58 protein-coding genes, 1 tRNA gene and 1 pseudogene (1 of these 60 running past the window's edge) are annotated in these 57236 nt (G+C 47.1%); 22 read left to right on the top strand and 38 right to left on the bottom strand.

Annotation, left to right across the window (positions count from 1 at the left end):
- Positions 1-403 precede the first annotated feature (403 nt).
- From EPO18_RS15645 to EPO18_RS15690, 10 genes are all read right to left on the bottom strand, one after another.
- On the bottom strand, positions 404-874 hold the full coding sequence (locus EPO18_RS15645) for a copper resistance protein NlpE (RefSeq protein ID WP_292434838.1): 471 nt from the start codon (positions 872-874) through the stop codon (positions 404-406).
- Positions 875-1060: 186 nt separating this feature from the next.
- Complete coding sequence (locus EPO18_RS15650; RefSeq protein WP_292434840.1) at positions 1061-1636, bottom strand: alpha-ketoglutarate-dependent dioxygenase AlkB family protein; 576 nt, start codon at positions 1634-1636, stop codon at positions 1061-1063.
- A 121-nt stretch (positions 1637-1757) separates the two neighbouring features.
- Complete coding sequence (locus EPO18_RS15655) at positions 1758-2084, bottom strand: P-II family nitrogen regulator (RefSeq protein ID WP_292434843.1); 327 nt, start codon at positions 2082-2084, stop codon at positions 1758-1760.
- 8 nt (positions 2085-2092) lie between these two features.
- Positions 2093-5161, bottom strand: a complete 3069-nt coding sequence (locus tag EPO18_RS15660; RefSeq protein WP_292434845.1) for an efflux RND transporter permease subunit — start codon at positions 5159-5161, stop codon at positions 2093-2095.
- Positions 5158-6327, bottom strand: coding sequence for an efflux RND transporter periplasmic adaptor subunit (locus EPO18_RS15665; RefSeq protein WP_292434847.1), 1170 nt, complete (start codon positions 6325-6327; stop codon positions 5158-5160). Before EPO18_RS15665 ends, EPO18_RS15660 begins: the two co-directional genes overlap by 4 nt.
- The gene (locus EPO18_RS15670) at positions 6324-7652 is read right to left on the bottom strand and encodes a TolC family protein (protein ID WP_292434849.1); all 1329 of its coding nucleotides are present in this window, start codon (positions 7650-7652) and stop codon (positions 6324-6326) included. The genes EPO18_RS15665 and EPO18_RS15670 overlap by 4 nt, the downstream gene beginning before the upstream one ends.
- A gap of 564 nt (positions 7653-8216) precedes the next feature.
- The gene (locus tag EPO18_RS15675; RefSeq protein WP_292434851.1) at positions 8217-8609 is read right to left on the bottom strand and encodes a hypothetical protein; all 393 of its coding nucleotides are present in this window, start codon (positions 8607-8609) and stop codon (positions 8217-8219) included.
- Between the two features lie 938 nt (positions 8610-9547).
- Positions 9548-11734 (bottom strand): pentapeptide repeat-containing protein, encoded by a 2187-nt coding sequence (locus EPO18_RS15680; RefSeq protein ID WP_292434853.1) that lies wholly within the window; start codon positions 11732-11734, stop codon positions 9548-9550.
- Between the two features lie 511 nt (positions 11735-12245).
- Entirely contained in the window at positions 12246-12581 is a 336-nt protein-coding gene (locus EPO18_RS15685) for a phage holin family protein (protein ID WP_292434856.1), read from the bottom strand.
- A gap of 262 nt (positions 12582-12843) precedes the next feature.
- Entirely contained in the window at positions 12844-13635 is a 792-nt protein-coding gene (locus tag EPO18_RS15690; RefSeq protein WP_292434858.1) for a sulfite exporter TauE/SafE family protein, read from the bottom strand.
- 106 nt (positions 13636-13741) lie between these two features.
- Here EPO18_RS15690 and EPO18_RS15695 point away from each other — a divergent pair, with 106 nt between their 5' ends.
- The 3 genes from EPO18_RS15695 (at position 13742) to EPO18_RS15705 (ending at position 16704) form a co-directional block, all read left to right on the top strand.
- The gene (locus EPO18_RS15695) at positions 13742-14986 is read left to right on the top strand and encodes a multifunctional CCA addition/repair protein (RefSeq protein WP_292434860.1); all 1245 of its coding nucleotides are present in this window, start codon (positions 13742-13744) and stop codon (positions 14984-14986) included.
- 529 nt (positions 14987-15515) lie between these two features.
- Positions 15516-16013 carry a Crp/Fnr family transcriptional regulator gene (locus EPO18_RS15700; protein WP_292434862.1) on the top strand — a complete coding sequence of 166 codons (498 nt, stop codon included), beginning with the start codon at positions 15516-15518 and terminating at the stop codon, positions 16011-16013.
- Between the two features lie 208 nt (positions 16014-16221).
- Positions 16222-16704 carry a YajQ family cyclic di-GMP-binding protein gene (locus tag EPO18_RS15705; protein ID WP_292434864.1) on the top strand — a complete coding sequence of 161 codons (483 nt, stop codon included), beginning with the start codon at positions 16222-16224 and terminating at the stop codon, positions 16702-16704.
- Here EPO18_RS15705 and EPO18_RS15710 read toward each other — a convergent pair.
- The 11 genes from EPO18_RS15710 to rpsU all read right to left on the bottom strand — a co-directional run bounded on the left by EPO18_RS15710 (position 16701) and on the right by rpsU (position 27858).
- The gene (locus EPO18_RS15710; protein ID WP_292434866.1) at positions 16701-17597 is read right to left on the bottom strand and encodes a CPBP family intramembrane glutamic endopeptidase; all 897 of its coding nucleotides are present in this window, start codon (positions 17595-17597) and stop codon (positions 16701-16703) included. The genes EPO18_RS15705 and EPO18_RS15710 overlap by 4 nt on opposite strands.
- Positions 17591-18337 (bottom strand): 16S rRNA (uracil(1498)-N(3))-methyltransferase, encoded by a 747-nt coding sequence (locus EPO18_RS15715; protein WP_292434868.1) that lies wholly within the window; start codon positions 18335-18337, stop codon positions 17591-17593. Before EPO18_RS15715 ends, EPO18_RS15710 begins: the two co-directional genes overlap by 7 nt.
- A 2-nt stretch (positions 18338-18339) precedes the next feature.
- Complete coding sequence (locus tag EPO18_RS15720; RefSeq protein WP_292434871.1) at positions 18340-19692, bottom strand: adenosylmethionine--8-amino-7-oxononanoate transaminase; 1353 nt, start codon at positions 19690-19692, stop codon at positions 18340-18342.
- A 103-nt stretch (positions 19693-19795) separates the two neighbouring features.
- The gene (gene metF / locus EPO18_RS15725) at positions 19796-20653 is read right to left on the bottom strand and encodes a methylenetetrahydrofolate reductase [NAD(P)H] (RefSeq protein WP_292434872.1); all 858 of its coding nucleotides are present in this window, start codon (positions 20651-20653) and stop codon (positions 19796-19798) included.
- A gap of 135 nt (positions 20654-20788) precedes the next feature.
- Positions 20789-22081: an adenosylhomocysteinase gene (ahcY, locus tag EPO18_RS15730; RefSeq protein ID WP_292434874.1), complete on the bottom strand. Its 1293-nt coding sequence runs from the start codon at positions 22079-22081 to the stop codon at positions 20789-20791.
- Between the two features lie 25 nt (positions 22082-22106).
- A complete protein-coding gene (gene metK, locus EPO18_RS15735) occupies positions 22107-23267 on the bottom strand; it encodes a methionine adenosyltransferase (protein ID WP_292434877.1) in 1161 nt (386 codons plus the stop codon).
- Positions 23268-23334: 67 nt separating this feature from the next.
- Positions 23335-23411: transfer RNA gene (locus EPO18_RS15740), tRNA-Ile, on the bottom strand.
- 10 nt (positions 23412-23421) lie between these two features.
- Complete coding sequence (gene rpoD / locus EPO18_RS15745) at positions 23422-25230, bottom strand: RNA polymerase sigma factor RpoD (protein ID WP_292435017.1); 1809 nt, start codon at positions 25228-25230, stop codon at positions 23422-23424.
- Between the two features lie 54 nt (positions 25231-25284).
- Positions 25285-27063, bottom strand: a complete 1779-nt coding sequence (gene dnaG, locus EPO18_RS15750; RefSeq protein WP_292434880.1) for a DNA primase — start codon at positions 27061-27063, stop codon at positions 25285-25287.
- Between the two features lie 94 nt (positions 27064-27157).
- Positions 27158-27607 (bottom strand): GatB/YqeY domain-containing protein, encoded by a 450-nt coding sequence (locus EPO18_RS15755; RefSeq protein WP_292434882.1) that lies wholly within the window; start codon positions 27605-27607, stop codon positions 27158-27160.
- 17 nt (positions 27608-27624) lie between these two features.
- Positions 27625-27858: a 30S ribosomal protein S21 gene (gene rpsU / locus EPO18_RS15760; RefSeq protein ID WP_006890759.1), complete on the bottom strand. Its 234-nt coding sequence runs from the start codon at positions 27856-27858 to the stop codon at positions 27625-27627.
- 105 nt (positions 27859-27963) lie between these two features.
- On the opposite strand from rpsU, the gene tsaD reads away from it, so the two are divergent.
- Positions 27964-28968 (top strand): tRNA (adenosine(37)-N6)-threonylcarbamoyltransferase complex transferase subunit TsaD, encoded by a 1005-nt coding sequence (gene tsaD, locus EPO18_RS15765; RefSeq protein ID WP_292434889.1) that lies wholly within the window; start codon positions 27964-27966, stop codon positions 28966-28968.
- A gap of 122 nt (positions 28969-29090) precedes the next feature.
- On the opposite strand, the gene EPO18_RS15770 is transcribed toward tsaD, so the two are convergent.
- Positions 29091-29771: a hypothetical protein gene (locus tag EPO18_RS15770; RefSeq protein ID WP_292434891.1), complete on the bottom strand. Its 681-nt coding sequence runs from the start codon at positions 29769-29771 to the stop codon at positions 29091-29093.
- Between the two features lie 113 nt (positions 29772-29884).
- A complete protein-coding gene (plsY, locus tag EPO18_RS15775) occupies positions 29885-30472 on the bottom strand; it encodes a glycerol-3-phosphate 1-O-acyltransferase PlsY (RefSeq protein WP_292434893.1) in 588 nt (195 codons plus the stop codon).
- A gap of 93 nt (positions 30473-30565) precedes the next feature.
- Here plsY and folB point away from each other — a divergent pair, with 93 nt between their 5' ends.
- Both folB and folK read left to right on the top strand, forming a co-directional pair.
- Positions 30566-30925, top strand: a complete 360-nt coding sequence (gene folB / locus EPO18_RS15780) for a dihydroneopterin aldolase (protein ID WP_292434895.1) — start codon at positions 30566-30568, stop codon at positions 30923-30925.
- Entirely contained in the window at positions 30922-31422 is a 501-nt protein-coding gene (gene folK, locus EPO18_RS15785; RefSeq protein WP_292434896.1) for a 2-amino-4-hydroxy-6-hydroxymethyldihydropteridine diphosphokinase, read from the top strand. The genes folB and folK overlap by 4 nt, the downstream gene beginning before the upstream one ends.
- On the opposite strand, the gene EPO18_RS15790 is transcribed toward folK, so the two are convergent.
- From EPO18_RS15790 to EPO18_RS15810, 5 genes are all read right to left on the bottom strand, one after another.
- The gene (locus EPO18_RS15790; protein ID WP_292434899.1) at positions 31411-32148 is read right to left on the bottom strand and encodes a pteridine reductase; all 738 of its coding nucleotides are present in this window, start codon (positions 32146-32148) and stop codon (positions 31411-31413) included. The two genes, folK and EPO18_RS15790, sit on opposite strands and share 12 nt — an antisense overlap.
- Positions 32149-32156: 8 nt before the next feature.
- Positions 32157-34820, bottom strand: a complete 2664-nt coding sequence (gene pepN, locus EPO18_RS15795) for an aminopeptidase N (RefSeq protein ID WP_292434902.1) — start codon at positions 34818-34820, stop codon at positions 32157-32159.
- A complete protein-coding gene (locus EPO18_RS15800; protein WP_292434904.1) occupies positions 34820-35224 on the bottom strand; it encodes a DUF423 domain-containing protein in 405 nt (134 codons plus the stop codon). The genes pepN and EPO18_RS15800 overlap by 1 nt, the downstream gene beginning before the upstream one ends.
- The gene (gene moaB / locus EPO18_RS15805; protein ID WP_292434906.1) at positions 35224-35745 is read right to left on the bottom strand and encodes a molybdenum cofactor biosynthesis protein B; all 522 of its coding nucleotides are present in this window, start codon (positions 35743-35745) and stop codon (positions 35224-35226) included. The genes EPO18_RS15800 and moaB overlap by 1 nt, the downstream gene beginning before the upstream one ends.
- Before the next feature lie 95 nt (positions 35746-35840).
- Entirely contained in the window at positions 35841-37205 is a 1365-nt protein-coding gene (locus EPO18_RS15810; protein ID WP_292434908.1) for a DegQ family serine endoprotease, read from the bottom strand.
- A gap of 236 nt (positions 37206-37441) precedes the next feature.
- On the opposite strand from EPO18_RS15810, the gene EPO18_RS15815 reads away from it, so the two are divergent.
- The gene (locus EPO18_RS15815; protein WP_292434910.1) at positions 37442-38689 is read left to right on the top strand and encodes a cyclic nucleotide-binding domain-containing protein; all 1248 of its coding nucleotides are present in this window, start codon (positions 37442-37444) and stop codon (positions 38687-38689) included.
- A gap of 148 nt (positions 38690-38837) precedes the next feature.
- On the opposite strand, the gene rpmG is transcribed toward EPO18_RS15815, so the two are convergent.
- Together rpmG and rpmB are read right to left on the bottom strand one after the other, a co-directional pair.
- Positions 38838-38993 (bottom strand): 50S ribosomal protein L33, encoded by a 156-nt coding sequence (gene rpmG / locus EPO18_RS15820; RefSeq protein WP_006890747.1) that lies wholly within the window; start codon positions 38991-38993, stop codon positions 38838-38840.
- A 12-nt stretch (positions 38994-39005) separates the two neighbouring features.
- Positions 39006-39242: a 50S ribosomal protein L28 gene (rpmB, locus tag EPO18_RS15825; RefSeq protein ID WP_292434916.1), complete on the bottom strand. Its 237-nt coding sequence runs from the start codon at positions 39240-39242 to the stop codon at positions 39006-39008.
- A 190-nt stretch (positions 39243-39432) separates the two neighbouring features.
- Here rpmB and gshB point away from each other — a divergent pair, with 190 nt between their 5' ends.
- From gshB to argB, 8 genes and pseudogenes are all read left to right on the top strand, one after another.
- Positions 39433-40452 (top strand): glutathione synthase, encoded by a 1020-nt coding sequence (gshB, locus tag EPO18_RS15830; RefSeq protein ID WP_292434919.1) that lies wholly within the window; start codon positions 39433-39435, stop codon positions 40450-40452.
- Entirely contained in the window at positions 40427-41332 is a 906-nt protein-coding gene (locus EPO18_RS15835) for a TonB family protein (protein WP_292434921.1), read from the top strand. Before gshB ends, EPO18_RS15835 begins: the two co-directional genes overlap by 26 nt.
- A gap of 254 nt (positions 41333-41586) precedes the next feature.
- Entirely contained in the window at positions 41587-42150 is a 564-nt protein-coding gene (locus EPO18_RS15840; protein ID WP_292434922.1) for a YqgE/AlgH family protein, read from the top strand.
- A complete protein-coding gene (gene ruvX, locus EPO18_RS15845; RefSeq protein WP_292434924.1) occupies positions 42143-42604 on the top strand; it encodes a Holliday junction resolvase RuvX in 462 nt (153 codons plus the stop codon). The genes EPO18_RS15840 and ruvX overlap by 8 nt, the downstream gene beginning before the upstream one ends.
- A gap of 214 nt (positions 42605-42818) precedes the next feature.
- Positions 42819-43325 (top strand): bifunctional pyr operon transcriptional regulator/uracil phosphoribosyltransferase PyrR, encoded by a 507-nt coding sequence (gene pyrR, locus EPO18_RS15850; protein WP_292434926.1) that lies wholly within the window; start codon positions 42819-42821, stop codon positions 43323-43325.
- Positions 43326-43328: 3 nt separating this feature from the next.
- Positions 43329-44282: pseudogene (locus EPO18_RS15855) on the top strand (aspartate carbamoyltransferase catalytic subunit); the annotation flags it as partial.
- A gap of 161 nt (positions 44283-44443) precedes the next feature.
- On the top strand, positions 44444-45718 hold the full coding sequence (locus tag EPO18_RS15860) for a dihydroorotase (protein WP_292434928.1): 1275 nt from the start codon (positions 44444-44446) through the stop codon (positions 45716-45718).
- Positions 45719-45951: 233 nt separating this feature from the next.
- Entirely contained in the window at positions 45952-46836 is an 885-nt protein-coding gene (gene argB, locus EPO18_RS15865; protein WP_472850905.1) for an acetylglutamate kinase, read from the top strand.
- A gap of 73 nt (positions 46837-46909) precedes the next feature.
- Here argB and EPO18_RS15870 read toward each other — a convergent pair whose 3' ends face one another.
- The 6 genes from EPO18_RS15870 to proC form a co-directional block, all read right to left on the bottom strand.
- A complete protein-coding gene (locus EPO18_RS15870; RefSeq protein WP_292434932.1) occupies positions 46910-47086 on the bottom strand; it encodes a type II toxin-antitoxin system HicA family toxin in 177 nt (58 codons plus the stop codon).
- Entirely contained in the window at positions 47086-47277 is a 192-nt protein-coding gene (locus EPO18_RS15875) for a type II toxin-antitoxin system HicB family antitoxin (RefSeq protein WP_292434934.1), read from the bottom strand. Before EPO18_RS15875 ends, EPO18_RS15870 begins: the two co-directional genes overlap by 1 nt.
- Before the next feature lie 55 nt (positions 47278-47332).
- Positions 47333-48328, bottom strand: a complete 996-nt coding sequence (locus EPO18_RS15880; protein ID WP_292434936.1) for a DUF4124 domain-containing protein — start codon at positions 48326-48328, stop codon at positions 47333-47335.
- An 86-nt stretch (positions 48329-48414) separates the two neighbouring features.
- Positions 48415-48717: a DUF167 family protein gene (locus EPO18_RS15885; RefSeq protein ID WP_292434938.1), complete on the bottom strand. Its 303-nt coding sequence runs from the start codon at positions 48715-48717 to the stop codon at positions 48415-48417.
- On the bottom strand, positions 48714-49289 hold the full coding sequence (locus tag EPO18_RS15890; RefSeq protein WP_292434939.1) for a YggT family protein: 576 nt from the start codon (positions 49287-49289) through the stop codon (positions 48714-48716). The genes EPO18_RS15885 and EPO18_RS15890 overlap by 4 nt, the downstream gene beginning before the upstream one ends.
- Complete coding sequence (proC, locus tag EPO18_RS15895; protein ID WP_292434941.1) at positions 49289-50116, bottom strand: pyrroline-5-carboxylate reductase; 828 nt, start codon at positions 50114-50116, stop codon at positions 49289-49291. Before proC ends, EPO18_RS15890 begins: the two co-directional genes overlap by 1 nt.
- Positions 50117-50348: 232 nt before the next feature.
- Between proC and EPO18_RS15900 the strand changes: the two genes are divergently transcribed.
- Positions 50349-51341, top strand: a complete 993-nt coding sequence (locus EPO18_RS15900) for an SPL family radical SAM protein (RefSeq protein ID WP_292434944.1) — start codon at positions 50349-50351, stop codon at positions 51339-51341.
- Positions 51329-52051: an SDR family oxidoreductase gene (locus EPO18_RS15905; protein ID WP_292434946.1), complete on the top strand. Its 723-nt coding sequence runs from the start codon at positions 51329-51331 to the stop codon at positions 52049-52051. Before EPO18_RS15900 ends, EPO18_RS15905 begins: the two co-directional genes overlap by 13 nt.
- Before the next feature lie 120 nt (positions 52052-52171).
- Here EPO18_RS15905 and EPO18_RS15910 read toward each other — a convergent pair whose 3' ends face one another.
- Positions 52172-52855 (bottom strand): YggS family pyridoxal phosphate-dependent enzyme, encoded by a 684-nt coding sequence (locus tag EPO18_RS15910; RefSeq protein ID WP_292434948.1) that lies wholly within the window; start codon positions 52853-52855, stop codon positions 52172-52174.
- Positions 52856-52974: 119 nt separating this feature from the next.
- Between EPO18_RS15910 and EPO18_RS15915 the strand changes: the two genes are divergently transcribed.
- Together EPO18_RS15915 and EPO18_RS15920 are read left to right on the top strand one after the other, a co-directional pair.
- Entirely contained in the window at positions 52975-54012 is a 1038-nt protein-coding gene (locus tag EPO18_RS15915) for a type IV pilus twitching motility protein PilT (protein ID WP_292434950.1), read from the top strand.
- Between the two features lie 129 nt (positions 54013-54141).
- Positions 54142-55035: a phosphoribosylaminoimidazolesuccinocarboxamide synthase gene (locus EPO18_RS15920; protein ID WP_292434952.1), complete on the top strand. Its 894-nt coding sequence runs from the start codon at positions 54142-54144 to the stop codon at positions 55033-55035.
- A 240-nt stretch (positions 55036-55275) separates the two neighbouring features.
- Here the strand turns inward: EPO18_RS15920 and EPO18_RS15925 are convergent, their stop codons facing one another.
- Positions 55276-55992 (bottom strand): YebC/PmpR family DNA-binding transcriptional regulator, encoded by a 717-nt coding sequence (locus tag EPO18_RS15925; RefSeq protein ID WP_292434953.1) that lies wholly within the window; start codon positions 55990-55992, stop codon positions 55276-55278.
- 466 nt (positions 55993-56458) lie between these two features.
- Here EPO18_RS15925 and EPO18_RS15930 point away from each other — a divergent pair, with 466 nt between their 5' ends.
- The 3 genes in view from EPO18_RS15930 to EPO18_RS15940 are tightly spaced (at most 56 nt apart) and all read left to right on the top strand, a layout consistent with a single transcriptional unit that may run on beyond the window.
- The gene (locus EPO18_RS15930) at positions 56459-56632 is read left to right on the top strand and encodes a hypothetical protein (protein WP_292434955.1); all 174 of its coding nucleotides are present in this window, start codon (positions 56459-56461) and stop codon (positions 56630-56632) included.
- 8 nt (positions 56633-56640) lie between these two features.
- Positions 56641-56766 (top strand): hypothetical protein, encoded by a 126-nt coding sequence (locus EPO18_RS15935; protein WP_292434957.1) that lies wholly within the window; start codon positions 56641-56643, stop codon positions 56764-56766.
- 56 nt (positions 56767-56822) lie between these two features.
- A protein-coding gene (locus EPO18_RS15940) for a DUF4383 domain-containing protein (protein WP_292434960.1) crosses the window boundary here: on the top strand, positions 56823-57236 show its 5' portion. 33 nt of this gene lie beyond the right edge of the window; the window shows 414 of its 447 coding nt (coding positions 1-414); its start codon is at positions 56823-56825; its stop codon lies off the right edge, out of view.

The raw sequence follows: 57236 nt of genomic DNA on the forward strand, positions 1-57236 counted from the left end.
CGGTTCGCGCATTAGGAAGACAACTGTGTCGCGTAATATTCAAAATGCTGCGAGATGAAAAAACCTACGAAAATAAATAATTTTATTTTTCGGTTGAAAATATAAGCGGGATGTTCAGGTCTTGCAAAGACACATTGGTGCGTGAAAAGGGGTCAGGTTCTGAGGTATCCCCACAAAAAACAATCAATAATCAAAAACTTATATGAGATTCAGAATAATACCTGTTCCCTGGATGTGTGATTCAATTCGATTTCTTATAACCTACTGATTATAAATGATGATTATTAAAAATTCGTGGGGATACCTCAGAATCTGACCCGCTCTTCAGCTGAACGCCCCAAGGCTATGCTTTTTCATGAGCTGCAGTACGAATTGTATCTTATGAGTTGTTAAAGCAAATGCCTCAATGTGAGGAATGTGGCTTTGATGAGTCTTTCATATCGTTTCTACGCAGAATATAACGATCTGCAAGTTTTCCAGTGATACGGTTACCATTGTCATCGAGCTGGATGAGCCTATTTTCTTCGACAGAATAATGCCGTGTAGTTGAGTTATCGCGCGGTGTTATTGAAATTGTGCTGCTTTTATCGTCCCAAGTAAATTTTCCTTTTTCCACAAACTCTCTTTCTGACTTGCCGACATATTTGGTAAGCAACATATAACTGTTATTTTTGTTCAAAGCGAGTGTAGTCTTGACTCCCTTGCAATCATCACAGGGAGTAAAACCGTTATATACACCCGGCCATTCAATGCCATTTTGTGCATGATGAGTATCCTCATCCATTGTTTCAGCTGTTTCAGCAAAGACAGGGTTGCAACCCAAGAAAATTGCGATGAAAAGAAAAAAGGTTAGAAGTTGTCTAGATGTCGGCATGTTTGCTCCTTAATAAAACAACGGCCATGGTAAAGTAGAAAGGTTGCATTGTAAAACAGTGCCCCACCAGTCCTATCAGATATCGGCTTTGTAGATCGCTCGTTTTTTATGCCTGACATTCCCCAAGCTCATACATTGCAACGGTTTTTATGTTTAGCTATGATCGTTGTTCGTCTAATTTCAATACTAATTTGATGTGGGGATAACTTTACGGAACGTTAAGTTGACTCGTTCCTCCGTAACGCTTTGGTCGATTGGAACGCTATGTAGCCAATAATGTTGAAAAGCCGGTTGCATAAGCAGCAAGGTGCCTCTACGTAATAATATCCGGCCGTTTTCCGAAGACTTTTTATGCCGGAATTCAAACTGGCGTTCCGCGCCGAATGTTAAGGATGCGATAAACGGTTGTTCGCCCAGTTCCTGTTCATTATCCGAGTGCCAACCGACATAATCGTTTCCGTTTCGATACAAATTGACCAGTACTGAATTAAAGGGAAAATTTAAGTAAGTTTCGATTCGGTCTCTAATCTCGGATAGCAACGGCGTCCATGATTGGGTTTGCAATAGGTTGTTACTATAGCTGTAACGTATTCCCGGATCGGCATGCCAAGTCTGTAATCTGGGCAGGGTAAATTGCCGCCCGGCGACAGCATATCGGTTATCGGGCCACAGATGTTCATGCAGAAAATGCCGGTAGATGCATTCGCATTCGGCGGCATCGTAAAAGTCTTCGATGATCTCAAGTTCGGGGCAGGACGCCATCAATCTTAAGCTTTAGGTTGTGTTTTAATATGTGCAGTCCAGGTTGGGCAACGAAAAGCTGTTGCCAAACCGACTCGGCTCGGCTGGAAAATTTCAATGTTTTTTAACATTTGAATGTACGTCATGCTAAGTTACTTCCTCGCTCACCGGTGCTGATATGCCCGCCTTCGTCAACATTGATAACATAGACCTTACCTGCGCCATGCTGATGAGTATTGGCAACGGTCATGATGGCATTGAAAATAGTGCTCACCAATTCATCTCTGGCGAAAATCTCGATACGCTTTTTCGGCATGAACGGGGTGTAATCTTGTCCCTCGATAATTTTTTCACTGCCAAAGCCTTCGCAATCGGATACGCTCATGCCGGGAAAGTGGGGTATTTCGAGCAAAGTCTGAGTTAATTTAGATAACATAAAGGGCTGAATATAAGCTCGAATTTCTTTCATGGCATGCCTCAAGTTTCATGTTGTTCTTCAAAATGGCGGTAGAGCGCCGGTAACATGGTCAACGTCAATAATGTCGCGGTAATAAGTCCGCCGATAATAACCACCGCGAAAGGTTTTGCGGTTTCCGAACCGACACCGGTTGACAGCGCCGCCGGCAACAGCCCCAGTATCGCCATCAGCGCAGTCATCACTACTGGACGCAAACGGCTGACAGAACCTTGCAAGATAGCGTCTTGTAACGGAATGCCTTCACGCCTAAGATGATTAATCTGGGTTAGCAGGATAACACCGTTTTGTACCGCAATGCCGAACAACGCAATAAAACCGACTGCCGCCGACACGCTCAAGTGAATACCGGTCAGCAGTAAGGCAACTAATCCGCCAATCAGTGAAAAAGGCACGTTCATCACAATCAGCGATGCATTCTTGAGCGACTGAAAGGTCCAGAACAACAAAATAAAAATAAGCACCAAACTGACCGGAACAATGAATGAAAGACGCTTCATCGCGCGCTGCTGATTCTCGAACTGGCCGCTCCAAATAACTCTATACCCTGGCTCCAATACAACCCGTTCAGCGACTTTTTGCTGCGCCTCGGCGACAAAACTGCCTTGATCGCGCCCGACCAGATTACATTTGATAGCGATGCGACGCATGCTGTCCTCACGACTGATACGCGAAGCGCCCTGGTTGATCTTGATGTCGGCCAATTCAGCCAAAGGAATGCGGCTGCCATCCGGAGACAGCACGGTAATATCCTCAATTGCCCCGACCGAATCGCGTGCCGGTCCGGCCAGCCGCACCGTCACATCAAAACGGCGCTCACCTTCCAGCATCTGGGTAGCGGCTTTGCCGCCTATTGCCATGGCAATAACACTTTCCACATCGTTCATGGTGATGCCGTAACGGGCAATTTTGGCCCGGTCGATGGAAATAGCCATTTGGGCAAGCCCCGATTGCTGCTCGGCAGCCACATCGGTAGCACCTTCTATAGAACGAAGAATGCGAGTGATTTGATTAGCTTTTTCCTGAAGAATCTTAAGATCATCGCCAAAAATCTTGATCGCAATTTCGCCTTTGACACCGGAAATAGCTTCTTCCACGTTGTCCTGAATGACCTGGGAGAAATTGAACTGTAAGCCGGGAAACACTGCCAAGCGTTTCTGCATAGTTCCAACCAGTTCTTCCTTGTCTTTATAACGCCAAGTGTCCTTGGGCTTAAGATCGATAAGAACTTCCAAGTTATTGAAACCCTTGGGATCGGTACCATCCTCCGGGCGGCCTAACTGGGTCAGTATCGACTTGGCTTCGCTGAACTCGCGCAAATGTCCTCGTATATCCTGTTCCAGCACTTTCGCTTTCGCTAATGAGACAGACGTCGGCAGCGTGATGGTCAACCAGATATTACCTTCATCCAGCTTGGGCATAAACTCGGTTCCGATCAACGGCGTTGAGGCCAGCGATAAAGCCAAGGTCAATCCTGCGCCAATGAATAATTCGCGGGGGTGACGTAATACGGCTTCCAATGCCGACCGATAGCGCCGCTCCATACTTTCCACCAGCGGATTGTGCGATTCGGTAAGCCGGGGGCCAATCAGGTAACTCAACAGCACAGGCACCAGCGTTAAACTGATGATCAATGAGCCCAACAGCGCAAAGCTGAGCGTGAACGCCATCGGCGAAAATATTTTCGCCTCGACCCGTTGAAAGGTGAAGATAGGCAAAAAGGCAATGATAATAATGGCCTTGGAAAACAGGATGGGTCGGGCCAACTCCACCGCCGTGATCAGCATGGATTGACGCATATGTGCGACACTGGCCTTTTGGCTCATCTCTAAAGTCACTTTGACCATAATCGCCTCGACCAGCACCACAGCGCTGTCCACGATAATGCCAAAGTCAATCGCCCCGAGCGAAATCAGGTTCGCGGAAACATGCTCGGCATCGATCAAGATGAATGCGAACAACAGGGATAACGGGATAACGGTAATAACGACGGCCGAAGCCAGCGCTCGACGCAGGAAAATAACCAGGATAGCTAAAATCAGCGTAGCGCCTTCCAGCATATTATGCTCGACGGTATGTACCGTATGTTGCACCAGATCTGTACGATCATAGATAGGAATTATCTTAATGCCGGGCGGCAAAATATGATCGTTAAGACTCTCGATTTTTTCCTTCACTCCCTGCAACACCTCAATCGCATCCTTACCTTTGATCAGCAAGACCACGCCTTCAACGACATCGTCGCGCCCGTTGTAACCAACGATGCCGTTGCGCGGTTGCGGGCCTATCATCACATTAGCGATATGTTTAACTAACACCGGCACACCGCCTCGACTGGCAATGACGATGTCGCCGATCTCATCAGCGGACTTTAATAGACCCGCGCCACGCACTACCAGCGCCTCGTAGCCGTGCTCGATATAACCGCCGCCGGTATTGGCATTATTGGCAGCGACAGCTTGGTAAACTTCGGGAAGCGTTAATTTGTAATCTCTTAGCTTGTTGGGATCAACCTCTATCTGGTATTGTTTAACGCCGCCGCCAAAAGCCACTACATCGGCTACGCCTTGTACGGTACGCAAGGTACGCTCAATCACCCAATCCTGCAGAGCGCGCTGTTCAATCAACGGATAGTTAGGCGCTTCAATACGATAACGATAAATTTCACCGACACCGGTGGTCAACGGTCCCAGCACGGGGCTGACCTCGTCCGGCAAGCTGGCGGTTCCTAACCGCTCTAGAACTTGCTGCCGAGAGAAATAATCCTCCGCCTCATCATCGAAAGTCAGCGTTACCACAGACAAGCCAAAAATGGATACCGAACGCATATTGATCAAATGCGGTAAACCATTCATTTCTTTCTCAATCGGCAAACTAATCAGCTTTTCGACTTCCTCCGGGGCTTGACCGGGATATTGGGTGACCACTTGCACGAAAACATTCTGTACATCGGGAAAAGCCTGCACCGGCAGACGTTCGAACGATATAACGCCGACGACGGCCAGCAGCACTGACGCACCGATAATCAACAGGCGTTGCTGTAGGCAGAACGCAATTATTTTATGAATCATGGCTTGCTTTCTCCGCCTTTCTGTTCAGCATCCTGCTCGGCATCTTCCTCGGTGCGCAGCAGCAGGGCGCCATCGGCCACTAGTCGCTCTCCAGGATTCAAGCCTTCAAGAATCACAGCCTTATCCTTAAGGCGCAGACCTGCTTTGACCGGACGTTTTTGATAATGCCCGTCACCGACCGCCACGAATAACCAATCGGATTGATCTTCGGTAAATAGCGCCGTTAACGGCACAACAACGGCTTTATCATTCGGGGCGCTTTGCACCTCGATAGCTGTGTACATCGCAGGCAACAGGCGGAACTCGGGATTAGGCAAAGTGCAACGCACTTTTACCGTGCGCGTTGCTTCTTCGACCACCTGCCCGATATAACTGACCGTTGCGGTAAAAATCTCGCCGGGATAAGCCGGTACTCGCACCAGCACCTGCGCTCCGGCATGAATCAAGCCAATGTCTTTTTCGAAAATATCCATCTGCACCCATAATCTGCCCAGATCGGAAATGACAAACAGCGGCGCACTCAGATCGGGCCTGACTTCCATACCGGGGTTGATGTTACGTTCGGTGACCGTTCCGGCAATCGGCGCATGCAGAACAAAGCGGTTATCCGTGCGCCCAGTACGCACACCCAGATTTTCCAATCTGAGTCGCGCCCGCTCCGCTTCGCTACGAGCACGCGTCAGATTATCTTGCGCCTGCTCCTGATCCTTGCGCGGAGCGATGCCGTTCGCATAAAGCTCCTGCATGCGCTGAAAAGCCCTGTGAGCTAAATTTAAGTCTGCCAGTGCTTCGGCATAATCAGATTGCGCCTGCCCCAATTCAGGACTATCCAGTTCCGCCAAGGCATCGCCCGCCTGAACATGGGCGCCTAATGCAGCGATAGTGCCGACCACTCGTCCGGCAATAGGCGAGGAAACCCGGGCGGTGCGGGTTTCGTCATAAGTAATCTTACCCGTTACCGGGTCCATTAAAGGACGTCGCACCAATTCAACAATAGCTTCCTTGATATACGCACGCTTGGGCGAATCGGGGCTGAGTATGACTTCATTCTTGGGGAGTGCCGTAATTTGACGTTTGGGCTCATTATTGTGCGGCTGACAAGCCAGTAGAGACAGACCTAGCAGTCCGATGATCAACAGGATCGGATCGAAAAACTTTATATTCATAATTCGGCTTCTTCCCCATAAGCCATCAATAAGTCAGCCCAAGCGTTGCTACGGTTCTTCAAAGCGGCGTAATAATCCAGCATCATTGCTTTGTAATTGCGCTCTGCGTCAATCAAGTCCAGCAGCCCTACTGCGCCTTTCTGATAAGCAATCTCCTGCGCTTTACGCAACATTTCAATGCGCTTCACCACGGCTGTTTCAAAGCGTTGTGCAATAGCGTCCGCACTCTGCCATGCCGCCAAGGCTTTCATAACCTCGGCTTGCACACCCTGCTCAGTCTGTTTAAGGGCCAACTCGGCAGAATTTAAACCGACACGTGCTCTTGATATTTCACCTTCCTGGCGATAGAACAACGGCAGCGGCACACTGATGCCGACACCACCGCTATCCGTAAAGAAGTTACCGGGATCACGCTGGTAAAAAGCACTGACGGTCACATCGGGAATAGCCAGCCGATTTGCCAATGTCAGCATTTTTCCTGCCTGTTCAATACGCACTCGAGCAGCTTGCAGGTCCGGCCGCCGTTCCAGCGCCTGTTTGACCAATTGATCTTGCCCTACTTTTGCGACACTAGGGGCTGCTTCAGGCCAAGCCTCGACAGCAGAGATTTCCAGACTGTTTTCAGGCCAGCCCAGCAATAGCAGCAGATCGGCGCGAGCCTGATTTAACGCAGCCTTAGCCTGATCTTGATCGCCTTGCGCCTTAAGGCTTTCAACCTCAATCCGGGTAAAATCCGTCGCAGAAATATCCCCCACTTTAAGTCTGGTGGCATTGACCCGCAGAATTTCACGATAGCGCTCGAAATTGTCGGTTGCCACCGTGGCAACTTTTTGCGCCAGCAGCAGACTGTAATAACTGCGCCGTACGGCATTGGTGAGCACCCGCGCAGTGTCTTTCAAATCAAGGCTTACCGCTTCGGTCGCCAGCTCGCTGCTTTCTATCCGTAACCTTCGTTTTCCGGCCGTCTCGATCAATTGTTGAATCTGTGGCGATACCGCAGGCAACGGCGCGTCGCTGTATTGCTGATGAGACATCTGTGGAGTTAGCGACGAAATGGTGAAACTGAACACCGGATTCGGAATCGCGGCCGCAATAATCTCTTGCGCCTGAGCATCATTAATATTGAAGTTTGCTGCGATCAAACTGAGGTTTCGTTGATAGAACAGTGCGATGGCTTGCTGTTCAGTAATGGCTAGTCCGGACCTTATCACCCCTGTTTCCGCCTGTAATGCCATCGTCCATAAAGTAAAAATCAGGCAAACTAAAGCTTTAACATTTTCTCGATTTATTGCTAAGAACGTAAGCCGCAAAGGCTTATTCTTCATTGAGTAAAATAGCATTTCAGGAGATTAATTTATTTACCTTAGTATTATTCTTAATTTTGGTGTTGATAGAACTATTAGGGTATCTGTCATATGCCTGTGCAACGGCCTGAAATAGTGAATTCATGATTTATCTCCGGTTGCAGAAAGAATCAATCCGCAAGTTGTGTGCTGAAAAATAGCGTGAGCACGCTACCTAATCCGCTACGCTCAAACACTCAATTGACAACTGCAAAGAGCGTACTTGGGGTTGCCGCGACCATCGAATGCACCATGGAGTTCAACCTGGAAAGGTGGTGACAAGGTTGAAACTGAATCGCATGTGTCCACTGTTGCGGCTGACAATATTCAATTCAGCGCACATTATTCAAGCACCGCTTTTTATTTTCACAATGTCGCCTCCGCAACAAGGCTGTTCATGTCGCCGGTATTGATACGCTTAGTTGACTGGCATCCGGTTTGTTTATTGCGTAACTACAGAATTTTCCTGATTGATTGCATGAGTTCATAATTTATGTATCGTAGAAATATTAAATGGCGATTCACTGATATTGGTGCGGACATCCTTCAGTAATAGCATTCCTTTTTAATCTGTGAACGGTTTCTATCCCATCTATGGCTACCTCTTATTTTGCATTTTAGCCCTTCCACGTCGAGCAACATCTCAGCCATTTTTCGATTAACGGCAATGACTTTTTCATATAGATTTATCGCTTCTTGGTTCTGCGATTTAAGGTCTCCCGCATTTTTACCGTAAACATAGCTCTCTGACTCAAATTGGCTGAGAAGCTTTTTGTGTTCATCAACCTTAATCTGTATTTCGTTTGCCTCATCTTCAAAGTGTTGTGATAGCGCTACATGATGCGCGATTAAGTCGGCATTTAATGAGTGCGAATTCATATGGCAGCATGCGGAGAGCAAACAAACCAGAACTGGTAGTATCAATAATTTTGTTTTCAAGAGATTTATCCAATAAATCAATTATTGATCGATATGTTCATCTTTGTATTATGCAAGCCAATAAAGAATTGGCAGCACCAGCAAAGTGAACATTGTTGAAGACAGGATGCCCTGGTTCCTGATAGCACAGTCGAAACCACAAAGGCTGTCATCAATCAACGTTCAATGTTTTCCAGTTAACAATATTGGCTTTACCAGCTTAATGTGTTCTAAGATATTGATTTTATAAGTAGCGTTCTTGGTATCTGGAAAATTTTAAATGTTGATTTTCCCGATTTCCTGGTAAGTTTTGCATGTTGATTAATAATTAAAAATACAATATTTCAAACTAACTGCACAATACGTACACATGCATATACACACTATGGCACCTCGAAAAACCATCCTCCATGAGATAATAGCCTCATCTCATTCCATCGGATTCTAGAGCCCATGATCAAAGAAAGCCTGTTTGCTGTTGAAGAACGAGAAACTAAGCTGAACAAGTTAGGTGATGTTCTTTAAATTCTGGACACACATGTCGATTTTACCGCTTCAGCGGCTGCGATTGATTTAGCGGCGCCAAGGCTCTGTCGAGAACGCGGAGGCCGTCCGCCGTTCCCAACCGGAATCATGGTAAGGACTATTGCAGCGACTTAAATTTCAACTGCTGGATCGCTTGAATTTTCAACGGCTCGCGGGTCTGGCATGGGAGCCAAATCCTTGATTGCACTCTTTTCCAGGCGTTCCATAAGCGTCTTATGGCCGCCACCAGTGAAACGCTATTTGAAGCCGAAAAGCAAATAAAGGGTCAGAATAAAGAGGGCAGGTTACTTTTCGTCACACCAAGAAAAAAAGATGGGTCTTGAGTTGTGAATGGCCGAGTTTTTGTTTTAGAGGGGCGCAATGTTTATGGCTCATAAGAGGCTGTCGGGCAATGCTGCGTCATTTGTTTTGGTTTATTCCTGTTGTTTTGCTGTTTCCCGTAATTCTTGCCGAGTTTGCTCCAATAGCGCGCTTAAGCCTGCGCAGGGGGCTGGGATATCCAGCGCTTTGAGTAAAGCTGCTGCCAGGCCAAAATTTGGGTCATTATTTATAGACTTATTGAAGCTGCGCCTTGCAATGCCTGCAGCTATTGCGCCATCCGAACAAGCCAGTTCGATCAATTTCGGGTGCAGCACATTGGTACGGTAAACATCCAGTTGTAACAGATTACGGTATTCGCATTCCAGTAAGGTTGGATTATCGCTGTAGCAGCCTAACCGACTGATTGGTTTTCCCGACGGTATATCCGTACTGGCAGAACTCATACGCGCTTGAAACGCAGTGAAATTTTCACTATCTAGTATCGGCTTGAGTGTCGATTCCAGCTTGCGCTGTTGCTGCTCGTTCCAATTCGACGTCGAGCTTTTAGTAATAAATGCGCCATCGAGATTAGCTTGCGGCCAGTCAACTCCCTGCAATTCGGCTTCGCGTAGTTCCGCACCTTGTAGTTCCGCCAGGGTTAAATCCGAGCCCTGAAGTTTTGTATAAACCAAATCCGCACCTTGAAAATTTGCTTCACGCAAGTTGGCACCCTGTAAATTTGCCCCGCGTAGATCTGCACCTTGGAGTTTCGCCTTACTAAGATCCGCACCCTGCAAATTCGCTCCGCGTAGATCGGCGCTCTGCAGTTTTGCCCAACCCAGGGCAGCGCCCTGCAGATTAGCTCCTCGCAAATCCGCGCCTTGAAGATCGGCCTCGATCAGCCCCGCACTTTGTAGTTGAGTTCCGCCCAAAATCGCGCCCTGCAATTGCGTTTTGTCCCAACCGACTACGCCTTGCAGCTTCGCTTTTAACAGGATCGCGCCTTGCAACTGTACGTGACGAAGATCGGCTTTGGGCAACACGGCCCCGAAAAAATTGGCGAAGCGCAGATCGCGATGTTGTAAATTGAGCCCGTCAAATTCTTTAAACGCAGCGTCGCGCACCTGTTTATCGGGATCTATTGCTCGGGTCAATAGCGATAAAGACACCCCTTTGGGCACCAGCCTGGCTTCTCTGAGATTCAGGTTGCGCGAAAATAAATCCAAATTGAACCATGAACAGGGACCGAGCATTACCTGGAGAATGGATGCTTCGGACTTTTCAGCCAGCGCTAGCGAGGTGCAAGAAACAACATCGTATTTATGGGCAGCGACACTCAGCCATGATTCAGGTACTTTACGGATCAACCAATCTTCGAAGTAACTGGGAGTATCCTCAGATTTGCCTTTATCCGGGGCGTAATAAGTTTGTACGGTAATACTGCCGGGTATCACTGCGATAATACTGATCAGAATAATCACGGGCACAGAGACTAATAAAAAAATCATGCCCTTAGGTTCAGTTTCAGGCTGTAACATAGGGCGGTGAATAATTTCACGCGCGGCCAGGTTCGGCCAGCGGCGTTGAATTGATCGCGTTAGCCGGTTCCATCCGAGGGTGCTTAAATACCGGAGCCAAGCAGGCCAATAACCCAGCAAGCGAACGCCAAAGTTTCTCCACCATTCCCTGGCCCGGTCTTGAGGTGAGGCGATTAACGGCCACAAGGTAATCAGCATAGCTGCATCAATCCAAACTGCGAAGCGCTGCGACCAAGTGATAACTTCGTCGTGAAACGGCAGGAAACGAATTTGTGCGGCTAGCAACATTAATAAAGGTAAAGCAATAACAGTAATACCCACCACCAAGGATAGCAGCCAGCGGATCAGCCAGACTTCAGAACGCCCTGCGATCAGGTGAGTGAAAGGAAAGATGAACAAGCGGTCGCGCACTTGTTGTCCGGCCGGCGTATCGGGAAGGTCGCGGTCTAGATGCCAAAGTTTGCAAGAGAGCAGTTCCAATTGCATCAGCAGGTTGAAATGCAGTAGGACTACCATCCACGGCACAAAGGAATAAAAAGCAGTAAGCGGCAGATCCACATCCAGAATCGGGAGTTTGACCGGACTGATGCGCAGCAGGTCCTCATGCGTTGTGCCCCAGACGATAACGCCAAGATAGGTGACGAATGCCAAAAATGCGACATGTAGCGTCGCCACAGTTTGAGATGCAGAGTTGGCAGCTTCCAGAAGTTTCTCGATATGCGATGAGAGTTCGTCGTTGATTTGCGGTACCGGATCGGACATGGCGGTTGGGCTGGTTATTGTTGATGTTTAAGTTTTGTGGAGTATAGGTCAAATAAGGACATGCATTATGGATAAAGCTTCAAAGCCTAATATAGTGCGTAAAGATTACCGCCTATTTTGATAGATTAACAACACTCATCAACGGATGAGCTGTACAAAAACATCTGTAGCCGGTTAAAAAGTCCGGCGTTAGCAGCAATGCACGTTTTTAGCTAGAAGATAATCGGGCGATAGACCATGGGTTATCTTAAGCGGCTAAATTTATACGGTTAGATTCACTTAAGGAAGAGCTGAACAAATTGATTCCATTCATGGTTCGACAAGGCTCTCCTGAGTACAGTCGAAGCCTGTCATGAGCTTGTCGAATGGGACTCACCACGAACGGAATCGACAACTTACCGTTCATCCTGAGCCTATCGAAGGATTTAATCAGCGCTTCCTTAATACTGCCTTTTCGCATCATTAAAAAACGGAGTGCCGGGCAACGAAAAACGGTTGCCCGTCTATGAGGCTATGTTAAAAGATCAACGCCAACATTGAGTAACGTAAGTACCAAGCTTCCCACCAATGCGGGCCAAAAGCCTTGAACGCGAATGCCCGGAACCAGCGCCGCTACCAGCCAAAGCATCAGTGCGTTGATTACTAATAGAAAAAGCCCAAAGCTGAGAATGGTGAGGGGTAATGTGAGCACAATCATGATCGGTTTTACGATTGCGTTCACTAAACCGAGAACAATTGCGCCGATCAACGCGGATCTCCAACCTTCTATTTGAACGCCTCGGACGAAGTAGGCCATAAGCAGCAATAAGCCTGCCGTCAAAATTAAATGCGCGAAAAACGAGACCATAAATACCTCCAATCAGTTTTTAAAGCTGTAAGGCGTAGCGGGATCACCGCTACGGTTGCATGGATAGATATTTGTTCCCTGGCAAGTCAGCCCAGTATGACAGGCTGTTGCCAATCGGATAAGCCGGGCATGTTTTCTATGTCCGACACTTGAAGATGAGTTCCATGAAAACCAATGGAGCCAAATGGATCTGAAATCAATGGAAAAATCGAAATAAACCAATAGAGTCAGATTCCGGGTATCGCAATAATGCCAATGAAGATCAAAACCACATTAACTTGGCCGCCATCACAAACAGCAGCAGCGAAAAATAGCGTTTTAGCTTTTCCGCAGGCAGCTTATGAGCCAGCTTTGCGCCTATCGGGGCGGTATAGGTGCTGGTTAATACGATGCCTAGAAAAGAGGGGATATAAATATAGCCCAAACTCCAGTCAGGCAACTGCACCATATCTCTACCCAATAGTGCATAGCCTATGGTTCCGACGATGGCTATCGGCAAGCCGCAAGCGCTGGCTATGGCTACTGCATTGCGCATCGGCGTTTGAAAATGGACTAAAAAAGGCACAATAAGCGTACCGCCGCCTATTCCCAGCAGTGATGCCAAAAGCCCGATTAGGCCTGATATGCCCAAATCCAATTTTTTGGACGGTTGCTGCTGTCCTGGCTTTGGCTGCAATTGCAAAGCCATTTGCACGCCCACGCCTAATAAATAGATGGTAAACATAAAGCGCAATACGCCACCGGCTATATGATCTGCGATTACGGATCCGACCGCCGCGCCGACCATAATCCCCGGCCCCAAGGCCAATACTCTATCCCATAATACGGAGCCCAATCGATGGTGCGCAAGCACCGAAAAGGATGAGGTAAAAACAATGGTCGCCAGCGAGGTTGCCACCGACATGATCATAACCAGTTCTGCTGGGAATCCTTTTGCCGCAAACAACATCGCTAAAACCGGCACAATAATCAGGCCGCCGCCTATCCCGAAAAGTCCTGCCATCAATCCCGCGACTGCGCCCAGTAAAATACTGGCTAAAAAAATTGCTATCACTTTATTCCCCTGATTATCTGTTGGACTACTGTACCGGCATTATGCCTTTTTTTGAATAAGGCTGTGCTATTCTAGGCGCATTATTTAAACGGTTTGAGAAAAATCAGTGGAAATATATCTTGTAGGCGGGGCGGTGCGCGATAAATTACTTGGACTTCCGGTCAAGGAGCGGGACTGGGTGGTAATCGGCGAGACTCCCGAATCCATGGTGAAGCAGGGTTTCCGGCCGGTAGGCAAGGATTTTCCGGTATTTTTGCATCCGCAAAGCAATGAAGAATATGCGTTGGCCAGAACCGAAAGAAAAACCGCGCCCGGCTATAAAGGCTTCACGGTACATGCATTGCCCGATGTCAGTTTGGAGCAGGACCTGATCCGCCGTGACTTGACGATCAATGCAATGGCGATGACGCCGCAGGGCGAGCTCATTGATCCTTACGGCGGACAACCTGATCTTGAACAACGTATTTTTCGGCATATTTCACCGGCATTTGCCGAAGACCCGGTGCGGATATTGCGCGTCGCCCGTTTTGCCGCCCGCTACGGCCGTTTGGGTTTTACGCTGGCAGAGGAAACCCGTGTTTTGATGCAATCCATGGTAACGGCGGGGGAGGTCGATCATCTGGTTCCTGAACGGGTATGGGCCGAATTGTTTAAGGCGCTTAATGAAAAATCACCAAGTGCTTTTTTTTATACTTTAAAAGATTGCATGGCGCTGGATAAAATTTTCCCGGAAATAAGCTGCTTATTCGGCGTACCGCAGCCGGAAAAATATCACCCTGAAATCGATACCGGCATTCATACCATGCTCAGTTTGGAGCAAGCGGTCCATTTGTCATCTAACCCCGAAGTCAGGTTTGCGGCGTTAGTCCACGATTTGGGCAAGGGCGTATCGCCCAAAGCCAACTTGCCGCATCATCATAGGCATGAAACTCATGGCCTGCCTCTATTGGAACAGATGTGCACCCGGTTACGAGTGCCTAACTCGTTTAAATCATTGGCCATGCAAGTCATGGAATACCATACTCATTGCCACCGGGCTTTTGAATTACGCGCCTCAACATTAGCAGACATGCTGGCAGCTCTGGGGGCCTTTAAGCCGGCCAATAAATTGCCTGAGTTTTTGTTGGCCTGCGAGGCGGATGCCAGAGGCAGAACCGGATTTGAAAATTCTCCCTATCCTCAAGCCAAACTGTTAAGCGGTGCGGCCAAGGCGGCTGCTTCAGTTGACACATCGGCTATTCTGAACGGAGAACTTAAAGGTTCGCAGATCGGTGAGGCGATTCGCCGTTTGCGCATTGAAGCTGTCGCCGAGTTTATTAAATCGTGCGGGAAAACATCACGCACGGATTGATCAGATTGGGCAGGCGAGTCCTTATATGCTCTTTCAGTCTATGCATAATTGTTTCCGCCGGTTCCCTTTTGCTATGAAAAGCATCAGAAGCAATGAATTTTCCGGAATTCTGGCCTCCCATATGAGTAGCCTATTTTTTCGATTGATTCACGCATGTCCGGCAATCTTCAGCAATCATTACTGTATCCCTGAGGTATCCCCATGAATTGTCGTACAGTCAATAAATTAACTGGGGCAGGCTGGAAAAAATCAGGTCATTTTCTAAGTTGACGTTTTTTAATAAAAAATTGTTTGCAACAGAACTCCGATAGTTCTTGGTGTGGAAGGATAATGATCCATTAGTCTTTTACTTAAAAAACTATATTATATTGATCATAATAATATTTTGTGAGGATGCCCTAGGTTCAGGGTAGAATTAAAACTGAAATTTATTTTTTACTCCTCCCCCTAATTATTCTGTATCTTAATTTATGCGGCTCATCATGCCACGCTATACAGGTAATTGGTCAGCGATCAGGGATATAAGGTCTTGAAAGATCCAATTAAAGAAATAGTTGCCGACTCGAAGTTTGCGGAAGGAGTCGCCTGGGTACGCCGTCATTTTCTGGCTAACGAGGTTATTGTTAAAGAGGGTGAGTTGGGTAATTCTTTGTTCTTCATTGAAGAAGGAAAGTTGAGGGTCTCAGTTCATGTAGAATTGGAGGAACGTCGAAGAGTCCAGCCGGGAATTAGTGACTTAGAGCAAGGTGAAATATTCGGCGAGACTTGCCTATATGAATCGCGTGCACGGACGGCTTCTGTTATAGCAGTAACCGATGGCTGCTTGCTGGAAATCGATGGGGAAAAGCTTAATGCTTATTTGAATGAACATCCAGTTCAGGGATATTTATTTTTTAGAAGATTATTCGAGATTCTTTTTGAGCGAATGGGTCGCAGTAATCATACTATCGAACATCTGTTGGCATGGGGACTTAAAGCTCATGGAATAGATGTTTATTTGCAAACCGATCAGATAAAACAATCTTGAATTCATTGCGATAAGCGGACTTTTGATTATTTCTTCTCGCTCACACGCTGACGTTTTACGGAGCTTTTCTGCATAAGACAGGCTAAGTCAGTTCATTAGCGGTTTAATTGTTGAGTTAGTTTGATTCTGCGCGGAATGGTGTTGAATAATGCATGAAAGATCATTATAGTTAAATCCCTTTTGCCACCCTGTGTTGTAAATCATAATCATGCCTTCTTTTGACATCATTTCAGAATTCGACAAACACGAGCTTACTAACGCCGTTGACCAGGCCAATAAGGAAGTCAGCACGCGCTTTGATTTTAAAGGTACCGACTCAAGCTTTGAATTGAATGACGATAAAGTGATCATGATCTCCCAATCGACGTTTCAGTTACAGCAATTGTTCAGTGTTATCTGCTCCAAACTCACGCGACGCGGCATTGATATAGCTTGTATGGAGACGGGCGACCCAAAGCCTAGCGGTAAGGGGATGCGTCAGGAAATCATTATGAAGCAAGGTCTGGATAAGGAGCTGGCCAAAAAAATCGTCAAATTGATCAAGGATAAAAAACTGAAAGTCCAGGCGGCCATTCAAGGCGACCAGGTTAGGGTGACCGGAAAAAACCGGGACGATCTGCAAAGCGTCATTAAAATGCTTAGAGAAGAAAAGCTGGAAATGCCGTTGCAGTTTGAAAATTTCAGAGATTAAAGTAAAACCTTATGAAGCTTCACCCACGGTTTTTTATAAATAAAATAGCCGATAATCGCAAGGCTAAGCCATCCGGTGACTAAAGGCCCGATGACTCCGTCATAACTACTGACCAGATAAATATAGTCAGAGCTAAAATCGGTATTAAACACGCTCTTGCTCATTTTGATTTGCCACACCCAGCAGGTGTGGCAGCCGATACATAATCCCAAGCTTTCTTTTACCTGTGCCCTGAGGATTCCAAGAAAAATACCTACCATCAACAACGCTAAAAATGCCGATAGAATTTCCGGGTTCAGCAAATTGGCGAATGCTTCGCCAAGCAATGTAAAACCGCTTAATACTTGAACCTGTTGAGCAGGTATTTCGGTTTGGCTGTCCAGAAAATGCAACGCGGCATAATAAGCTGAGCTGAATAAAATTGCCGCGGTGACGGGCAACTTCTTTTTTAAGCCGGCAAATAAAATGCCTCGAAAAATAGGTTCCTCAATCATTGAAACCAACAGTCCTACCGATAACGCAATAAGCATTTTTTTAGCCACCAAGCCAGCCGTCCATGTATGGGCTTCGTCTATTACATTGATTCCAAGGGCATACTGGACGATAAACACCGGCATCAAGGTAATTAATCCTAAGCCAAACCCTAGCAATAGTTGCTTTAAAAATAAAGGTCTTGCAGCAAACCCTAAATCCGCCTTGTTAAATTTCAGATAGGCCATGGCTGGAAAAATACTCAGCACTAAAAATAACTGTGTTGATTTGGTAATTATTTTCGATAAAGAAAAGTCAGTCTCTACATTCTGCAGAACAAGATAGCCTACGATGCAAGCTAATGAGGCAGTCGCCAGTAATACCAGAAGAGGCACTATTGAATAAACGATATATCTCAGCATCTGTCGCTATTCCCGCCAAAATCGCCCCACAGCAACTGTACCGCGGCTAAGGCGGCAAGCGAAGCGGTTTCTGTTCTTAAAATACGAGCGCCTAGACGAACCGGAATAAAGCCGGAAGCTTTTGCGGCGTCCCGTTCCTGATCTGAAAAGCCGCCTTCCGGGCCGGTAAGCAAGGTTACTTTCATCGTTTCGGGTTTGAGTTCTGTTAATGCGGTTTCCGCATAAGGGTCGAGAAACACTTTTAGGCCCTGTTGGCTGTCTACCCAGATCGGTAACGTCTCGATTTCCGATAATGCGGGTAACTGGGTTCTGCCGCTTTGCTCGGCGGCATGTTGAACTATTTTTTGCCAGTGCAATAGGCGTTGCGGTTTCTTTTCGCCTTTAAATTGCACTACGCAACGTTCGGTTAATAATGGCGTGATTCGGTTAACGCCCAGTTCCACGGCTTTTTGTACCGTCAAATCCATTCTGTCGCCCCGTGAAATGCCCAGGCCCAAGGTTACCTGCAACGGCGATTCTACAGTGCGATCATCCCATTGCCCGACGTTAATCAGCACGGTTTTCCGGCTGGCTTCGGCAACAGTACACTGATATTCTCCGCCTTGGCCGTTAAATAAGATTAGTTGATTATCTTTTTTTAGTCGTAACACAGTTCTGACATAATGCCCGTTGTCGTCGTCGAGTTCGATAAGCTTGCCTGTGGCTAGCGGCATTGGTGTATATAACCTGGAGATTCGCATAATCAATCCTTAACCGCCAGTTGTATGCCTTGCCATGCTACTTCGGCGATTAACAAAAGCTCCTCCTCGGTAACAATATAGGGCGGCATAAAATAAATGACATTGCCTAAAGGACGCAATAATACACCTTTGGATAGCGCATATTGATAGACTTTAAGTCCGCGACGCTCCTGCCAGGGATAGGCTTCGCGTGTGTGCTTGTTTTTAACCAGTTCAATCGCCAGGATCATGCCGGTTTGCCGGACTTCAGCGACATGCGGATGCTCGCTAAAACGCGCCGCCGCTTTCGTCATACTGTCGGCTAAACACCGGTTTTCTTCGATGATGTTACGGTATTGGAAAATATCCAAGGTGGCGAGCCCTGCCCTGCATGCCAACGCGTTCCCGGTATAGCTGTGCGAATGCAGGAAGGCATTCAACGACTGGTAATCGGCATAGAACGCCCGATACACCTGATCGGTCGTTAATACTGCCGACAGCGGCAAATAACCGCCTGTTAAGCCTTTGGACAAGCACATAAAATCAGGACTGATTGCCGCCTGTTCACAGGCAAATAGCGTTCCGGTGCGCCCGAAACCAACTGCGATTTCATCGGCGATCAGATGGACATTGTGTTTATCGCAGGCTACACGTAATAATTTTAAATAAACCGGGTCATACATGCGCATATTGCCGGCGCATTGAACCAAAGGCTCGATAATGACTGCGCAAACCGTGTTGGCGTGTTGTTGCAGGATTTGCTCCATCAGCATGAAGCGGCGGGTGGAATAATCCGTCCATGACTCGCCGGGTTCGCGGTGATAACAGTCCGGTCCGGGTACGGTGATCACGTCCATTAATAACGGCGCGTAGGTTTCTTTATAGAGCGGCACATTGCCGACGGCTAGCGCGCCTAAGGTTTCGCCGTGGTAACTGTTTTCCAGCGTGATGAATTTGGTTTTTTGAGTTTGGCCGAGGTTCCGCCAATAGTGAAAGCTCATTTTGAGCGCGACTTCCACCGCAGAAGAGCCATTGTCGGCATAAAAACAACGGTTCAGTCCTTGAGGCGTTACTTCAACCAATTTTTCCGCCAGTTTGACGGCGGGTTCATGGGTGAATCCGGCAAAGATTACATGCTCAAGCGTATCGAGTTGGTCTTTTAATGCCGCATTGATTTCAGGATTGCCGTGTCCGAATAAGTTCACCCACCATGAGCTGATCGCATCGATATAGCGATTGCCGTCAAAATCCTCCAGCCAAATACCTTGCCCTTTTTTGATCGGAATAACCGGGAAAGTCTCATGATCTTTCATTTGTGTGCAGGGATGCCACAAAACGGAAATATCCCGATTGGAAATAGATTGATTGGACGACATAAGCTAAGGGCTCAAGTTGATATATTCGTTGCCAATAATTGGGAACGAGTGTAATTCTTACTGAAAATGCGAGTTGGAGAGCGGCCCTGTCTGATGAATGTCTTTAACTTTGGGGTTTGATTTGCAGGTTTTCCAAAATCGCAAGGGTAGGGGCAGACTGATTCATCGTATAAAAATGCAGCCCTGGCGCACCGCCTTCCAGTAAGCGTTGGCAAAGGTTGCTGACTACGTCCAGGCCGAATGCTTGTACCGCTTCCCTGTCATCGCCAAAACTTTCCAGGCGTTTTCTCATCCAGCGAGGAATGTCCGCGCCGCACATTTCCGAGAAGCGGAACAGTTGCGCGTATTGGGTAATCGGCATGATGCCGGGCACGATGGGAATTGTTATTCCGCTTTTTTCGCAGGCATCGACAAAATGAAAATAGGCCTCGGCATTGTAAAAATATTGAGTAATGACCGAATTAGCGCCTGCTGCGACTTTACGCTTGAAGTTTTTAAAATCTTCCGACCCACTGGCGGCTTGCGGATGCACTTCAGGGTAGGCGGCAACATGAATCTGAAAATGATCGCCGGTTTCCTGGCGTATAAATTCGACCAGCTCATTGGCGTAGCGGAATTCACCGGCTGACATCATGCCGGAAGGCAAATCCCCTCTTAATGCGACAATTTTAGTAATGCCGTGATCTTGGTAATCTTTCAGAATCGCGCGGATATTATCTTTGGTCGATGCAACGCAGGACAAATGCGGCGCAGCGGCAATACCTTTGGATTGAATATCGACGACCGTAGTGAAAGTTTTGTCGCGGGTAGAGCCCCCAGCGCCGAAGGTAACGGAAAAAAAGTCGGGATTGAGTTTTGCCAGTTTGCTATGAACAACTTGCAAGCTTGCGGCGCCTTCTTCTGTTTTTGGCGGGTAAAATTCGAAACTGAACAGTTGAGGGTGCTTTTTTTGTGATTGCATTTTATGGTCTCACTGATGGGAATCTAACGACTGTATGGGCGGATATTTGCGTTCCCAAGGTTAGAGTCATTGCCACTCGTGTCGTAGTAACGACACGAGTGGCATTCCCACGGGAACCGTGAGAGAGATGATTAATCAATAACGATAATGATCGGCTTTAAATGGCCCTTCAACCGGAACATTGATGTACTTGGCTTGTGCTTCAGTCAATACGGTCAAGTTCACTCCCAGTTGTTTAAGATGCGATCTTGCAACTTTTTCGTCCAGTTTCTTAGGCAGGATATAAACTTTGTTTTCGTATTGTGCGGCATTTTTCCAAAGTTCTATTTGCGCCAGAACTTGGTTACAGAAAGAGTTAGACATCACAAAACTTGGATGTCCTGTAGCGCAACCCAGATTAACCAAACGGCCTTCTGCCAGAATGATCAGGCGTTTGCCATTAGGGAAAATCACATGATCAACTTGAGGCTTGATATTTTCCCAAGTGTATTGACGTAATGAGGAAATTTCAATTTCTGCATCGAAATGGCCGATGTTGCAAACAATCGCCTGGTCTTTCATCGCAAGCATGTGCTGATGAGTAATGATATTGAAGTTGCCGGTCGCGGTAACGAAAATATTAGCTAGAGGTGCGGCTTCTTCCATCGTGACGACGCGATAGCCTTCCATAGCGGCCTGCAATGCGCAAATCGGATCGATTTCGGTAATCCATACTGTTGCGCCGAGGCCGCGTAAGGATTGCGCGCAGCCTTTGCCGACATCGCCGTAACCGCAGACTACGGCGATTTTACCGGCAATCATTACGTCGGTAGCGCGTTTGATGCCGTCAACCAGCGATTCGCGGCAGCCGTACAGGTTATCGAATTTTGATTTTGTGACCGAGTCATTAACGTTAAAAGCGGGGACTTTTAAAGTGCCTTTGGCAACCATTTCATACAGACGCAATACGCCGGTAGTGGTTTCTTCGGACAAGCCCTTAATGTCGGCCATTAATTCGGGATATTTTTCATGCATCATGACGGTTAAGTCGCCGCCATCGTCCAGAATCATATTCGGACGCCAGCCGTCAAGGCCATCAATGGTTTGAGCAATACACCATTCAGCTTCTTCTTCGGTTTCGCCTTTCCAGGCAAAAACAGGAATGCCGGCCGCAGCTATTGCCGCAGCGGCATGATCTTGGGTAGAAAAAATATTGCAGGAAGACCAACGAACCTCGGCACCCAATGCTGTCAGGGTTTCAATTAATACTGCTGTTTGAATAGTCATGTGCAAACAGCCAGCGATACGTGCACCTTTTAATGGTTGTTCTGCACCGAATTCTTCACGCAGAGCCATTAAGCCCGGCATTTCAGTTTCGGCGATATTAATTTCCTTGCGGCCCCATGCTGCCAGAGTAATATCGGCGATTTTATAATCTTGTTGGCTCATCACGTTTCCTGTGTTTAGTATTTAATTAAAGACCGGCCGCATCTTTTAATGCGTCAACTTTGTCGGTTTTTTCCCAGCTAAAGGAGTCTTCGGTACGACCGAAGTGACCATACGCCGCTGTTGGTTGGTAGATAGGTTTCAATAAGCCCAGCATTGCAATCAAGCCTTTGGGTCTTAAATCAAAAATATCTCTGATAATTTGTACCAGTCTGTCTTCGCTGATTTTACCTGTGCCAAATGTTTCGACTGTGATAGAGGTAGGTTCTGCAACACCGATCGCGTAAGAGACCTGAATTTCGCAACGCTCGGCTAATCCGGCTGCAACAATGTTTTTTGCTACGTAACGCGCCATATATGCTGCAGAGCGGTCTACTTTTGAAGGATCTTTGCCTGAAAATGCGCCGCCGCCGTGTCTTGCCATACCGCCGTAAGAATCGACAATAATTTTACGTCCGGTTAAGCCGCAGTCGCCGACAGGGCCGCCGATAACGAATTGACCGGTTGGGTTGATGAAATATTTGGTGTCTTTATGCAACCATTCTTTCGGCAGAACAGGCAGGATAATTTCATCCATCACTGCTTCGTGCAATGCTTTTGTAGCAATTTCCGGTGAATGCTGAGTAGACAAAACGACGGCATCAATCGCTACAGGTTTGTTATTTTCATAGCGGAAAGTAACCTGGCTTTTGGCGTCAGGGCGCAGCCAAGGCAAAGTTTTATTTTTACGTACTTCTGCTTGACGTTTGACCAGCAAGTGAGAATAGGTAATCGGCGCAGGCATCAATACATCGGTTTCATTGCTGGCATAACCAAACATTAAACCTTGGTCGCCCGCACCTTGTTCGTGGTTTTCAGCCTCATCGACACCCATTGCAATATCGGCCGATTGTTTACCGATCGCATTTAAAACCGCACAACTTTGTCCATCGAAACCGATATCACCGTGGTCGTAGCCGATTTCGCAAACGACTTTCCGCACCAGGGCTTCAAGGTCAACCCATGCGTCGGTGGTTACTTCGCCGGCCAAAATGACCATGCCGGTTTTTACTAAAGTCTCGCAAGCAACTCGTGAACGAGGGTCTTGTGCCAATAAGGCGTCAAGTACCGCATCTGAAATTTGATCGGCAACCTTATCCGGATGCCCTTCTGAAACTGATTCTGATGTAAAAGTATAATTATTGCTCACGATCCCACCTTGCTAAAATGTAAAAACCCAGATGTACAAAAGGCTGCCTATGCAGCCTTCTTGTGTATGGTGGGCCCTGTAGGACTTGAACCTACGACCTGCCGATTATGAGTCGGACGCTCTAACCAACTGAGCTAAGGGCCCTTTGTATTATTTACTCGCCATCCAAAAAGCACCTTAATTGCTCTGATCTTGAAGGATGTCTAAGTTTTCTCAATGCTTTGGCTTCAATTTGACGTATTCTTTCACGCGTCACATCAAATTGTTTGCCCACTTCTTCCAATGTATGGTCGGTATTCATATTAATACCAAAGCGCATGCGCAAAACTTTTGCTTCTCTTGCGGTTAATCCGGCCAATACATTTTGTGTCGATTCCCGTAAGCCGGCAATCGTTGCAGCCTCGACTGGGGACAATACTTTAGCATCTTCTATGAAATCTCCCAAATGAGAATCTTCATCGTCACCGATAGGTGTTTCCATTGAAATAGGTTCTTTGGCAATTTTCAATACCTTGCGAACTTTATCTTCCGGCATTTCCATGCGTTCCGCCAGTTCTTCCGGTGTTGCTTCGCGGCCCAATTCCTGAAGAATCTGTCTGGAAATTCGATTCAATTTGTTAATTGTTTCGATCATATGCACAGGTATACGAATAGTCCTGGCCTGATCCGCTATGGATCGAGTGATAGCCTGTCTGATCCACCAAGTCGCATAAGTTGAAAACTTGTAGCCGCGGCGATATTCAAATTTATCGACAGCTTTCATTAAGCCGATATTGCCTTCCTGGATCAAATCGAGGAATTGTAACCCGCGATTGGTATATTTTTTTGCTATTGAAATGACCAGTCTTAAATTAGCCTCAATCATTTCTTTTTTCGCGCGTCTTGCTTTGGCTTCGCCAATAGACATGCGGCGGTTAATATCCTTAAGTCCGTTAATAGTCAAGCCATACTCTGCTTCTATATCGGCCAGTATTTTTTGGGCTTTTCTTACATCTTTTTCACGTTCTTTCAGTGCTGCCGAGTATTTGCTTTCGGTATTCAAATGTTGGTCGAACCATTCTGAGCTGGATTCATGATCGGTAAAAGACGCAATAAATTCCTTGCGAGGCATTTTTGCATGAACGACAAAAATATCCATGATTAGCTTTTCCTGTTCGCGTACAGCAGCGACGCCATTAGGAATAATAGCCGTCAATTTCTTCAAATATTGCGGTGTCCATTTAAATTCCATGAACAAGTCAGCTAAAACTTCAAATTCTTTTTCTGTTTTGTCGCTCAAATAGCCGTGTTTTTTGATTGCTGAAGCAGCCGTTTTTAGTTGCTTCCTAAGGGTCTCAACTTTCTCTTTGACCTCTTCGTAATTCAGTCCTTTCGGCTCTTCTTCGGTGGGTGTTTCTTCGACATCCTCGCTCACAGGCAGAGCGTTGACGAAATCTTCGGGCTCGCTTAAATCTACAAAGCCGGAAACTAAGTCTGTCAGGCGAATTCCGCCTTCTTCACTGGAAATGCCGTCAAATGATTGTAAGAAATCTTCAACAACGATGCAGGAACGAGCAATGGCCTTAACCAGCTGCTGTTGGCCTTCTTCAATGCGCTTGGCAATTTTTAACTCGTCTGAACGAGTCAACAATTCTACCGAACCCATTTCCCGCATATACATGCGCACTGGATCCGTAGTTCTGCCAAACTCACTATCAACAGAAGCTAAGGCCGCGACTTCTTCAGCATCTTCATCGTCTGTAGTAACGGCTGCTGAGTCAGTAATAAGGGAATCTTCATCCGGCGCAACTTCGTAAACCTGAATTCCCATATCATTGATCATGCCAATAATATCTTCAATTTGTTCCGGATCAACAATATCGCTAGGCAAGTGATCATTGACCTCGGCATAAGTCAGGTAACCCTGTACCTTGCCTTTGGCTATCAATTGTTTAAGTTGGGACTGCTGTTGTTCTTGATTCATCATTTACTCACGGAAGACGCTGTTCGGCCTGACTTCGCCGAACCGACGATTATACTACAAATTCCTATTATTTTGCACCAAACTTTTAACTGTTAGCATTTTACGCAACAGTTCTTTTTCCTGTGCATCCAGTCCTTCGGTCTTGCTTTTGTCGAGTAGCCGAGCCAGAATAGCCTCTCTGGATTGAGTTAACAGCCTATCCAGTGAGTCACCAAATACTGTATCTATTTTGTCGTCTGGAACTTGTGAATCCAATAAAGCTAATGCTTTTATGGATCTTTCTTCGGCAGTATCTCGGTAACACTCCGTCAACACAGCTACATTTGCCGGGTTTTTATCCACAATCGTTTGCAGAATGTTTTTAAATAAATCTGCGCCTGAAAATTCAAGTTCGTTCCAGTCAATCTCTCGCTGCTCAAGTATCTCGGCCAGTCTGGGATTTTGGACCAGCAAGGCGATTGCCATGCGTGCCGATGATAATCTGCCTTTATCTTGATGTTGTTTTTTATCCGGCCTTGGATATCGCCTTGGATTTTGTTTAGAGGCAAGTGTAGCTGCATTCTCCAAAACATCCAGACTGGCCCAGCCAGATAGTTCTTTTAAGCGGGCAAGCATCATTTCTTTAAAAATACTTTCCGGCAGTTTCTCCAGGTACGGCTTGGCTTTGCTTGCTAATTGAGCCCGTCCTTCCAGTTCGGACAGATTCAGCTCTTTCGAGAAATGTCCGAAAAAATACTCCGACAGGGTTTCGGCCGTTTGCACTCGGCTAATAAATCCATCGATTCCTTCTTCTCTTACCAGCGAATCAGGGTCATGATTTTGCGGTAATAGCATGATGCGAATTTGTCTCCCATCTTTTAAGCTGGAAAAAGCCGGTTCCATTGCTCTCCATGCAGCTTCTTTTCCCGCCTTGTCGCCATCGAAGCAAAATACCAGTTCCGAGGAAAACCGGAATAATAAATCAAGATGCGCCTGCGATGTCGCCGTTCCCAAGGCGGCAACCGCATAGTGGATGCCGAACTGAGCTAAAGCGATAACATCCATATAGCCCTCAACAATCAAAATCCTCTGAGGTTTGGTATTCTTTTCCAGAAGCTCATATAAGCCGTAAACTTCTTTGCCTTTATGAAATAGGGATGTTTCTGGAGAATTCAAGTATTTGGGTAAAGAATCGTCGAGTACTCGTCCGCCAAAGCCTATAATGCGGGCGCGCTTGTCCCTGATCGGAAACATGATTCGTCCGCGAAAGCGGTCATAGGGCTGTCCTCCTTCCTTGTCGACTAATAATCCGGCTTTGAGTAATAATTCTGGATTAAAACGAAGTGCTAGAGTTTTCCATTCATCAGGCGCGTAGCCCAGCATGAAATCACTGGCGCAATCGCCGCTAACTCCTCTTTTTTTTAAGTACTCAACTGCTTTTTTTCCTCCGTCGCTGCTCCGTAACTGCTCTACATAAAAGGCGGCTATCTGCTCCATTAGTGTATAAAGACTGGTTAGGTCTTCTTTTTTTTGTTCCGGTAGGTAAGTAATTGATTCTCTCGGAACTTCAAGTCCGGCAAATCCTGCCAAGTCCTCAACAGCTTCGACAAAATCAAGATGGCTAAAGTCCATCAGAAAGCTTATGGCGTTGCCGCTGGCGCCGCAGCCAAAGCAGTGAAAGAATTGTTTCTTTCTATTTACGGAAAAGCTGGGGGTTTTTTCGGCATGAAAAGGACAGCGGGCGACATAGTTGCTACCCGTTTTTTTTAAAGGGACGTGCGAATCGATTAGGTCGACAATATCAACCCGCACTAAAAGCTCATCAATAAACTCGCGAGGGATTCTACCGGACACAACTGCTCTCCGAAAATTGATGCGGGAGGTAGGTCGCTAAAACAAGGTGCTTTGAGCGATATTGGGAGCTGTTTCCGGGAAAAACCAGTAAAAGCTATCCCGTTAGTGCGGTCTTGATTTTGTTGCTCACAACCGACATATCGGCGCGACCTTGCATTTTTGCTTTAAGCAAAGCCATGACTTTGCCCATATCCTTAACCGACTCCGCGCCGGACTCTGTAATAGCGTCTTTAACCATTAAATCAATTTCGGTTTCGGTTAACGGTTGCGGCAAAAAATCCTGAATTACCGGGATTTCAGCCTCTTCAATAGCTACCAGATCATCCCGGCCGGCTTCGGCATATTGACGGATAGATTCACGGCGCTGCTTGAGCATCTTGTCAAGAACCAGGATAACGCGTTCATTATCCAAGACAATGCGTTCGTCGACTTCAACCTGCTTAATAGCGGCTAAAATCAAACGAATTACGCCTAGTCTTGCTTTATCTCCGCCTTTCATGGCGGCTTTCATATCTTCCTTGATACGATCAGTTAACAAATCCATCGTAATTTACCTTGATCTTACAGCGCAGGGCGTCCGCGACGTAAGTTTTTCAGCGCATAACGCTCACGCGCTAGCTTTTTCAAATGGCGTTTAACCGCAGCTGCGCCTTTGCGCTTACGCTCTGCAGTTGGTTTTTCATAAAATTCGCGGCGACGCACTTCAGCCAATACACCCGCTTTTTCACAAGCGCGTTTAAAGCGGCGAATCGCAATATCAAATGGTTCGTTTTCTTTGATTTTTACTGACGGCATTATTATTCCCGAATATGTTAATATTTAAAAAGTTAGGATATTTTAATCCACTGAACAAACAGAACCCTTAATTATACCTTTACTTTTATAAATTTCAAAAATTCAATGTACGTTTTAGGCATAGAGACTTCTTGCGACGAAACCGGTGTCGCAATTTATCACTCCGAAAAAGGCCTATGCAGCCATCTTTTATATAGTCAGGTTGAAATGCATAGTGAATATGGCGGCGTTGTTCCTGAACTTGCGTCGCGTGACCATATTCGGAAATTAGTACCGTTGATCAAGCAATGCTTACAAGAAAGTCATCTGACCGGGAGCGATATTAATGGTATTGCTTACACCGCAGGGCCCGGACTGATGGGGGCGTTGCTGGTTGGTGCAGCAACGGCCAGAAGTTTGGCTTGGGCATGGCAAATACCCGCTATTGCAATTCATCACATGGAAGGGCACCTGCTGGCGCCTATGCTGGAAGAAAATCCACCGGAATTTCCTTTTGTTGCGTTGCTGATTTCCGGAGGGCACACGCTGCTTGTGCAGGTTGAGGGTATCGGCCGCTATCAACTATTAGGTGAGTCTCTTGATGATGCTGCCGGTGAAGCGTTTGACAAGACTGCAAAAATGCTGGGTTTGGGTTATCCAGGCGGACCAAAGCTGTCTGCGCTTGCAGAGCAGGGTACAGCCCAGATTAAATTTCCCCGCCCGATGACCGACCGCCCCGGATTGGATTTTAGTTTCAGTGGCTTAAAAACATTCGCGTTAAATACCGTTAGCACCTCTGGAAAGACAGAACAGGACAAAGCCGATGTCGCTGCCGCATTTCAAATTGCGGTTGCCGAAACACTCAGTATCAAATGCAAGAGAGCTTTGCAGCAAACCGGTTTGAAAAGATTGGTCGTTGCGGGAGGTGTCAGCGCCAATAAACAAATTCGAGCGTGTTTAACGGATATGGTTGTCAAGGAAAATGCCCAGCTCTATTTTCCGAGGCTTCAATTTTGTACTGATAACGGCGCGATGATTGCCTATGCCGGTTGCCAGCGTTTAATAGCGGGCCAGCAGCAAGGACTGGAAATTTATGCTCGCCCTCGCTGGCCGATTGGTGAGTTAAGTTAAATCAGTTGCAAGATAAAGAGTAGAGAGTTGATGTCAGCCTGTTGCAGTTGAGGCGAATTCATCTTGTGGGCTCATGGTAAAACACAAGCCCCCCTGATATAGGAGGGTTTATGCCACATAGGTTAGTGCCCTCTTATACGGTTAGTTGCTACTGATCCATCTTTAAAATATTCATGTACCGTAACGGATATTTCCTTACTAGCACCAGATAAACCTCTTTCTGCTAAGAACGGTTGAATTGTAGAAATTCCAGATTCCGGAGGGATTTCGAACCCTCTAATAAATTCAGATGTTAAGTAGATTTTTTTTCGTATGCTAGTGACTTGTGTTCTACCAAATGTAAGGTAACCTCCAAATGAAGAATGTTTTCTTTGCGCATGCACACAAAATATAACGTCTTGCTCTTTTGATGTCTCAGGGAATATCACATTTAACGCGAAAACAGAACTTTGATCGTTTTGTATTGTAAAGCTGGATTCAGAGAATATACGAAATGGATATGTTTTATTAAGGCTGGTTTCAACACAAAAAAAGCCGCGTTTATCCGGGTCTAATACTTGTAATGGTGCAGCGAATTCCATTTCTATACGAACAACTTCTACAGGTTTTTTTGATCGGGTTCCGACTACAAACATAAATAATCCTGCGTTATTTCCCTGATCCGCAATATATAGTGTTGCTTTGGCCGGGTCGATTATCTCTGTACCGGAAACATTAATACTTGTTTTATCAAGAAGGAGCTTACAAACTGACTTTATAATCGTGAATGCTGGGCTAATCAGCTTTGAAACAATTATTTCCATTATAATTACCTGAAGTAACTTATGCCTAACAAGTTATTATTTAGTCCTGTAGGGTACGCACAGCGTGCCCTGCGAGATGGGATATTGACTAAACATTGGCTGTTGGCATGATTTTAGCCTTTAGCCTTGCTCGATTCCTCCCCAGCCAGCAATCGCTGAATATTGCTCTTATGCCGCCATAACAAGAAAACCATCATGACCACGGAAGCAGCAACGATAGCCTTGTCGCCAACTATGAACCAAGCAAAAATCGGCGACAGGGTTGAAGCGACTAATGCGGACAAGGATGAAATCTTGCCCAGTTTATAAACCAGGTACCAGGTTGCCATGAACGCAAGACCGAGCGCCCAGAAAAAACCGAGCAACACGCCGACCGATGTCGCAACACCCTTGCCGCCTTTAAAACCGAAAAATACCGGGTAAAGGTGGCCGATAAAGGCCGCCAGTCCGGTCGCTGCAACTAATTCGGCGGACAGTCCCAACGCAGTCGCGGCATAGACGGGAATTAAGCCTTTCAACGAATCGCCCAGCAGAGTGATCGCTGCCGCTTTCTTTCCGCCAATTCGCATCACATTGGTTGCGCCGGGATTACCCGAGCCCTGTTCGCGGGGATCGGGTAATCCCATTAAGCGGCAAATAATAATGGCACTTGAAATAGAGCCTATCAGATAGGCAGCCGGAACGAACAACCATTCAATCATTGAATAACCCTTTCATTTTTGAGCTTGTAAGCACGGGATGTTTCCCTGATACTTACCGGTTTAAAAAAACACGCATCATAACCGGAAATCACTATGGACATCATATTTTTAGGCGGCTTGGAAATTGAAACTATTATCGGTATCTATGACTGGGAAAGAGTAACCAAGCAAACCGTCATCCTTGATATTGAGATGGCTTTTGATATTCAAAAAGCCGCAGAAACCGACGATATTCAATACACGCTTGATTACAAAACGGTTTCTCATCGCATTGTTTCTTTTGTCGAGGCCAGCCAGTTTTTTCTGGTTGAAAAATTAATTTCAGAAATAGCCGACCTTATACGCAATGAGTTTAATGTGCCTTGGGTGAAAATAACCCTGAATAAAAAAGGTGCTATCCGGGGGGCCAGCGATGTCGGTATTATAATCGAGCGTGGAGCACGGAAATCGTGACCAGAGGCTACATTAGCATCGGTAGCAATATAAATAAGGATGAACATGTTCCTGCCAGTTTGCAGGCACTTGAGCAAACCTTTGGCGAACTGACGATTTCGAGTGTTTACGAATCCGAACCTGTCGGCTTTACTGGGGATGTTTTTTATAATCTCGTGGTTGGTTTTGACTCCAATTTGGAAGTAAAGGCGGTCGCCAAACAACTTAGGCAAATTGAGCTGGATAATGGCCGCACTCGCGACAGCCGAAAATTTGCTGCACGCACCCTTGACCTGGACCTGATCCTATACGGCGATCTTATCGTCAACGATGGACGCTTGCAGATACCTCGGGACGAAATCGAACATTACGCTTTTGTACTTGAACCTTTGGCGGAAATTGCTCCGGATTTGAAACATCCGATCATCCACATCAGCTATGCCGAACTTTGGGAACAATTCGACAAGAATGATCTTAAGCAAAAGCGCATTACCCCGTCCTGGTCCTCAGTAAAATAAGGTGCGTCCGCCATCGACGGTCAGTATTTGGCCAGTCATGTAATTGGCGTCCTTAACCAAAAAAAGTACTGTCTTGGCAATATCAGCAGGCTCTCCGCTACGCTTTAAAGCCACCCGTTGCAGGATTTCCAGATTGGCCGACTCGGATGAATTCTCAGGCCAGAGTATCGCCCCCGGAGCCACTCCGTTCACTCTGACCGCTGGCCCCAGCTCCTTGGCTAAAACCTTGGTCATCGCAGCTAATCCGGCTTTTGCAATGCTGTATACGGGGTAACCTCTGAGCCCGCGTTCGGCATGGATATCGACAATATTGACGATGCAGCCTTTGTTGTCAGTTAATGTTTTGGTTAAGGCTTGCGCCAGAAAAAACGGTGCTTTTAAATTGCTGCCCAATAACTCGTCCCACTGCCGTTCGGTCACGCTGGGTACGGCCGTAGGATAGAAAGATGAGGCATTATTCACCAGCACATCTATGCCGCCCCAAGCCATACAGGCTTCCTTGGCAACAGCTTCAAGCTCAGCCATGTTCAGTAAATCGGCCTGCATGATTTTGGCTGAGTCGGGACGCTGTTGGTTCAGCTCATCGCAAAGCTGTTGCGCCTCTGCCGCTGAAGACCGGTAATGCAAAAAAATATTACAGCCTTCGCTATGCAGCAGCCGCGCACAAGCCGCGCCTATGCGTTTGGCGGCGCCGGTAATCAATACATTTTTTAAATGATCGTTCATTGATGGCTTCAATCTGCTTTGTAGATCAAGCTTTTACTTGCCACTTCGTACACATCTTTGGAAATCGCTTCGGTCGTTATAATGCGTTCCAGCTGTGCTTTTATCAGCGCCTGCCTGCCTTCGTCGAATCTGCGCCATGAGGTTAACGCGCCGACCATCCGTGAAGCAACTTGCGGATTCAACGTGTTCAGTGCGATAACTTGGTCGGCGAGAAATTGATAGCCTTGCCCATTGGCTACATGAAAATGCAGCGGATTGGACTGGCTGAACGCGCCAATTAATGACCTGACGCGGTTTGGATTTCTTAAATCGAATGCAGGATGCTGCATTAGCGCCTGTACGGTCGCAAAGGTATCGGGCATGCTGCTGGTGGCTTGCAGCGCAAACCATTTATCTATAACCAGTGCTTCCGTTTTCCATTGATAATAAAAGCTGTCCAGGCACTTTTGTTTGGCTGGATGCGGGTTGTTGATAATAACCGTTAACGCCGCCATTTGATCGGTCATGTTTTTTGCGTGGTTAAATTGCTGCTCCGACAATTGGCGAATGTAAGTGTTTTCCAGTTTACTTAAATAACTTAAACAAGTGTTCTTGATGCGTCTGCGGCCTATTGCGCCGGAGTCGAACTTCCCGGATTCATCCCGGTGATTAGTTTGATATAAAGCCTGAAACTGTGTTTGTAATTGTTCGGCTAAAGTCAGAATGACAAACTCGCGGGCAGCATGGATAGCTTCTACGTCTACAACTTCCATTTGTTCGGCCAGATAAGTTTCCGAGGGCAGGCTTAATAGCAATGAAAAATACGACAAGTCATCCCACGGTTGCTCCAACACCTGCTTAAAGGCATTAACCATGATGGGATTGACGTGCATGCCCTTGCCATTTTGTATATCGGCAATCAGTCCGTTAATGATTTTTCCTGCCAATTGTTGTCCGGCTTCCCAGCGATTAAACGTGTCGCTGTCGTGGCTTAATAGAAACGCAAGCTCATCCAAGCTACGCTCCATCACCAGCTTAACCGGCGCCGAAAAACCTCTCAAGATAGAAGTCGCCGGCTGTTCGGCTAAATTCTCGAAGATAAAAGTCTGTTCAGGTTCAGTGAGTTGCAGAATAACTTCACCGCGTGCTTGATCGCGGTCATGTAGCTTGCAAGGCGCGACGGATCCGTCTTTATTGAGCAAACCCACAGTTACCGGAATATGTAGCGGTTCTTTAACTTCTTGTCCAGGCGTCGGAGGGCAGCTTTGGCTTATGTTTAACGTCAGGGTTTGCGCGGATGGGTCATAGTGCTGTTGAACGGTTAATACCGGTGTTCCGGCCTGGGCATACCAACGGCGAAATTGAGTCAGATCGATATTGTTGGCAGCTTCCATCGCGCTGACAAAATCATCGCACGTCACTGCTTGCCCGTCGTGACGTTCGAAATATAAATCGCTGCCTTTGCGAAAGCCTTCCGCGCCAACCAAGGTGTGAATCATGCGCACTACTTCGGCGCCTTTTTCATACACGGTCATAGTGTAAAAATTGTTGATTTCTATATAAGCGTCAGGGCGTATCGGATGCGCAAGAGGGCCTGCATCTTCGGGAAACTGGCGGGTACGTAGCGCATTGACATCTTCGATGCGTTTTACGGCCTTGGAGGTGCGGTCGCCGGTAAATTCCTGATCGCGAAATACTGTAAAACCTTCTTTCAGGCTGAGCTGGAACCAGTCCCGGCAAGTGATGCGGTTGCCGGTCCAGTTATGGAAGTACTCATGGCCGATCACGGCTTCGATCGATTCATAATCCGAGTCGGTTGCGGTATCGGGCCGCGCCAGCACGAATTTGGTATTAAATACGTTAAGCCCTTTGTTTTCCATTGCGCCCATATTGAAATGGCCCACCGCAACGATCATATATAAATCCAGATCGTATTCGCGGCCGTACACCTGTTCATCCCAAAGCATGGCGTTTTTCAGCGACTGCATCGCATGGCTGCATTTATCCATATCGTGCCTTTCGACAAAGATTTGCAGATCAATGTCACGGCCGGATTGCGTAGTAAAGCGATCCGCTATACATTCGAGTTGTCCTGCAACCAGCGCGAACAGATAGCACGGCTTGTTGAACGGGTCTTCCCAAGTCACCCAATGGCGATTGTCAGGCAACTCCCCTTCAGCGATTTTGTTGCCGTTGGATAATAAAATCGGATAGCGGTCTTTATCGCCGACCAATGTCGTGGTGAACAGGGTCATCACGTCGGGGCGGTCCAGAAAATAGGTGATTTTCCTGAAGCCTTCCGCCTCGCATTGGGTGCACAGCATGCCGTTGGAAAGATATAGTCCTTCTAAAGCGGTGTTGGCTTTCGGGTTGATCGTGTTTTCGATGGTCAGCACAAAACGTTGCTGCTGCGGAACTTGATTAATGATTAATGCATCCTGGGTTTGCAGGTATTGATCTTTAGTTAAGTCATTGCCGTTATCCAAGTTAACACGGATAAGTTTCAGGTTTTCACCCGATAAAATCAGTGACGTATCGCGAGACTGGCTGGCAGGGTTGCGGCTCAGGGTGAGTCGGGAACTAACCAAGGTGTTTTCATCGTCCAGCGTAAAATTTAAAGTAACGCTGTGAATCAGGTATTCCGGGGCGGTGTAGTCTTTTAGATAGGTGGTTTGTGGATTAGAGTCGCGCATTATTTATACCTGCTATTGTGATCGGAAGATCTGATGTTTGGGGTGGCGAACAGTACGATTAATAACCAGGCTGTTAAAAAACAAACGCCGCCGAAGGGAGTGATCATGCCTAGCCAGGTATGATTGAGTAATGCCAGGGCATACAAGCTGCCGGAAAACAGTAAGATGCCCGCGAACATCAACCACCCTGCCCAATGCACTAATTTGGAATTAGGCGCTTGCTGCCGGATCAGGGCAATGCCTATCAGTCCCAGTGCATGCCACATTTGATAAGTCACGCCGGTTTGGTAGATCGTTAACATTTCCGGGCTGATGATCGTCTTTAAGCCGTGAGCGCCAAATGCGCCCATGCCGACACCGATCAATGCGCTTAACGCGCCGAGCAATAAAAAAATCGAGTTCATCATTTCTCCATTAGTCTGGGCATGAGTTGCACCAGATTACAGGGTCGGGTGCGATGATCGAGCTGCTCCTTGATCAGTGTGTCCCATGCGGTACGGCAGGCTCCCGATGAGCCGGGCAGGCAAAATATATAGGTCGCATTGGCGACCCCGGCAATTGCTCTGGACTGGATGGTTGAGGTTTTAATGTCCTGATAGGAAAGCATTCTGAAGACCTCGCCAAAACCGTCCAGCATCTTGTCCAGCAACGGAGCAACCGCTTCAGGCGTACCATCCCTGCCGGTTATGCCGGTGCCGCCGGTGGTAATGATGGCATTAACATTGTCTGCGGCAATCCAGTTTGAAACAGCGGCCCTGATTTGGTAAATATTGTCAGGCACTATTTTTTTTTCGATAACCTGATGCCCTGCATCGGTTACGCGTTCAACCAGCGTTTTGCCAGATATATCATCGGCATCGGTGCGGCTGTCGGAAACAACTAGTATCGCTATATTTAAGGGGATGAAATTTCTATCTGTAGTCATGTTTTTAATAAAGGCGAAAGGCAAAAGGCGAAAGGCGAAGGTGCAAGATTCGAAAGCATGCGTCTTTCGCCTTTTGCCTTTCGCCTTTCATCTGATCACTTTAACACAACAAAGAAGCCTTCCTGTCCTCGCTGAATGTTAATGAGTAGAGGGCCATTCGGATCAACCACCTGCTTTAATTCCTCAAGATTGTGAACGCGATAGCGATTTGCGGACACGATAACGTCGCCAGGCCGCAAGCCTGCGCGCCATACCCCGGACGCCGTGTCGATCTTTTCAAATAAGACGCCTTCAACCTGGCCTTTTAGCGTCGTGCTTAATTGCGCGCCTTGTAACGAGCGATGTAGCTGATTCCCTGCCAGTCTCGGTAACTCCTGTTTGCCGATTGTGGCGGTAACCTGTTTTTTCTCGCTGCCGCGGAAATATTCCAGATCAACTTTGTCACCAATTTGCATCATGCCGATGATATTGCGTATGTCATGGCTGTTTTTAATGGGACGTCCATTGGCTGAAACAATAATGTCACCCGGTTCCAACCCGGCTTTTGCTGCGGGTGAGTTGCTTTCAATCCTACTGATCGCAGCGCCTTGGATATTTTTTAAATTAAAGGCCTTAACCAACTCAGGTGTCAGATCCTGCGTGGTTACGCCCAATAAGCCGCGCCGAACCTCTCCGTGCTTGACCAGCGATTCCTTGATGGTCATGACCATATTGGAGGGTATAGCAAAACCGATGCCGACGTTACCACCGGTGGGAGCAAGAATTGCGGTATTCATGCCGACAAGCTCGCCGCGCAGGTTGACCAGCGCGCCCCCTGAATTGCCGGGATTGATCGATGCATCGGTCTGGATAAAATCTTCGTAGCCTTCTATGCCGAGGCCGGAACGGCCCAAGGCGCTGACTATGCCTGATGTCACGGTTTGCCCCAAGCCGAACGGATTGCCGATCGCGACAACAAAATCGCCGACTTTCAGTTGGCTGGAATCTGCAATCGGAATCATAGTCAAGTTATCGACAGGGATCTGAATAATGGCAACATCGGCTTCAGGATCGGTACCGACTAATTTAGCGGCAAGCTGGCGGCCATCATTTAAGGTTACTGTGATGGTGTCCGCTTTATCGATAACATGGTTGTTGGTTAGCACCAGACCCTGTTTGCTGTCGATAATAACGCCGGAGCCCAAACTATTTCTTTGTTGCCGCCGCAGTTGCTGGTCGGGTATGTTAAAAAACTGGCGAAAAACCGGATCCTGCATTAGTGGATTTTCACTAACCGTGATATTGGTCGAGGTTGATATGTTGACCACCGCAGGCATGCTGCGCTCAAGCATCGGAGCTAAAGACGGTAGCGCTTGTCCCTCTACGTAAGGCGGTAAACCTGCTTGTACAGGCAAGACTATACAAAAATAAACGGGTAAAAAAGTTAAAAATAACAGCCGTTTTATTGGTTTAATGTTCATCATCATTTTCCCGTGTTTGTGAAACATGTCTAATCCGCGATATATGTATAAAAATGTTTAATACAAGGTGTGCTAAAGTAGATTTTTTTTGACAATCAATGCTGTCATTTAGCTGTTATCTTGCTTAGAATATTTAAATGGCCGTAGATGTCAATTCTGAAGATGGACTGATTATTCGCAAGCTGATCCCGCTCGCAACGTTGCCGAGCGCTCGATTCAATGCTTTATGCGCTGAAATGGCTGTTGAAGAAATACAAGATGGTTTTTTGTTTGAAAAAGGCGACGTAAACCCCCAGCTTGTTTATCTGATAAGCGGAGAGGTTACTCTTCAGGCGGCTGGGCTGGTTGTTGAAGTTATTACTGCAGGCAGCGATTCGGCCAAGTTTGCGCTGGCGCACCAGATTCCCAGAAAGATTGATGCGGTCGCGAACGGAAAAGTGCGTTTTTTGCGGCTAAATGCTGATATTGTTAAAAATTCCCCACCTTTTATTGATAAAGAAGAGGACAACAGTTACATGGTCATTGACGAGACTGAAAGCGATCCAGATGACTGGATGACAGCATTATTGAGGTCGCCTGTTTTTCAACGTCTCCCTCCCGCCAATTTGCAAAAAATCTTAATGGGTTTGGAGGTCGTTCATTTCAATAAGGGCGAAACCATACTCGAACAGGGCAGTGCAGGTGATTATTATTATCTGATTAAAAACGGTCAATGCCTATTAACGCGTAAGCCATCGCCCAATGCAAAAGAAATTAAATTAGCCCAGCTGACCAATGGAGATACCTTTGGCGAAGATGCATTGCTTTCCGGTGCGCCCAGAAACGTAACCATTACAGCACTGACGGATATCTCTTTATTACGTTTAGACAAAAAACAATTTGTATCTTTAATAAAAGAGCCTTCTTTAAAGTTTGTTGATTATGAGGGAATGCAGGAGGCGGCAAGAAAAGGGGCGGTTTTGCTGGATGTTCGTTCGCAAGATGACTATGAAAGCCAGCATCTTGAGGGGAGTATCAATGCACCATTTTTCTCTTTAAGAATGCAACTTAAGACATTTAGCTCTGAAAAGCCTGTCATTGTTGTTTGTCAGGATGGTAAAACCAGCGAAGCAGCCGCATTTTTGTTGCTCAAGAATAAAATTGAGGCGATGATTTTAAGAGGCGGGATGGCAAGTCTTGCGCCTGCTGCGGAGCAGGAAATTGACGCTCCTCTTTCAGCTGATGATCGTCCGGAAAGTTTTCCTCAGGATGGCGATCTGAAACAGCCTGCCGATAATTCGTCAAATGCCTCTAACATCATTTTGGAAGATCAAATTAGAGTTCTTAAATTGGAAAATGAAGCGCTCAAGAATGCCAACCAACAGCTCAGTGAACAATGCAAAAACCTGGAGTTTGACAAGGAAAATGCTGAGAAGCAATGCCGAATACTGCATAAGCAGATGGAGAAGCTAACTCAGGTTTTGGATAAGCTAAAAGGAGGGTGAAACAGGATAGGCGGTTTGCCCTCTAAATATATTTTAAAGAGAGCGGCAGCGTAACCCGGAACAGTCAAAGATGAAGATGCCGGGTTAGGATGCGTTCGGTTTTTACTGATGGAGCTTTTGCCGAAAAGAAATTTTTGAACTCAAATAATTATTTGATTTTTGCTTCTTTGTAAATAACGTGTTTACGAACAACAGGATCAAATTTTTTGATCTCCATTTTTTCGGGCATAGTCCGTTTATTTTTGGTTGTTGTATAAAAATGTCCGGTTCCTTCGGTCGAAATCAATTTAATTTTATCGCGCATTTTTTTATCCTCTTAAGAGTTATCGCCGGATTTACGTAAATCGGCAAGAACGGCATCGATGCCTCTCTTGTCAATGATACGCATGCCTTTAGTGGAAATTCTGAGGCGAACCCAACGGTTTTCGCTTTCTACCCAGAATCTGTGGTGTTGCAAATTTGGACAAAAGCGTCTTTTAGTTTTGTTGTTGGCGTGTGAAACGTTGTTACCTGTAACCGGGCGCTTGCCTGTTACTTGACATACTCTGGACATGATTAACCCCTAATGCGTGTCTAAATTCAAAAGTTAGCCGAGCTTTATACCAAAAAATCTTTTCAAGGTAAATAACAATCTATAAAATAAGGCGAAAGGTGAAGGACGAAAGGCAAAAGGCGCAATGGGTTTTTACCCTTTCGCCCTTTGTCTTTCGCCTTTCGTCTAACATATTTATCAGGAAAAAATAATGCCCATTAAGCTCGGCATGGTCATGGACTCCATTGATCATATCAACATAAAAAAAGACACCAGTTTTGCAATGTTACTTGAAGCTCAGGCCAGAGGCTGGGAATTGCATTATATGGAACTTAACGATTTATTCCTGAGAAACGGCAGGGCTTATGCCAGAACGCGGACGATTCAAGTTCAGCGGAATGAAAAAAGCTGGTACGAGTTTACCGCTGAGCAGGATATTTCGTTGGACGAGCTGGATGTGATCATGATGCGTAAGGATCCTCCTTTCGACCAGGAATATATTTATGCAACCTATTTGCTGGAACGCGCCGAGAGCATGGGGGTTTATGTCATCAACAAACCGCAGTCATTGCGGGATGCCAATGAAAAGCTTTTTACCGCGTGGTTTCCGCAATGCTGCGCAGAAACTTTGGTCGCCAGAGAGCCAGCCAGAATCAGGGACTTCTTGCTGGAGCAGGGCGAGATCATTTTAAAACCACTGGATGGCATGGGCGGCACCTCTATTTTTCATTTGCGTCAGGGCGATCCGAACCTTAGCGTGATCCTGGAAACCATGACTCAGTACAACAGCCGCTATGTGATGGCGCAAAAATACCTTCCGCAAATTGTCGACGGCGATAAACGCATATTGCTGGTTAACGGCGAGGTCATACCGTTCGCTCTGGCGCGCATCCCTGCCCAAGGTGAAACCCGTGGCAATTTGGCGGCGGGCGGACGGGCGGAAGGTCGGCCCTTAACCGAGCGGGATCGCTGGATTGCTAATCAAGTTGGGCCGACATTACGGGACAAAGGTCTGATTTTTGTCGGGATCGATGTGATTGGCGATACACTGACCGAGATTAATGTTACCAGCCCTACTTGCGTACAGGAATTGGATCGTCAGTTTGGCTTGAATATTTGCGGTCAGCTCATGGATCATATCGAAACGACCCTGAGCCGCACCTGCTCCAGGCAGGTGCGCGGCACACACACCATCCATGGCGATAATGAAAACACATCAGGTAATGTTTGATCCGCCTGCACCGCTGTCTAATAATGACTCATTATTAGTTGCCTTATTTTTAGCGGCGGTCATTCATGTTGTCATTGGTCTGGGAGTCAATTTCACAATGCCGCAGCCGGAGGAAGTCAGCCGGTCAATTGATATTACCTTGGTCAATATGCCGGCCCCAAAAGCGCCTGAAAAGGCGCAGTTTTTAGCTCAGGAAAACCAGCTTGGCGCCGGCGAACAAAGCAAAAAACCGGAACCGCCGCCGCAACAACTGCCCAGCCAAAGCAATAGTGAAGTCAAGCCGGTAATCAAGCCGGTAAAAAAGAGTGCGCCGGAACAGGATAAGCCTAAAGCAGCGAAAAAACTGATTACCCAGAAAAAGGCGGAAAAAAAGATCGTTACCGCGAGTAAGCCGGATACCGGGCAGCATACTGAAAAACGTCCGCAATTGTCGGCGGAGATGCTGCAACAGCAAATTGCTCAATTGGGCACCGAAATCAGGCTCAGCCAGCAAAGCGCCGAGCAAACTAAAATAAAATTCGTCGATTCGGTGAGTGCTCATAAGTATCTCGCAGCCCAATATATGAAAGATTGGGAAGATAAAGTGGAGCGTACCGGCAATCTTAATTACCCGGAAGTTGCGGCCAAGAAAAACTTTTCCGGCACCTTAACTATGGATGTCGGGATTAAGGCAGACGGCAGCATCTACAGCATACGCATCAATCAGTCTTCGGGAAACCCGGCATTGGATGAGGCGGCTAAAAGAATTGTCCGTATGAGTGCGCCGTTTGCACCGTTGCCCATAGATTTGCGGAAAGAACTGGATGTTCTGGTGATTACCCGCGTTTGGAAGTTTTCTGACGAGTCAGGCATGACCTCGCCAAACAGTAGGCCGGAATAAGCCAATTTGAGCGAAAGCGAAAACAGGCGTTTCCGGCAAATACCGCCCGGACTCGCTGGAAAACGCCGCCTCGCACTACGCCCTTCGACAAGGCTCTCCTGAGCAAACTCGAAGGACTCAGGACAGGCTTGGGTGGTATTATTCCGGGCTACAGAGATGGTGATTACCAAGGGTTGGGGATTTTCAGGTGAATCAGGCAGGACCATGCGATAAACCAGTTGCTTAAGTCGACATAAACTTTGATACTAAGATCTATGAACCAAGCCACCTATTTAAATAACCAATTTATTATCGCCATGCCCAATTTGGCGGATCCCAATTTTTTTCATGCGGTTGCCTATTTGTGCCAGCATAATGAAGACGGTGCATTAGGCATTGTGATTAACAGATCGACCGACATGGAGCTGGGCGAAATTTTTAGACAGATGGATATAAAAGTCACTGCGCCCGTCGCAGCTAAAGCTCCCGTTTTTGCAGGCGGTCCAGTGCAGCAGGAACGGGGCTTCGTGGTGCATACTTCCGGTGGAGACTGGCATGCGACCATGGCGGTTTCGGAGACCATTTCGTTGACCACATCCCGAGACGTGCTTGAAGCCATTGCGGCAGGCGAAGGCCCGCAACAGTATCTGGTGGCGTTAGGTTATGCCGGTTGGGGTGCAGGACAACTGGAAAAAGAAATTATGGATAATTCATGGCTTAATACGCCTTGCGGGGAACAGGTTTTGTTCGATACGCCGGTTAACTTGCGTTGGAGTGCAGCAGCGGGCCAGATTGGCGTTGACATTAATCAGTTGACCGCTCCGGCAGGACATGGCTAAGCAAGATCCATTACTCGCCAAAGCCAATGCCGACACCTATCTGGGCTTTGATTTCGGTACTAAAAAGATAGGCGCGGCTGTCGGTCAAACAACCACAGCTACCGCGAGTCCTCTGCAAACCATTCGCTCGATCAATCAAAGCCCCAACTGGGAAATAATCGGCAAGCTGATACAGGAGTGGCGCCCCGCCGGTTTAGTGGTCGGCATATCAAAGCAGGCCGACGGCTCGGATAACCTCGTAACACCCCGCATGTTAAAATTTTGCAGACAGCTGGAAGGGCGCTATCAACTGCCTGTCTTTCAGCAGGATGAAACCTTGTCGACATTTGAAGCCAAACAACTGTTGTTTGACGAAGTCAGCCTCAGTGCAAGCAAACTTTGGGAAGTGCAAGATCAACTCGCCGCCCAGCTTATCCTGCAAACTTGGCTGAATGAGCATGCCAATATAGGGTAATTAGAAAGATAAAAAATAGGAAAAAAATAGAACGCTGATGACGCAGATAATTATGATCAAATAAGATTTTCTTGTTTGAAAAAGCTTTGTGCTTAAACGCTGGCTTCAGTAATTTCTGAATATTTACAATTATCTGTGTTCATCATATTCATCTGCGTCATCAGCGTTCCATTTGATTTGGTGGCGCTGAGTAGTTACAAAAAAGGACCATTAAGTGTTAAAGATTCCCGAATTATTAAATAACCTGGAAGCCGGGTTAAAACGCATCATCGACGATAGAAAGCTGGTTAATCCGATCATGATAGGTATCCGTACCGGCGGCGTGTGGATTGCCGAGCAAATGCACCGGCGATTAAATATCAGTGAACCTCTGGGGCTGCTGGATATTTCATTTTATCGGGACGATTTCTCGCAAATCGGCGTCAATCCCAATGTAAAACCCAGCCAGTTGCCGACCTACATTGAAGGCCGCGACATTATTTTGGTCGACGATGTTTTTTATACCGGCAGGACAATACGCGCCGCAATGAATGAGATTTTCGATTACGGCAGGCCGAACCAAATTATTCTGGGCGTATTGATAGAACGCGACGGCAGGCAAATTCCGCTTAAGCCCGATTGCGCCGCTGCAAGTATTACCTTGAGCGCAGGCCAGTGGGTTCAATTGACCGGGCCCGAGCCTTTGGACATTCATATAAAAACCAATGAGGCGATGGCATAAGCAATGACTGATAACCTGCAATTAAATGCGGAAGGCAAGCTTAAACACTTTCTGACTATTGAGGGCCTTAGCAAGGCCTTATTGACGGAAATTCTCGATACCGCCGAGTCGTTCGCCGGTATGTCCGAGCACCAAGTTAAAAAAGTGCCTTTGTTGCGCGGAAAGACTATCGTAAACCTGTTCTTTGAAAACAGCACACGTACCCGCACGACCTTCGAACTGGCTGCCACGCGCCTGTCCGCCGATGTGATCAATATGAATATCGCCACCTCGGCCACATCAAAAGGCGAAAGCCTGCTCGACACCATACGCAACCTGGAAGCCATGTTTGTAGACATGTTTGTGGTGCGTCACGCGCTCAGCGGCGCCGCACATTTCATCGCTCAACAGACCGCGCCGCATATCAGCGTCATCAATGCCGGTGACGGACAACATGCCCACCCGACTCAGGCCATGCTGGACATGTTTACCATACGCCAGATCAAGCGGGATTTCTCCAGTCTCAGAGTGGCTATCATCGGCGATATATTGCACTCCAGAGTGGCGCGCTCGGAGATTCAGGCCTTAAATACCTTGGGTGCGGCCGAAGTCCGGGTGATTGCGCCCAAAACCTTGTTGCCTGCGCATGTGGAAAGCTTGGGCGTGAATGTGTCGCATAATCTGACCGAAGGGCTTAAAGACATCGATGTGGTTATGATGCTGCGCTTGCAGAAAGAACGCATGAGCTCGGCGCTGCTGCCCAGCGAGAGTGAATATTTCAAATGTTTCGGGCTGACCGAAGAGAAACTGAAAATCGCCAAACCCGACGCGATAGTTATGCATCCAGGTCCGATCAACCGGGGCGTAGAAATTGATTCCAAAGTTGCAGACGGGCCGCAGTCGGTGATACTTAAACAAGTCAGCAACGGCATCGCCGTGCGCATGGCAGTCATGGCGATGGCAATGCAAACCGCACCTGCTCCCGGCAGGTTTAGCGGTATACACACCATCCCTGGCGATCGCCACGCCGGTTCCCTACCGGCTGGTGGCATACACACCATCCCTGGCGATCGCCATGCCGGTTCCCTACCGGCTAATGGCATACACACCATCCCTGGTGATAAATCGGGGGTGGCGTAATGAAAATTCGCATAGACCACGGAAGAATCATTGATCCGGCCAACGACATAGACCGCGTCGGTTCCGTTTATATCAAACACGGCAAGATTGTTTCGGTGACTGACGAACCGGACAGTTTCAAGCCGGATATTGTTATTAATGCCGAAAATCAAATCGTTTGCCCCGGCTTTATCGATTTAAGCACCCGTTTGCGGGATATGGGGCACAGCCGCAAAGCGACATTTAAAAGCGAAGTAACCGCCGCAGCCGCAGCCGGTATCACCACCTTGTGCCTGCAACCGGATACCGTGCCGGTCATCGATACGCCGGCTGTTGTCGAACTGATCAAAGAACTGGCGGAAAAAGCCGGCTATCCGCAAATCTATGCGGTCGGCGCACTCACCCAGAAACTGGAAGGTGCGGAGCTCAGCTCCATGCTGTCGCTGAAACAGGCAGGCTGCATTGCAGTCGGCAACGCCAATCAGCCGGTCAAAAACCTGCTGATATTAAGACGGGCCATGGAATATGCAGCCAGCCATGACTTATTATTGATGTTTCGATCCAATGACTTTTGGCTTGGCAATAACGGTTGCGCACATGAAGGCGCGGTCGCGACCCGCTACGGCTTGCCCAGCATTCCTGAAGCCGCAGAAACCATAGCGCTGGCGCAATGCCTGGAACTGGCCGAACTGACCGGCTGCCGAGTACATTTTGGCCAGTTAAGCTGCAAACGTTCGGTGATTAAAATACATCAGGCCAAAAAGTATGGTTTGAAAGTCAGTGCCGATGTCGCGATTCATCAGCTGCATCTGACTGAAAATGACATGAGGCCGTTTGACAGCGCTTACCATGTATTGCCGCCATTGCGTACCGAAGACGACAAACACTATTTAAGGCAAGGCTTGGCCGGCAGCACGATTAACAGCATTTGTTCCGATCACCAGCCGCATGACTTGGATGCCAAGTTGGGCGCGTTCCCGGAAACGGAGCCGGGGATGTCATCTCTGGAAACCTTATTGCCGTTGATGCTCAAGCTGGTCGCCCAGCACGCGATAACGCTGGAACAAGGCATCGCCTGCTTAAGCGCAAATCCGGCGCGGGTGCTGCGTTTAAACAGCGGCGCGTTAACGCCGGGTTTTTCAGCCGATGTGTGTATTTTCGACCCGGAACTTGAGTGGCAAGTTAATTCGGAAAACTGGAAAAGCCAGGGTGTTAACACGCCGTTCTGGGGACAAACTCTGAAAGGGCGGGTAACCCATACCTTGCAAGCGGGAAAAATTATTCACCGATTGTAGAGAGAATATATTTGTCCACGAAAATCACGAAAGGCACGAAAATATTGCATAGGTTCTACTACGGCCAGCGTTACAGCGAGTAAGTAAATTTTGTTCCGTTCGCCCTGAGCTTGTCGAAGGGCTCACCACGAACCCGGAGCGTGAGGGCAATAACGATGATTTACAGCACATCTCTTTTAGACATTTTCGTGGACATACATAAAATCAATTAATAACGGAAATACACAAACATGATGCAAAAAAGAACAGCTCACCAGATCGCCGATGTGCTGATTGAGGCTCTGCCCTATATCCAGCGTTTTAAAGGCAAAACCATCGTGGTTAAATTCGGCGGCAACGCCATGGTCGATGAAGAGCTCAAGCACAGCTTCGCACGGGACATCGTGTTGATGAAACTGGTCGGTTTAAACCCGATTGTGGTTCATGGCGGCGGGCCGCAAATCGGCCAGCTGCTGGAAAAACTGGGTAAAACTACAGGCTTTATCGACGGCATGCGCATCACCGACAGCGAAACCATGGACGTGGTTGAGATGGTGTTGGGCGGACTGGTCAACAAGGAGATTGTCAATTTAATCAATATGCACGGCGGCAAAGCGGTTGGCTTGACCGGCAAAGACGGCAATTTTATCCGGGCCAAAAAACTGCATCTTACCCCGCGTGACAGCCTGCCACCGGAGATTATCGATCTGGGCCATGTCGGTGAAGTGAGCAGCATAGACCCCGCGGTTCTCGATATGCTCGGAGGCAGCGATTTTATTCCGGTTATTGCACCGATCGGGGTCGGCGATGACGGGCATTCTTATAATATCAATGCCGATCTGGTTGCCGGAAAAATCGCCGAGCAGTTGAAAGCCGAGAAATTGATTTTACTGACCAACATACCGGGCATTTTGGATAAGCAAGGAGCGTTGCTGACCGGCTTGTCGATCAAAAAGACCGAAGAACTTATCGCTGACGGCACCATTTCCGGCGGCATGATCCCCAAAACCCGTTGCGCGACCGATGCGATAAAAGGCGGAGTCACTAGCGTGCATATTATTGATGGCCGCGTCGATCATGCGGTGCTGCTGGAATTGTTTACCGATCAGGGTGTTGGTACTTTGCTGCTGAATGGCTAATTGAGGTTTAGGAATGTAGGATGGGTTTCGGCAGCCGAAACCTATCCTGTATACTGTGCGTGATATTTGAACTTCAATTGCTTAATTTTTTGATGATTGATTTTGCTAGAAAATCATTGATTTCATTATGTCTTGGAACTGGTTGCGATATTTTTGTTTCCTCGTTTGTGTACCAGTCATGGTTTCCGCCACGTCGTGATAGTTTGCAACCTAGCTCTTCAAGTAATCTTATTAAGTCCCTTCTTTTCATTAAGCTACCAAAAGCTTTTCAGTTTTTCTGGTATAAGGTATTGATTCGTTTTCCAAGTCTTTAAATAAATCTTTCAAGTTTTCTTGTAATTCCTCTTTTGTCGTTCCTTGTGTTAAATAATCGGGATATTCGTTTAAGTAGCCCAGGAAAAAATTATCGTCTTTCCAAAATGTATAATTAATTTCTTTCATATTTTCACCTTTGACTTTGTTCAATATTCCAGTCAATTAGGGTTCGTAACCTCGGTTATTTACCCACCGCAGCCTCAATAAACGGCCTAAACGTCGACCTAATTTCACGCACTTTCTGACTAGCGCAAAGCTCGGCACCCAGCGACGATTCCCGGCAGTGAATATCCAGGAAAAGCTGCTGTTTTTTGTTTTCATCCTCTATTTTTGAAACCGACAAGCTAAGATCGCTGTCGTTTGCAGGCGCGCGGCCCATAATCAATTTGTCGGTATCGGTATCAATCGGTGTCGTGGCATTCGCTTTGATAAAGTCATGTGCGCTTACCCAAGCTTTGGCGCAAAGCGCATCGGTTTCGCAGGCATACAGACCAATTTCATCGGCAATATTCGTTTGTGCTGTTTTATCAGCCGCTTTTGATGGATCGGTATTCTCCTGGGTTAAAAATTTAAAGCGCTCAATGTTAGCCTCAAACTCGGCCTTGCTTCGATTCTTTTTTTCGATCTGTTTATTGATTTCAGCATAAGCGATTTGTATTTGCTCCTCGGTTTGCTTAATTTCGTCCAACAGATTTTTGGGAACTTTTTTGCCGTTACGTTCGAGTTCTGCAGCTTTCTTTTGTTGTGATTCCAGTTGGTTTTCTACGCGTTTTAGATTGCCCTGAGCCACATTGCGTTGGGCATCCAACGACTGCATGGTGGCATAAAGGCTGGCCTGCATATCTTCTACGTTACGGAAAGTGCTGAGCAGAACCTTATCGTTAGCGGCTTGCTGGGCGATAATTTTTTCTTGGGCTTTTTTCAGGGCATTCAATCGATTAGCGATAGCCTGCTCTTCCTTGGTTTTTTCCTGTTCGGTAACTTCAACAACCCGGCCCTTCTCGTTTAGCGATTCCCGGCGGTATTGGGAATGTTCCGGCGGTACCTGGTCGGAGAAAATAGTTTCACCATGCTCATTTACCCATTTGTACATCTTTTTGGCATACGCAGACTGGCTGCAGCATAGGAAAAGGGAACAAGCTAAAAAAATACTGACTGAAAAAGATCGTGTTTGCATGGCTGACTAAATGATTTTTCAAGAAAAATAAATTATATTGTAAAGATGGCGGATAGGAAATTTTATTACTTCGTCTATCAACACAGCTAGAAGGAAATATCAAATTGCAGGGGATGCGGCAGGGATGGCAGTTTTTTGGGCGAATGAATGGCAATGCGTTTTTCCCGCCCGGATTCGCCCGAAATGAGTTTACAGGCTGATTTAGGGATTCCAAACTGATCGGCTATAAATGCAATCAGATGCTGATTGGCTTTGCCGTCAATCGGCGCGGCTTTGATTCTCAGCTTCAGCCGGTCGCCATGCAGTCCTGCCCATTCATCTTTGCTGGCCTTGGGTTGAACATGGATATTCAGCGTCAAAATTCCATGTTCCCAATGATACCAATTCAACCGATCAAACTGGCTAATTGATGCAACGGCGGCAGTATGACCATTTTCGCCAGTTGCAAAAACATTAACGCGGCCAAAGGCGACAAGTCTATGCCGCCTAGATCAGGAATGAATTTGCGGCACAGGTTAAGCAAGGGCTCGGTCAGACTGTACAAGATAGACGATGCGGCACTAAACGTGCCGGGATTTATCCAGCTGAGTATAGCCCTGGCAAATACGGCATAGATGAATATATTAATCAGCAACGAAACCAGCTGGGTCAACGATAAAATGGTTAATGCGCCGATACTGATAGCGACGCTTTTCAGCAGCAATATGGAAAAATCGGCCAGCATTTGCAGAGAAAGCACCAGCACCAGAGAGGACGTATCGATCTTTCCGACAGACGGTACGAAGCGGCGCAACAGTCTTAACGGCGGGTGCGTCGCTTTGACCAGAAACTGGGAGATAGGATTGTAAAAATCAGCGCCGCACCATTGCAATAAAAAGCGCAGCAGCACCGCCAGAATATAAAGTGAAAACAGCGAATCGATTATAAAAATCGCCGGGTCGGTCATATAGCTCGAATCCATTATGAATTCTCCATTTGTTTAGACATTTCGATAGAGCGGTCTCGTGCCGCATGTAATGCTTTTGAAACCAGTCCGGTAAAGCCGTCTTGCTCAAAAGTTTCTATAGCCCGCTGTGTTGTACCTCCGGGCGAGGTGACACGCTTACGGAGTTGCTCTGGAGATTCGGCCGATTCCAGTGCTATTTTGGCCGCGCCTAGTGCTGTCTGCTGTACCAATAAACGTGCGGTTTCTTGATTCAGGCCCAGTTCCAACGCGGCTTTTTCCATAGCCTCCATCAACAGAAAATAATAGGCGGGGCCGCTGCCGGAAACGGCGGTTACCGCATCCAGCTCGGCTTCATCTTCGACCCAGAGCGCAATGCCGACCGAACGTAAAATGTTTTCCGCCAAGTCGCATTGCTCATCCGTTACTTTGCCGTTGGCATGCAATGCGGTAGCGCCGGTCAACACCAGTGCCGGTGTGTTGGGCATGCAGCGTACGATGGCGGCATCAGCACCCAACCAGCGGCTTAAACTGTTTTGGTTAATGCCGGCGGCGATCGATACCACCAGCGGTTTTTTTTGCTGAATCAGCGCGGCGATACTTTGCGCCACAGCACTCATTGTTTGCGGCTTGACTGCCAGAACCACGACATCAACCGCATTAATGACGTCGTCATTGTTTGCCGACGTGTTCACGTTTAGCTGTCTTTTAAGGTTTGTCAGTGTGTCCGGGTTAATATCCGATACCCAAATCTGTTCAGGAGCATGGCCGCTGGCAATCAATCCGCTGATCAGGCTGGACGCCATATTTCCTCCGCCGATAAAGCCTATCTTGTTTGTTTTCATGATTGTTAATATGTTTGTTGAGTTGAGAGTATTTTACCCTATATAAGGTCAGTGTGATAAATCACAAGGCTTTTGATCTGACAAGCTGTGCTACAGTACGCGCATCAAACGATAAACCCAACTATTAGAATAGAACGCAGATGACGCTGATAACTATGATAAGCGCAGATAATTCAAGAAAAATCTTACTTAATCATAGTTATCAGCGTCATCTGCGTTCCATTGTGCCTATATGATCGAAACCATTTACATCGAAGAAGCCGTCCGGCAACACCCGCGAGTTCTTGATATTGTCGCGCGGTTTCCGCAAGCCAAGAAAATAACCTGCGGCCGTTACGGCGAAGTATTTAACCCTAAAGCGCAAAATTTCCGCTTGCAAAAGCAACAACCGGCCTTGATTCTGGCAGAAAAATATAAGAGCTTTGCGTTACCAGCACCTTTGGGATACGGCATCGGATCAGTAAGAAACTACTACTTTTCGCACATGCTCAACTGTCTGTACGATTGCCGTTATTGTTTTTTGCAGGGCATGTACCAGTCGGCCAACTATGTTCTGTTCGTCAATTACGAGGATTTCCAGCAAGACATCCGGCAACTGTGCGCTGAGTCGCCGAATGAAAACCTGCATTTTTTTTCCGGCTACGATTGCGATAGTTTGGCTTTGGAGCCGGTAACCGGCTTTGCCGAACAGTTTTTGCCGTTTTTTGCAACGCTGCCTAATGCCTGGCTGGAATTAAGAACCAAAAGCACCCAAGTCAGAGGCCTGTTAAATCGAGAGCCGTTGCCCCGCTGTATTGTGGCGTTCAGCCTGTCGCCGGATGAGATAGCCGAAAAAGTCGAAGCTAAAGCGCCATCGGTGCAGCGCCGTCTGGATGCGTTGTGCAAGTTGCAGGAACAGGGCTGGCAGATCGGGTTGCGTTTCGATCCGCTGATTTATCAATCCGGCTATCAACAGCAGTACCGGCAGCTATTCGAGCAGGTCTTTTCCCGAATCGACTTAAACCGGCTGCATTCGGTCAGCCTTGGCGTATTCAGGCTACCGGAGAACTTTTTTAAAAAAGTGCATAAACTTTATCCTGAAGAAAAACTCTTTGCAGGTCCGCTGGACACACAGCAAGGCATGGTTTCCTACAAGCAGGAACTGGAGCGGGAGATGATGAACTATTGCACCGAGCAGCTTTTAAACTACATTCCAGCCGACAGATTTTTCCCATGCACACTGTAAAACGCACGGTCCTGGTGACAGGAGCCAGTTCCGGCATAGGCCGGGCCATCGCCAGGAATTTATTGCAGCAAGGGCACCATGTGATTGGCGTGTCCCGTGATCGCAGCAAGTTTGACCGGCAGATGGATAGCTTCAGTGTCGTACAACTGGACTTAAGCCGGTTAAACGAACTGCCGCAAAAAATCCGCGAACTGGAGCAAGCCTTCCCCGAAATCGATGCGGTAATTTTTTGCGCCGGACGAGGGCAGTTCGGTTCGGTGGAAGAATTTTCCTATGCGCAAATCGAGGACCTTATGGCCTTAAATTTTACCAGTCAGGCCTTTTTGGTTAGAGCATTACTGCCTGCTTTAAAGCGCAAAGATCATGGCGATTTGATTTTTATCGGTTCGGAGGCGGCGTTAAAAGGTAGCCGCAAAGGCGCAATGTACTGTGCCGCCAAGTTTGCGGTGCGCGGCTTTACCCAAGCCTTGCGCGAAGAGTGCGGGAAAAGCAATGTGCGGGTCTGCCTGATCAATCCCGGCATGGTTAAAACCGCATTTTTTGAACAATTGTCTTTTGAGCCGGGCGATCATCAAAGCAACTTTATTGAGCCGGAAGATGTCGCCGAAGCCGTGTCCTACGTGCTTAATTCGCGGGCGCAGATAGTGATCGATGAAATCAATCTGAGTCCTTTGAATAAGGTCGTGAAATTTAAAAAATTTCCTGAGTAGAGAAGCGTCAGCCAAACAAGTACTGTGCTATCTCGCGTAGGGCTTGCCGATATGAGGGTTATTAAGCTTCCTGGATCAAGGCCTTGAAGCACATTAAGCCCCTTACAACGAGAATTTCTGTCAGGCATAATTCCGCTCACCAAACAACGCTGTGCCTATTCGGACGATGGTCGAACCTTCAACTATCGCAGCTTTTAAATCCCCGGTCATGCCGAACGAGAAGGTATCCAGCTCGGGTCGATGCAATTCTACAACGGCCTGATGCAGGATTTTATAGGGTTGGCGTTGCTGCTCGAAATCCTGTTGCGGAGCTGGAATGGCCATTACGCCGCGCAAGTTCAGATTAGGCAGCTTGGCGACTTGTTCACACAATTGCGGCAATTCGGCCAGAGTAATGCCGGACTTGCTCGGTTCATCGCTGATATTGACTTGCAAACAAATATTTAATGGCGGCAAATGAGCTGGGCGCTGAGCGCTCAGGCGCTCGGCTATTTTTAAACTATCGACACTGTGCACCCAATCGAAATGCATCGCTAACGGCTTGGTTTTATTGGATTGGATGGGGCCGATAAAGTGCCAGGTAATATCGTAAGCGCCCAGCTCCAGTTGTTTTCTTAATGCTTCCTGCAAATAATTTTCGCCGAAATGACGTTGCCCGGCTTGATAGGCGGCGGCAATATCTTCGGCCGGTTTGGTTTTGCTGACGGCTAATAACAGTACCGAGCCGGGTTGGCGGTTGCAGGCAAGTTCTGCATCGTTGATTTGCGAACGTATTTGTTTGAGTCTTTGAGCTATGGTGGTCATTGGTTATCGATTATTAAGTAACACAATCGGCAAAAACTAACACAACACCATACATTCAAAAAACAAAAAGATGAACTATGCTATAAAGATAATTTTATTTTTGTCTTCATGAGGATGTTATGGATATTGCCGAATTACTGGCTTTTTCAGCTAAAAACAAAGCGTCGGATTTACATTTATCGGCGGGGCTACCGCCTATGATTAGGGTTGATGGCGATATTCGGCGAATCAATATTCCCGCTTTGGATCATAAGGAAGTGCATGCGCTGATTTATGACATCATGAATGACAAGCAACGTAAAGATTATGAAGAATTTTTGGAAACCGATTTTTCATTTGAGTTACCCGGCATCGCCCGGTTTCGTGTTAATGCTTTTAACCAGAATCGTGGCGCAGGCGCTGTATTCAGAACGATTCCATCAACCATATTAAGCTTGGAAGACTTGAAAGCACCCAAATTCTTTGAAGAGTTATGCCAAAAACCGCGCGGCCTAATTCTGGTTACCGGCCCGACCGGCTCCGGCAAGTCGACTACTTTGGCGGCGATGATTAATCATATTAATACCAATGATTATGCGCACATACTTACTGTTGAGGACCCTATCGAATTTGTTCATGAAAGCCAGAAATCCCTGATTAACCAGCGGGAAGTTCATCGCGATACCCATGGTTTTAATGAAGCGTTGCGCTCGGCATTGCGGGAAGATCCCGATATTATTCTGGTCGGTGAAATGCGCGATCTGGAAACCATACGATTGGCCATGACTGCCGCTGAAACAGGCCACCTTGTTTTCGGCACATTGCATACGACCTCCGCTGCTAAAACGATAGACCGTATTATTGACGTATTTCCTGCTGCCGAAAAAGACATGATTCGGGCCATGTTGTCTGAATCGTTGCAGGCGGTTATTTCACAAACTTTGCTGAAGAAAATCGGCGGCGGCCGTGTCGCCGCACATGAAATTATGGTCGGTACGGCCGCTATCAGGAACTTGATTCGCGAAGCCAAAGTGGCGCAAATGTATTCTGCGATTCAAACCGGACGCAAGGACGGCATGCAGACGCTGGATCAAAATATGAAAGAATTAGTTGATAAAGGTCTCATCACTGCAAAAATGGCAATGGAAAAGGCCGTTAATAAGGATATGTTCCGCTAGGATATTCATTCTAAAAAAATTGCACTGGAGCGGTTTTCACATTATTCAACTGCGGTTTTTAGAATTATATGGGCTCCAGAAACGGATAATTGGTAAAATCGCCCAATTTAACACCCCCAGCGAGAACTTATGACCGCTCCAGAAGCTCTATACCAATCAACATTGTCGTCTTTAAAGCTCCGCGCTCGCGGCAAAGTACGGGATATTTACGACATTGACGACAAGCACATGCTGATTGTGACCACTGATCGGCTGTCTGCATTCGATGTTATTTTGCCCGATCCGATTCCCGGCAAAGGCCGTGTTTTAACCAACGTGTCCAATTTTTGGTTTGAAAAAATGAAACACGTAATGCCTAATCACCTGTCCGATGTTCCGCTGGAACAGGTCGTGCCCGATGCTACCGAGCGTGCGCAGATTGAAGGCCGCGCTATCGTCGTCAAATTGTTAAAACCGCTGCCTGTTGAAGCGATTGTGCGTGGTTACCTGATCGGCTCCGGCTGGAAAGATTACCAAAAGTCCGGCGCTGTCTGCGGCATTAAATTGCCCGAAGGATTGCAACAAGCGCAGCAATTACTGGAACCGATCTATACGCCGTCTACAAAAGCCGAGGTGGATCAGCATGACGAGAATGTTTCTTTTGAAAAAACCGTCGAATTGATGGGGCAGGACTTGGCCGAAAAAGTGCGCGACGCCAGCCTGAAACTGTACAAGGAAGCCGCTGCCTACGCTAAAGAACGGGGCATTATTATTGCCGACACCAAATTTGAATTCGGTATCGACGATAACGGCGTTTTATATTTGATTGATGAGGCGTTGACTCCCGATTCATCGCGCTTTTGGCCTGCGGATCAATATCAGGTAGGCATCAGTCCGCCCAGTTTCGACAAGCAATATATCCGTGATTACCTGGAGACACTAGACTGGAATAAAACCGCGCCGGGCCCGCATCTTCCGGCTGAAGTAGCTGAGTATTGCGCGGCGAAATACCGTGAAGCGGAAATCAGGTTAACCCAAGGTTGATTTTTAAGCTTAGATAAATCGGCTAGTCCACGAAAACCGCAAAGAACACGAAAATATTCAAACGCTATAGGCTGAAACGATCCACCCAAGCTTTGTCCTGGGCTTGCCGAAGGAGCAAGAGAACCTCTTCCAGTGAATCCATTAAAACACGACATGTACGGGGACTGTTGTGTGCAGCCTAAAGCCACTTGGCTTAACGAGAGAGACCACGATTAAAGCAACCAACCGTTGCATGGACCGTTAAAATTCGGCATCATGATAAACATTCTGCACGTCGTCCAGATCGTTCAACAGGTCTAAAAATCTTTCAAATACTGCCAGATCATCACCGCTAATAGCCGTGACAGATCTTGGCACAAACTGTATTTCGTCCACGTCAAAATCGATCTCGCCTAACGCATCCGCTAAGGCTTGCTTTGCCTTGAAATAGTCGGCCTGGGGTGTGAAAACAGTCACTTTTCCATCATCGCTTTCAATATCGGTAACGTCCACATCGGCCGTAAGCAATGCTTCAAGAACAGCGTCCTCGTCATCATTTTTAAATGCCAAGATAGCGGCATGGTCAAACATGTGGCTGACCGTGCCTTGAGTGCCAATTTTACATTTTGTTTTGGTAAAACATTGGCGCACATCGCCAAAAGTACGGTTAGGGTTATCGGTCAGGCAGTCGACAATGACCATGCAGCCGCCGGGGCCAAAGCCTTCATAGCGTGCAGGTGCGAAATCTTCGCCGCCTCCGCCCTTAGCTTTGTCGATTGCTTTTTCAATAACGTGAGTAGGCACCTGGTCTTTCTTGGCGCGCTCAATCAACCCCCGCAGTGCTAGATTTCCAGCAGGGTCAACACCTCCCGATTTAGCACTTACATATATTTCGCGGCCATATTTGCTATAGACCTTTGCCTTAGCATCAGACGTTTTGGCCATGGACACTTTACGGTTTTGATAGGCTCTACCCATTTGGTTGTTGCTCCATTACATAGATAAATATTTAAATTCTACAGATAAGTATTTGTATAGGGAACCCATTTCATACCAGTTGCCGTGTGACGGAAAGTACTTGTCGAATAATTCAGCTATTTTGATCTTTTCTACCGGCGCTAACAGAGCAGTGGAATATTACCTATCCGTTCGGTTCTTATTATGTTAAGCGCTATCACTCCGGCAAACGATAGTAACAGTGGTAATTAAAAATCTTAGATAAAGTTAAAGCCTGATGAACAATGTACGTCAACGTACAGATATTTCGGCCGGTTAATCGTATCATTTTTTCAAATGGATGAATTGTCGTCTCTTGTCACTGCTTCGGATATAACTCGAGCGGATTTTGTTTTAGCAATGTTCAGCCCCTTCATTACGAAAGATTAAATATGAGGAAAACTTATGATTCCGACTAAAGCTAAATCCATATCCTTCCGGAGTGAAAATGACCCCTTCACTTTGCTCACTGGCAACCACGAAAAGTGAAAACTTATTTACCGTATACGCCAAAATTTCTGAAAACGATGACAATAGCGATGTGAAAAAGATGTTGGTACAGCAAAATACGCCAAGAGCTGATTATTCACACGCAAAAGGAAAAAGACAAGATTTTCGTTAAGGAAAAAAATGGCTGGCATGGATACAACCGTATTGGGCAAAAGGATAAGCGAGTGTAAGGATGATCATACTGCGGTGATGAAAATGGATAAGGAGATGGACACAGTGGTAAGCGATGAAGCGGAAAATGGCTGAATAGCTTTTCCAATTTATATCTAAATATCAGCTTTTTAAATTAATTGGAGGCAGTGATGAATATACGTACATTCACCCTATCTATTGGTATTATTTATTTACTTGTTGGCATATTAGGTTTCATTCCGGCCTTAATGACGGCTCCACCCCAAAATGCTCCGGTCATGTCATCGCCATATAGTTTGCTGTTCGGTATGTTTCCGATAAACACCCTGCACAATATCGTGCATTTGGGTATTGGTGCATGGGGTATCTTGGCTTATAAAGATATTGACGACGCCCGTGTTTATGCTCGCTGCCTCGCCGTTCTGTATGGCGCACTTGCCGTGTTTGGGCTTATCCCCGGTTTGAGTACACTCTTCGGGTTGGTTCCGCTTTTCGGCCATGACGTCTGGCTGCATTTGCTGACAGCATTAGCAGCGGCTTATTTCGGTTTCGTGTCGCCTGTAACGGTGGAAATGGGGCATTCA

Origin of the sequence: Methylobacter sp., assembly GCF_004322395.1 — a bacterium.
GTDB lineage: Bacteria > Pseudomonadota > Gammaproteobacteria > Methylococcales > Methylomonadaceae > Methylobacter_A.

Excerpts from the sequence above, each read along its gene's own strand:
- EPO18_RS15645 (WP_292434838.1), bottom strand. The coding sequence starts at position 874 with ATGCCGACATCTAGACAACTTCTAACCTTTTTTCTTTTCATCGCAATT.
- EPO18_RS15650 (WP_292434840.1), bottom strand. The coding sequence starts at position 1,636 with ATGGCGTCCTGCCCCGAACTTGAGATCATCGAAGACTTTTACGATGCC.
- EPO18_RS15655 (WP_292434843.1), bottom strand. The coding sequence starts at position 2,084 with ATGAAAGAAATTCGAGCTTATATTCAGCCCTTTATGTTATCTAAATTA.
- EPO18_RS15660 (WP_292434845.1), bottom strand. The coding sequence starts at position 5,161 with ATGATTCATAAAATAATTGCGTTCTGCCTACAGCAACGCCTGTTGATT.
- EPO18_RS15665 (WP_292434847.1), bottom strand. The coding sequence starts at position 6,327 with ATGAATATAAAGTTTTTCGATCCGATCCTGTTGATCATCGGACTGCTA.
- EPO18_RS15670 (WP_292434849.1), bottom strand. The coding sequence starts at position 7,652 with ATGAAGAATAAGCCTTTGCGGCTTACGTTCTTAGCAATAAATCGAGAA.
- EPO18_RS15680 (WP_292434853.1), bottom strand. The coding sequence starts at position 11,734 with ATGTCCGATCCGGTACCGCAAATCAACGACGAACTCTCATCGCATATC.
- EPO18_RS15685 (WP_292434856.1), bottom strand. The coding sequence starts at position 12,581 with ATGGTCTCGTTTTTCGCGCATTTAATTTTGACGGCAGGCTTATTGCTG.
- EPO18_RS15705 (WP_292434864.1), top strand. The coding sequence starts at position 16,222 with ATGCCTTCTTTTGACATCATTTCAGAATTCGACAAACACGAGCTTACT.
- EPO18_RS15710 (WP_292434866.1), bottom strand. The coding sequence starts at position 17,597 with ATGCTGAGATATATCGTTTATTCAATAGTGCCTCTTCTGGTATTACTG.
- EPO18_RS15715 (WP_292434868.1), bottom strand. The coding sequence starts at position 18,337 with ATGCGAATCTCCAGGTTATATACACCAATGCCGCTAGCCACAGGCAAG.
- EPO18_RS15720 (WP_292434871.1), bottom strand. The coding sequence starts at position 19,692 with ATGTCGTCCAATCAATCTATTTCCAATCGGGATATTTCCGTTTTGTGG.
- metF (WP_292434872.1), bottom strand. The coding sequence starts at position 20,653 with ATGCAATCACAAAAAAAGCACCCTCAACTGTTCAGTTTCGAATTTTAC.
- ahcY (WP_292434874.1), bottom strand. The coding sequence starts at position 22,081 with ATGAGCCAACAAGATTATAAAATCGCCGATATTACTCTGGCAGCATGG.
- rpoD (WP_292435017.1), bottom strand. The coding sequence starts at position 25,230 with ATGAATCAAGAACAACAGCAGTCCCAACTTAAACAATTGATAGCCAAA.
- EPO18_RS15755 (WP_292434882.1), bottom strand. The coding sequence starts at position 27,607 with ATGGATTTGTTAACTGATCGTATCAAGGAAGATATGAAAGCCGCCATG.
- rpsU (WP_006890759.1), bottom strand. The coding sequence starts at position 27,858 with ATGCCGTCAGTAAAAATCAAAGAAAACGAACCATTTGATATTGCGATT.
- tsaD (WP_292434889.1), top strand. The coding sequence starts at position 27,964 with ATGTACGTTTTAGGCATAGAGACTTCTTGCGACGAAACCGGTGTCGCA.
- EPO18_RS15770 (WP_292434891.1), bottom strand. The coding sequence starts at position 29,771 with ATGGAAATAATTGTTTCAAAGCTGATTAGCCCAGCATTCACGATTATA.
- plsY (WP_292434893.1), bottom strand. The coding sequence starts at position 30,472 with ATGATTGAATGGTTGTTCGTTCCGGCTGCCTATCTGATAGGCTCTATT.
- folB (WP_292434895.1), top strand. The coding sequence starts at position 30,566 with ATGGACATCATATTTTTAGGCGGCTTGGAAATTGAAACTATTATCGGT.
- EPO18_RS15790 (WP_292434899.1), bottom strand. The coding sequence starts at position 32,148 with ATGAACGATCATTTAAAAAATGTATTGATTACCGGCGCCGCCAAACGC.
- pepN (WP_292434902.1), bottom strand. The coding sequence starts at position 34,820 with ATGCGCGACTCTAATCCACAAACCACCTATCTAAAAGACTACACCGCC.
- EPO18_RS15800 (WP_292434904.1), bottom strand. The coding sequence starts at position 35,224 with ATGAACTCGATTTTTTTATTGCTCGGCGCGTTAAGCGCATTGATCGGT.
- moaB (WP_292434906.1), bottom strand. The coding sequence starts at position 35,745 with ATGACTACAGATAGAAATTTCATCCCCTTAAATATAGCGATACTAGTT.
- EPO18_RS15810 (WP_292434908.1), bottom strand. The coding sequence starts at position 37,205 with ATGAACATTAAACCAATAAAACGGCTGTTATTTTTAACTTTTTTACCC.
- EPO18_RS15815 (WP_292434910.1), top strand. The coding sequence starts at position 37,442 with ATGGCTGTTGAAGAAATACAAGATGGTTTTTTGTTTGAAAAAGGCGAC.
- rpmG (WP_006890747.1), bottom strand. The coding sequence starts at position 38,993 with ATGCGCGATAAAATTAAATTGATTTCGACCGAAGGAACCGGACATTTT.
- rpmB (WP_292434916.1), bottom strand. The coding sequence starts at position 39,242 with ATGTCCAGAGTATGTCAAGTAACAGGCAAGCGCCCGGTTACAGGTAAC.
- gshB (WP_292434919.1), top strand. The coding sequence starts at position 39,433 with ATGCCCATTAAGCTCGGCATGGTCATGGACTCCATTGATCATATCAAC.
- EPO18_RS15835 (WP_292434921.1), top strand. The coding sequence starts at position 40,427 with ATGAAAACACATCAGGTAATGTTTGATCCGCCTGCACCGCTGTCTAAT.
- EPO18_RS15840 (WP_292434922.1), top strand. The coding sequence starts at position 41,587 with ATGAACCAAGCCACCTATTTAAATAACCAATTTATTATCGCCATGCCC.
- ruvX (WP_292434924.1), top strand. The coding sequence starts at position 42,143 with ATGGCTAAGCAAGATCCATTACTCGCCAAAGCCAATGCCGACACCTAT.
- EPO18_RS15860 (WP_292434928.1), top strand. The coding sequence starts at position 44,444 with ATGAAAATTCGCATAGACCACGGAAGAATCATTGATCCGGCCAACGAC.
- argB (WP_472850905.1), top strand. The coding sequence starts at position 45,952 with ATGCAAAAAAGAACAGCTCACCAGATCGCCGATGTGCTGATTGAGGCT.
- EPO18_RS15870 (WP_292434932.1), bottom strand. The coding sequence starts at position 47,086 with ATGAAAAGAAGGGACTTAATAAGATTACTTGAAGAGCTAGGTTGCAAA.
- EPO18_RS15875 (WP_292434934.1), bottom strand. The coding sequence starts at position 47,277 with ATGAAAGAAATTAATTATACATTTTGGAAAGACGATAATTTTTTCCTG.
- EPO18_RS15880 (WP_292434936.1), bottom strand. The coding sequence starts at position 48,328 with ATGCAAACACGATCTTTTTCAGTCAGTATTTTTTTAGCTTGTTCCCTT.
- EPO18_RS15890 (WP_292434939.1), bottom strand. The coding sequence starts at position 49,289 with ATGGATTCGAGCTATATGACCGACCCGGCGATTTTTATAATCGATTCG.
- proC (WP_292434941.1), bottom strand. The coding sequence starts at position 50,116 with ATGAAAACAAACAAGATAGGCTTTATCGGCGGAGGAAATATGGCGTCC.
- EPO18_RS15900 (WP_292434944.1), top strand. The coding sequence starts at position 50,349 with ATGATCGAAACCATTTACATCGAAGAAGCCGTCCGGCAACACCCGCGA.
- EPO18_RS15905 (WP_292434946.1), top strand. The coding sequence starts at position 51,329 with ATGCACACTGTAAAACGCACGGTCCTGGTGACAGGAGCCAGTTCCGGC.
- EPO18_RS15910 (WP_292434948.1), bottom strand. The coding sequence starts at position 52,855 with ATGACCACCATAGCTCAAAGACTCAAACAAATACGTTCGCAAATCAAC.
- EPO18_RS15915 (WP_292434950.1), top strand. The coding sequence starts at position 52,975 with ATGGATATTGCCGAATTACTGGCTTTTTCAGCTAAAAACAAAGCGTCG.
- EPO18_RS15920 (WP_292434952.1), top strand. The coding sequence starts at position 54,142 with ATGACCGCTCCAGAAGCTCTATACCAATCAACATTGTCGTCTTTAAAG.
- EPO18_RS15925 (WP_292434953.1), bottom strand. The coding sequence starts at position 55,992 with ATGGGTAGAGCCTATCAAAACCGTAAAGTGTCCATGGCCAAAACGTCT.
- EPO18_RS15930 (WP_292434955.1), top strand. The coding sequence starts at position 56,459 with ATGACCCCTTCACTTTGCTCACTGGCAACCACGAAAAGTGAAAACTTA.
- EPO18_RS15935 (WP_292434957.1), top strand. The coding sequence starts at position 56,641 with ATGGCTGGCATGGATACAACCGTATTGGGCAAAAGGATAAGCGAGTGT.